This window comes from Mycolicibacterium aromaticivorans JS19b1 = JCM 16368 (assembly GCF_000559085.1).
GTDB lineage: Bacteria > Actinomycetota > Actinomycetes > Mycobacteriales > Mycobacteriaceae > Mycobacterium > Mycobacterium aromaticivorans.
This window is the reverse complement of sequence record NZ_JALN02000002.1, coordinates 400,931-444,037: the sequence shown is the minus strand read 5'-3', so window position 1 is coordinate 444,037 and position 43,107 is coordinate 400,931. Positions and strand designations below refer to the sequence as shown.

The window sequence follows — 43,107 nt, the reverse complement described above, 5'->3', positions numbered from 1 at the left end:
TCATGGCCTCGCCGACCCGTCCGTATCCCGGCTTTGCGCTCTCCGGGCCGATCTGGCCGTACCCAGAAATCCGCAACATGATCAGCCGCGGTTCGATGCGTGCAGTTCCTCCCATCCCAGTCCCCAGCGCTCAAGCGTTCCCGGGCGGAAGTTTTCGATCACCACGTCTGCGCGTTCGACCATTTTGCGCACGAGCGCTTGCCCCTCGGGGAGACGCAGATCGATAGCGACGCTTGACTTGTTCCGGGCCGCGGACTTCCACCAGAGGGGCACTCCGTCTTTCCTCGGACCGGACCTACGCAACATGTCGCCTGAGCCGGGGTCTTCGATCTTGATGACCTGTGCTCCGAAGTCGCCGATCAGCGAGGCAGCGAAAGGCGCCGCGATCACGTGCCCCAGCTCGAGGACTGTCAGACCGTCGAACAGACTCTCCATATTCGCGGACACTTAACTCCTTTGGTGGGGCGGCGTGACAATCGACGGCGCGATACCGGTCGTGCTATGCCGATGGGTCGATCAGAATCTTTACGTGTGCATCGCGGTTGACGCGCAGTTCCTCGAGACCCTGACTGACCACGGCATCCAACGGGATTTCGTCGGTGATCAGTTCACCGAGGCTGATCGCCCCCGTAGCTAGTAAGTCAAGAATCGCCGGAACCTGGCGTTGGGCTTCGTAACAGAATGAAAAGCCGATATTGGCTTTCGCGCATGACGCTTCGATTGATGTCGATACCGGCCGGGGCCTCCCAAATCGCCACGACCATCAATCGACCGCGGGGGGCGCAGAACGCCCAACGCCGCATCAAGCGCGGGTTGTACGCCCGCAGCGTCGAAGGAGATGTCGACGCCGTTTCCGTTCGTCAACGTCCGAACCACCTCAACTGCATCCTCCGCCAGAGGATCGATTACGCGCGTAGCCCCGACCCGGTGGGCGGCAACGCGGCGCGTCGCCGAAACCTCACTGACGATGACCTGAGTCGCACCTTGGGCAAGGCAGAACTGCACCAGGGCGAGGCCGATCGGGCCAGCGCCGGCGATGAAGACGGTCCCACCCGCTGCCAACCCGCTACGGCGGACAGCGTGGTACGCCGACGCGATCGGTTCAACGACGGCAGCCTCGGCGAGACTGATCTCATCCGGGATGCGAAATAACGCCTTCGTCGGCAACGACGCGTAGTGGGCAAGTGCTCCGTTGACAGCGAAGCCGATGAAACCGACTGTTCCGCAGAGTGCTTCAGCGCCCTGTTTGCAGAAGCCGCATTCACCGCAGCCGAAAACGCCGACGCCGCAGACTCGGTCACCTTCGGTGAACTCGCGCACGCCGGACCCGACGCCGACCACCGTCCCGGAATATTCGTGTCCAATGACGACCCCTGGCGCAGCATGCATCGGACCGGCGATGTACTCATGCAGGTCTGTGCCGCAGATCCCCGCTCGGGCCACCTCGATGACCACTTCGCCCGCACGTGGACTCGGGTCGGGAAGCTCTTCAATCCGCACGTCTTCGCGACCGTGATAAATAGCTGCGCGCACCTACCGGCCTACCTTAAGGACAGACCCAAATTCGCTCGGCCACAACGTTCGTGGGCCGGAGTTTCGGCGGAGGCGCCGCCGTAATGATGTCAAGCTCACCGGCACCTTAGATCCAGAATGACAGGTTGTGCGTGGGCAACGTGGTGTGATCCAGCAGGATCTCGCGCTGGACCAGTTTCAAACCCGTCTCGTCGCGACGAATAATGTCTCGGCGCTCGGCAGCGACTGTCTCCACCTTAGGCTCGTCTGCGCGCGTGCGCACCAGCAACGCATTCGACGTCACACGGTACTCATCGCCGTCCTCACCAGACCTGACCCTGACATTGGTGATGTAGTGCCGGATCCGCGACGGAGGATCCTCAGCCCAATCCGACGACGTTCGGTGCCGCTGAATACGCATCTTCAGACTCGTGTAGTTATCACTCAGGTGCATAGAGCGCTCAGAGAACCCCGGGCCACCTGCTCTGCGAAGGCGTCTGACGGACGCGCGCGAAATAGTGCACATCCGGTGCCAGCAATTCCAGCCACTCTTCGAACTCATCGCGATCCAACAGATCGGCCTCGTCGAAAAGGAAGTCTTCGATTTCCTCGCGCACGTCGCGCGAAACCCTCGCAGCCTGAGGTGGATCCTGCGGCACCGTTGTCGTCATACGTTCTCATCCCTTCTCGGTGTGGCCAGATAGTCGAAGTACTGCTTCCAGTACTCGCGCTGATTCTGTTCGGCGTAGCCACTGGCCAACGGTCGTCCCGGGCCCAGCCACGTTGGATCAGGAGCCAGATTGTCCAGTCCCATCTCCAGGTTCAGCTCCACACCACCAGCCAACTCGCCGCGTGTTCCCTTGGTAATAGCCTGGAATATCTCGGCGTCATCCTGCTCGAAGACACCCCCGACCCCGAACGTCCGAACATAAGTCTCAAACGACTGCTGCTTGAACTCTTCGGGCGCGTTGCGCTCCACGAAGAACCACGACCACACCTCCATACGAGCTGCGTCCAAGGGACGCCATTGCCGCAAGGTCAGAATGGGCAACGGCATAGACTGCCCGTCCTTGGCGATGAAGGCGTTCAAGAAGGACAAGTTCGGGAACACATTGCCATGAATGAACATCGTCCGTTTCAGCATCTCGCCATGGACGTCATCGCCGTAACCCTCGCTGAGACCGGAGACGATTTCCTCGGGATAGCCCATGTACGGCGGTGCGGGTATGCCGGGTGGTGCGCCTAGAACGCCCGCCCCGTGCCCGCCCGATAGGCTGACGTGGGCCGGCGAAACGGCCACATTATCGGGCGGTAACAACCCCAGCTCGCACATCGAACGGTGCGTCATGACCGTGTGATAGCCGTCCCCAACAAAGTTATCGGCGCCGGTCTTCCAGTTCGCGTCAATCACCCAACGCTGCGGGGCACCCCACGCCTCAAGGCCGGCCGGGCTCTTCTTCATCATCAAGTCGAGATACCAGCGCATGTCCCCGAGGTACTCATCCAGTCCCGGCGCCTCATCCGACACACACCCGAAGACAAGGCCCGCGTACGAGTCCAGCATCGGCAGAGCGCGCAACCCTAGCCGACTCTTGTCGAACGCAGCACCGTACACTGCCTGCTGCGCAGGTATCGCGATGAGATCACCGTTGTTTCGATAGGTCCAACCGTGGTACGGACACTGGAACGCCGACTCATTCCCAGACTCGGTTCGGCAAAGCAGCGTGCCGCGGTGCCGACACGAGTTCGACATCGCCCGAATCGTCATATCCTGCTGCCGCGCGACAATAATTGAGTTATCAGCGATGTAGCGCACTACATAGTCACCCGCATTGGGGATCTCGTCTTCGTGGCAGAGAAACTGCCAGGTCCTACCAAATACTCGCTTCAATTCAAGCTCGTAAAGCGCTGCATTAGCGATGAGAGACGCAGGGAGGCGACCCTTTAGGATCGAGCCGCGCGCATTTTCTAACAGTCGCATTGTCTTCTCGTCAGGCGCCATCGTTGCCACCGGGCGCACCTTCCTATCATCCGTGCCCGAAGGACCATGGGCGTCTATGTGATGCGGGTTACACTGTCACTGAGCTTACATAGGATGGAAACTGTTTGCAACCTATTATTTAGGCTGCCGACGTACTGTGGTGTGACAACCAGGTCCACTTGTGGAACCCCCGCGTGAGCTCGGCACGCCTGCCACCGTCTCCATAGCTTGGGTCCAGCGGGAGTGGGTACGTTGACGACCCGGTCGAGCAGTGCGGTTGTGCGGTTGGATGAAATTCATCGCAACCGGTGTGCGCGGACGGTGAAGAGCATGTGGACGTGCTCGCCGGTCTTGCGGTTGAGCGTGGTCGGCTGCGCCAGGCGACAGTGCTCGCCATGCGTCGATCGCCTGTCCGAGAAGAGGATCGACGGGTTTGGTGAAGACGATGCCTGTCCTTGTGCACGGGCGCGTCGGGCAGGCAGACAGCCCCTTCGGCGAGCATGTCGAAGTTGGCGCGGGGGTTGGCGTCCATCGGCGCGGCCGCGCTGCGTGGGTACCGCGAAGCGCGCGGGTCGGGTCGGGTCGAAGCGGCGGCAGATCTACTCCCACTCCTGTCCGTCGCGAAAGAAGGTGCGGGTCGCCATCAGGTTGTGGGCCTGGGTGCGAGGGGACGTCGGTGTTCCTGCGCGGGCGTGCATGTGGTCACGGCGCGTGACATAGTCGCCGACCTTCATGCGGTTCACGGCCGCAACCCAGGGGCGCAGGTCTGGCGGGTCCATGGCCCGGGATCCGTGATCCCGCGATGTTAGGCGGCTAACCATCGCCCGGCCTTGACCATGATGGTGCGACAGTGGCGCGGACCCTTGGGGTGAGCTCGAGGTGTCGTGCCAGTGTGACACCCGGCCGGCCCAAGCCGCGGTCGTGCCGTCGATGCCGGGGACTGGTGCGCACCGCGGGTCGCCGTACCAGAGGGCGGCGACGCCGCTGCAGCGCGGCGAACATCTCGCCGTGGTGGTCGCTTGTTGCCGGGTCTGCGTGCAGCCGGTCGAGCGCATTCGAATTTGCCGGTCCGTCGGTACTGCTCGCGGACGTGCGGCTTCTGCCGCCATCAATTCGACTTCTACGATCATCGGCGTCGGCATGAACTACTGGACCAACCTGGAGAAGCTCGGCGTCACCGAGTGTCCGGCGAGTATGGTGGGCTTCCCTAGACCCCGGGTCGCGATCATCGGGCACGGCGATGAGATGGCCAATCCGGCGATCACCGATTAGCTTGATTTCGAGGTTGAGCTCGTCGGAGTCACGGCTGTTCCGGCGAACAAACCCAACAGATGCTGTGCTCGGTTACACCGCGGGCAACGATGTCAGTGCCAGAGATGCAGCGTCGTCTGTCGGTGGATTGGACTTGTTCACCACCAAGGCGCGGCTCACGGGAGCGACTTAGGGGACCGTGGATCACTACCAGGATGAGTTCGGTGGATCGAGTCAGATCGATGTGGAGATTACCTTGCGCGTCAATGGTGAAGAGCATCAACATGATCGGACCAAAAGGTCGTTAGGAACCTCGACGAGTGTTTCGACTACGTCGCCGCGCGAGCCACTTTGAACGCGGGTGACATCGCGTCCACCGGGGCCGCCGACGGTATCGGTATGCAGGGACGGCCGATTCGCCAGGAAGGCGATGTGGTCGAGGCCGAGATCGAAGGAATCAGCGTGGTGCGCGATGTTGTCGGTGCTAAACAGTCGTAACCATCAGCTTGCGGCCTTGCGTCCGGACCCAATCCGACCATTCTTTGGATCCAGCCCAGCCGAACTCCCAAGTGCGAGCAGTAGGTCGCGCAGTTCACGGTAGTCGTTGACAGGCAGGAAGTAATGCGAAAAAGCCATCCTAACAATGAGGTTCACGATCTCATCCGGTGTTGCCAGTCCGAGCTGGACTGCCGGGCTATCGGCGAGGACGGGCTCCACGGCGTCATGAATAGCGGCAGACCACTGGGGTGTCACCTGCTTGATGTAGTCGATCACGAAATCCGGTTCGAGTTGTCCTAGTTGGACAGCTGCCGGGTTCTCCTGCCAGTAGCGCAGCACGATATCCACGACCAAGGGCAGACGATCGGCGGGATTGGGCTGTTCGGCGATCGCCCCCTGTAGGGTCCCGCGCAACCTCATGACGAAATGATTGCCGAGCGACTCGAGGAGGTCTTCCTTGTTTTTGAAGTATCGGTAGAGCGTGCCACCCGACACCCCCGCCTCCGCCGCGATACCGCTCATTGCGAGCTTTTTCGGCCCCTGGCGAGCAAGGGCGCGCAAAGCTCCATCATATATCTTCGCCTCCGTAGTCGCTCTTGTAGCCAAGGGATGGCCTTCCTCTCTGGAGCTCCGCCGCCCGACTGCGCACATGTGTCTATTAGTATCAATAATAAGTTGAACTAAATAATCGAGCGCATGATATTCTATATCTAATACTAATACCAATCGTCCATTAGATTCAATGCTCTCCACATCACAGGTCGCGGAGCGGAAAATCTTGACGCCGCGATGCAGGCGCCTCAACAACGAACAAAGAGGAACAAAGCAACATGGGGGCTGTATTGGCACCTCAGGGCGCGATATGTTTCCCGCCGCTGGCGCCGGCGTTGGGATGCCCGGCCCTGTTGCAGCGCAGTGCTTTCGGGCGCGATTCGAGCGGTGCACTCGGTCCAGCTCGGAGCCTTCGACGGGCAGCGAAAACGTCCACGCCGGGCCCGTCCCGTGCCGTCGACCGCGGTGAGCGTGGCGATGCGCTGCGCATGCACGTAGGTCATCGAACGATTCAGCTTCTCGGCAAAATCGCGGCCCGAGAGGTGAATGAAGGTCAGCGTCGACTCGGTCGATTGGTGGCCTATCCCGTGCAGCTCCCGGGCCTTGCCCCCATGTAGTGGACACGGGATTTGTGGTTATGCGGCTTCGGGCAGCGTAGCCGGTGTCAGGTTCCTTTCGTAGGTCGCGGGGCTGGAATGACGGCAGTAGGAGTGCCGTCGTGTGGTGTTGTAGCGGGCCAGCCACCGAAAGACCTCACGGCGGCAGATCGCCGCGTCCGGCCAGCAGGCACGGTCTTGCAGAATCTCGCGCTTGAGGGCGGCGTTGAACGATTCGGCCAACGCGTTATCGGCACTTGACCCCACCGCACCCATCGACTGGACGACCCCCAGATCGCGGCAGAGATTCGCGAAATCCCGTGAGGTGTACTGACTTCCATGATCTGCATGGAATATTGCACCAGCCAGTGAACCCCGCAGTGCAGCAGCGGCTTTGAGCGCATCGATGACCAGTTCGGTGCGCATGTGATCGGCGATCGCCCACCCGGCGACCCGCCGTGAACAGCAGTCGATCACGGTGGCCAGGTACAGGTTGGCGCCGGTCGCCAATGGCAAGTAGGTGATGTCGCCGACGTAACGGGTGTTGACCTGCGCGGCGGTGAAATCGCGTTTGAGCAGGTCGGGGACCTTCTGGTTCGCCGGGTCCGCCACGGTCGTCTTGACCCGACGTCGGCGTCGATAACCGGCGATCCCGGCGCCGCGCATCACCCGAGCCACCCGCTTGTGGTTGACCCGCTGCCCCTCGGGCGCACCGTCGTTGAGCTCGGCGGTGATCCGCGGCGCCCCGTAGGTGTTGTCCTCGTCGTGGACGGCGCGGATACGCTCGGCCAGCGCCTCGTCAGCAGCCCGACGGGCCGCTCGTCCGTCAGCACCGGCCAACCACGCGTAGAACGACGAACGCGCAACCTCGACGACTGCGCAGAGCCACTTCACCTCGAAGGCGTGCAGGTGGTCGGCGACAAACTGAAAGCGGCTCACCAGTTCGTCTCCCCGGCGAAATATTTGGCCGCCGACCGCAAGATGTCACGCTCGGTGGACAACCGCGCCTCGGTGGCGCGTAACGCCTTGACCTCACTGCGGAGGCGGGCCAGCTCCTGCTCAGGGCTCTCGGCCCCTAGCACAGGCTCGGCCACTACGACACCGCGGCGGTGCCGAATCGGCACCCCGGCCGACTTGCACCACGCCGAGAGCGTGGCCTCGCTGACACCGAGCTCGGCAGCGATCTGGGCGATCGTCGCGCCCTCGGTGTCCCGGTAGAGCGCGACCGCGTCACGCTTGAACTCATCGGGGTAATTTTTCCTTGCCATCGGGTTGGATCATCTCGCTTCCCCCAGCACATTCCTGGGATTGAGCGTGTCCAACACACGGGGTCAAGTCCCCCCAGCCCATCCGGGCCAGATCGGTCAGACACAGGTGCCAGGTGGTGTAAGTGGAGAACTGCGGAATATCGGCCCCCGGTGAGGGAATCTGACGCCGATAGCCACGGACCTCCAACTGCCGGTTCCCGTACCCCCATCGCACACCTCCGATAATTCGAGGTGTTGCGACGATCAGTTGAATCCGCCCAATACGCATCCATCGCGTTCGCGGAAACTCTTGTGCTGGAAGGGATTGCGGCATCGATCGGCCGTGTCGGTGACGCTTACGACAATGCGTTGGCTGAGACGACGATCGGGTTGTTCAAGACCGAAGCCACCGGTCGGGGCAGTCCGTTCCTCAGTGGCCCGCTGCGCACCCTCGACGAGGTCGAATAAGCCTGGATGGAATAGGTCGACTGGTTCAACAATCGGCGCCTCCACAGCCTCCTCGACTACGTCCCGCCAGAGGAATACGAGACCGCCTATTATGCTCGACTCCGGGCGTCCCAGCCGGCGATATCTCACCTACGAAGCCGGCATCAAACCGGAGACGGTTCAGCCCGTACCCGGCAGTAGTCGAGAGCCTGGAATTCCTCTCCGCCGACGATATTCGACGTCACATACGGAGTAGTGTGCTCGACCTAGGGCCCATCCGCGGGCTGCGCGCCCGGCAGGATCCACGGCGAAGCCACGCGCCTGAGCGTACCCGAGGAACGTGTCGTCGAGTTTCAGATCGACGACGTCCGCGCAGTCGACAATCGCCTTCATGTTGCTAAATTCACCACCGCGAAACCCGCAGAAGAGCGCCGGCGCCGATGCGTACCCGCGGATCACATCGTTAAGCGTCTAATCGATACGCGGAAAGACGAACGTGTGCCGCGCATACCCCGCGGCGAATACCAACCCGTGCACCAACCGCCACGGCCGTCAGCTACGTCGGTGAGCATCCCGAGCTAACCGAAGACGATCTGAATCGCAACGGCTGGTGGATTTGAGAGTAGTTCGTTGAGTGCTTCGACCGAGATTTTCCCGGTTATTGTTTGGCGTGTGTGTTGACTTTGGCTATCGCGTCTCGCAGCGCCTTCAGTTCGTTTTTGTCAAGCGCCGTAAGCGCTTCGGGAGCCGGGTCGTCGATCCCATCGATGGTAGCCACCATCGCCCAGCCGGCGTCGGTCAGTGATACCACCTTGCAGCGCCGGTTAGTGGGAATCGTCTGCCGCCTCACTAGCCCACGTTCCTCCAGGTCGTTGACGGCCACCGTGGCCGCCGGAGCATCGATGGTCACGGCGTGCGCGACCTCTTTGACAGTCATCGACCCGCGGGCCAGGCGATGCAGGATCCGTATGCGACTGAAAGGCAGACCCGTCTGGTCGACGGTCGCTCGCCTCCAGCTGGCGCGGTTGTCGGTGACCAGTGCGGTCATCGCCCGCCAGACCTCGTCCGCCTCCGGATTACCCGACACCGGCAGACTCCCGTCGCGGGTCAGTTCCTGCGATCAGCGGCGCCAGATGCTCGGCTGAGCGCAGCGCGCGGCCCGACGTCGAGTAGACACCGAGCGTGAGGATCAGCACACCGACTCCGGCGAACACTAGCCACAGCGGCCGGGCGGAGACCGCGAAGTCGACGTTGCTGTCGGCCAATGCCGCACCGGCGACCGAACCACAAAGCGCCACACCGATGCTCACGCCCACCTGTCGGCTGGTGGATGCGAGGGCCGACGCCGCACCGGCACGGTCGGTCGGCATACCGCTGACGGCCGTGTTCGTGATCGGTGCGTTGACCATCGAAGTGCCGATGCCGAAGACCGCGAAGGCTACCAGCAGCCGCCAATGTGGGGTAGCGTCGCTGACCGGCGCGAGCATTAGAGTCGCGGCGGTGATCAATACCCCGGCAATCATCAGCGACGGTCTGGCACCGAATCGCCCCACCAGCCGGCCAGACAAGGGCGAGAAGATGAGTGCGCCACCGGCTACGGGCAGAAACATCAGCCCCGTGTGAACCGCCGAGAACCCCCGCTCCCCTTGCAAGAATAGTGACATCATGAACAGGAACGCGCCCCACACCGCGTATGCGCACACCGCGATGGCTGTCGCCGAAGCGAATGGGATGCTGCGGAAGAATCGCAGGTCGACGAATGGGTCGAGGCGGCGGGACTCGTAGCGCAGGAAACTCGCGAATGCCAGCGCCGCGAGACCGCCGACAACGACGACTCGGGTGTCGGTCCAGCCCATCCCTGGCCCTTCGATGAGCACGAACACTAGTCCGAACAGGAAGGCCATGCCCGTACCCAGTCCGATCAGGTCGACGTCGCGCATCGTGGCCGACTTGGATTCCGGAACGAACATCGCGGTCAAGAATATCGCTAGCGCGCAGATCGGCACATTGATCCAGAAGACTGCGCGCCAGTCGACATACTCGATGAGCACTCCGCCCACGACCGGACCTAATGCCATCGAGATGCCTACGACGCCCCCCCATATGCCGATCACCCGCGCGCGCTCCACTCTGCCGGTGAACACCTGTGTGACGATCGACAACGCGGCGGGGGTCAGCATCGAGCCGCCGATAGCCTGCAGGAAGCGGGCGCCGATCAACATTTCGACGTTGGGGGCCACGCTGCACAGCAGGGAGGCCGACGCGAAGACCGTCAACCCGATCTGGAACGTACGCCGACGACCGAATCGGTCGGCCATCGCACCCGAGAGCAGTAACAGCGAGGCCACCATCAAGGTGTATATGTCAAAGACCCACTGCATTTGCGAAGGCGACGCCGACAGGCCGGCGCGTATGCTCGGGATTGCGACGTTAACGATGGTCGCGTCCATCGACACAATTAGCACGCTCATGCAGCACGACGCCAAGACGACGGCCTTGCGTCGGCGGGCGAGCTGTCGGACGACGGTTTCATTCACACAACTATTTTGAAACTACAACGGATGATATCGCAAGTTTGCATGCCTGAGTCGACTCGGCGGCACGACCCGACGCCGGGGCAGATACCGCCCGCTCGCGGGTAACGGGAGAGGATCAGTGGGTCACAGCCACACATTACATGTCGACATAAGGGCGGTGCCGTGTCCGGATGTCGTTTATCTAATCGGTCGCCTATTTGCCCTATGCGCTGAGCCTATCGTTGTGCTAGGCATCATTGCGCGGTTCCTAGCCGTCGCAGCACCGGCGTAACAGCGACTGACGACCTACGCCGAATTGGCATTTGTCACCAAAGGATTCCGGCTGGATGACAGGCAACCTTCGCAGCCGGCGACTTCAAGCGTTCCTGCAAGCATCCCAGCCGCGTGACAGAGGAGCTGTGGCGTGCTGGTGGGCGCGCACAGTGGTGGAGTCCACCCACAGCAGTTCCAGCACGTCGTGACCACCCCCCTGGCCGAGTCCGACCTGGACCGCGGCGAAGATCTTCGCGTACGTGCCATCGACTGACCACCGCAGGTGCCGTTCGGCGACCGACTGCCAGGCGCCGAACTCCTCGGGCAGATCTCGCCACGGTGATCCGGTGCGGTGCCGCCAGATAATGCCCTCCAAGGTGCGTCGATGGTCATTCCATGGACGGCCCCGCCGACGGCCCGAGGGCATCACCGGCTCAATCAGCACCCATAAATCATCAGAGACAACATTCATCCGAATCACCCGAACAGCATCAGGCACAACACCATTCCCATTAGACAGACATGTCCTAATCCAAGGTGACCGATACTGCTTTGACTTGTGTGTAGGACAGCAGTTCCTCCGTTGACTCTTCGGAGCCAACACCTGATGATTTTCGGCCGCCGAATGGCAACCCCCAGTAGTGGCGTGCGCTGCCATTTATCCAGACGTAGCCGGCATCAAGCCCCGCAGCCATGCGGTGGGCTTGGCGTAAGTCATTGGTCCACACCGCGGCGGTCAGTCCGAACTCGACGCTGTTGGCGACTTCGACAGCCTCGGCTTCGTCACGGACAATTAGCACTGAAAGAACCGGCCCGAAGATTTCGTCGCGGGCGACAGCGGCCTGCGGTGCCACGTCGGCCAATACGGTCGGGGCGACATACCAGCCCTTGTCGCCAACGCCCTCCGCACGTCCTCCACCGATAAGCACGCTGGCACCGGCCGCCCGTCCTGATTCGATGGCCTGCAGCGACTTCGAGTACTGCGCTTGGTCGATGACGGGTCCCATGTCTGTGCCATCAGAGAGGGGGTGGCCTACCTTGATGGCAGCGACCTGATCGACGACCGAATTGATGACCTCGTCAGCGATCGCTTCGTGCAGCAGCAGTCTGCTTGTTGATCCGCATGATTGGCCGGCAGTGGTGGTGAAGTTCATCCCCACGACGGCGCTCCTCGCCGCCGCCCCGAGGTCCGCGTCCGGCATGACGATCATGGGGTTCTTGCCGCCGAGTTCAAGGGTGACGTATTTGACGCCATGCTCGGCAGCCAAGCGCTGGATTTGCCGGCCCGTGGTCGGGGAGCCGATGAAGCCGACTCGCCGCACTAATGGATGAGCGACCAACGCGGCGCCAGCAGTTGCGCCGCGCCCGGTTACCACCCCAAATAGGCCTTCGGGCAAGACTTCCCTAGCCAGCTCTGCGAGCCGGATGGCCGAGAGTGGTGTTTGATCGGGAGCTTTGAGGACCACGGCGTTTCCCGCCATCAGCGGAGCAGCGATCTTCGAGCCTGCAAAAAAGAGGGGGTGATTGAAGGGGACAATTCGAGCGACCACGCCGTAAGGTTGCTGCAGCGTGTAGTGAAGGTTCGCAGAGAGTGGAATAGTACGACCGCCGAGTTCAAGTGCGGCGTCTGCCATCATTTCGAGCACTTCGCCCGCCCAATTGACGTCGTCGCGCATCGCAGGCAGTGGAAAGCCGCCGTCAATTGCGTCAAGCAATGCGAGTTCTTCGGCGTTATCTCGCATGAGTGTCGCCAAAGCCCGCAGCGCGGTGCCGCGCTGCCGAGGCGTCCGGAGTGCCCAATCACGTTGAGCGGCATGCGCAACCGCCACCACCCGGTCGACGTCTTCGGCACTGCAATCCGGCGCCTGCGTCAAGACGCCTCCGGTACACGGGTCGTCCACGCCGTAAACACCACGGGTCTGCAGAGTCCCGCCACCTAGCGGAAGCGTCCACGTCCTCGTGACTGCACTCAGTACGTCATCGACCACCGTCATCTCCTTTGACCACCGATTGCGCGCAGGTTGCAACTCATACCCACTATTTCTTTTCAGCAGATGATACCTCCGCAATGCAGAGAGTCTAGCTCAATTCGGGCCGCGCTACCCAAGAGTCCGTGCCTGACGGTCCGCGCTATCGCCGGACGGTTTCGAAGAAAGCGCGGACATCTTCGACGAAGAGCCCCGGTTGCTCAAATGCGGCAAAATGTCCGCCGCGCGCCATGGTCGTCCAGCGAGTGATGTTGTAGTTCGGCTCGCACCAACTTCGTGGGACGCGCAGGACCTCCTTGGGGAAGGCGGCGATACCAGTCGGCACTTCCACACGACCTGTAGCGTCCAAGGTCTTGAAGCTCTCCCAGTACAACCGGGCCGAGGAAGCGCCACTATTGGTTGCCCAATACATCATGACGTTGTCGAGGAGCTCATCGCGGCTGAGCACGTTCTCAGGGTTGCCGGCACAGTCCATCCATGCTGCGAATTTCTCGACGATCCACGCCATCTGGCCGACCGGCGAATCGGCCAGTCCGTAGCCGAGCGTCTGTGGCCGGGTGGACTGCTGCTCGGAATAGCCCGTGCCCCAACGCTGGTGGTGCGTCAATGCGGCCAGCGCCTCCCGCTCTTCCTCCGACGAATCGGCGATGTCCCCCGCCGGAGGATAAGCGATCGGCATGTTCAGATGGATGGCGGCGCAGTGGCCGCGGTGGCGGCCCATCTGGGTGGTGACGGCTGCGCCCCAATCGCCGCCTTGGGCGCCGTAGCGCGCGTAGCCGAGGCGCAGCATGAGCGTCTCCCATGCCTGCGCGATCTTGTCCACACCCCACCCGTGGCGGATGGGCTTGCCGGAGAAGCCGTATCCGGGAAGCGACGGACAGACGACGTGGAAGGCGTCCTCGACCTGTCCCCCGTGGGCAGTCGGATTGGTCAGCGGCTCAATCACTTTGTGAAACTCGACGATTGAGCCGGGCCAGCCGTGGGTGATGAGCAGCGGGAAAGCGTCTTGGTGCGGGGATCGCTGGTGGATGAAATGGATGTCCAAGCCATCGATTTCGGTGATGAACTGAGCGAATCGGTTGAGCGCGGCTTCACGCGACCGCCAGTCGTATCCGCTCGCCCAGTATTCGGCCAGTTCCCGGGTGTAACCCAACGGGATGCCCTGGCTCCAGTCCGCTACGCATTCAGCTTCCGGCCAACGGGTCTGTGACAAACGCGTTCGCAGATCATCGAGAACTTCATCGGCAACGTCGATGCGAAACGGTCTCACTGCGGGTCGGGCACTCAAGGCTGCTCCTCACACGCTACCTGCGGCTCGCGGGCAGCCGCGGCCGTGTCTGGAATACTGCTCATATCGGCTCGAAACCCGATATCAGCCAACGGTTTCCGATTCTGTCGAGGGTCACCCGAACGACGGAGTCAGTATCTGTCGGCGCGTCATTGCCCACTACGGTGGTTTGGTCGACGAACACCAGCACTACGGCATGGTTTTCACTGGCGGAGACGGAGGCGGCACCAGTCACCTTGGCGGTGGCCGAGATTCGTTTCTGCTGTGCTCCAGGAATCACGACATCATCAGTCAACGAGGTGTATGAATCGCGAAACGGCCCTGTCAGTCCCTCGCGCGCAGCCTTCAGCTTCGCGGTTGCCGTGTCAGGTGTGTAGGAGAGCATCGCGACCGTCGCTTCGGTTGCGATCTGAGCGGTTTGCACCCGAGCGCGGTCGGCATCAGCGGCGGTCGCTTCCTGGTACTTGAAGTAGCCCGCGCCGAGCGCCAACAGCAGGGCGACAGCCGGCAACACCCAGAATCCGAGCACGCGCACGATGTTGCCGCGACGTCTGTCTGGTGTGGCGCCATCGCGCGCGTGCTCGCATTCTGGGGCGACGCCGACAGCCTGATCGTCGCACTCGACTTTCCCTGGTGAGTTCGTCATGCCACGAACTCCACGTCAGAGACCTTCGCGTCGTTGCCGACTTTCTGCACCGTGACGCGCATTCGCCATGTTCGGGGTTCTCGTTCTGGCCCCTCGCCGACAGTGGTCTTCACGTTGACAGCGACCAGCACCTGGGCCGTGTCACGGGACTGCGACTCCAAGCCGGCCTCGGTGATGGTGCCCTCCGATTTCGACTTCACCTTGTTGACCACATCGATGAATGGTTGTGAGCGCTGGGCGAACTCGTCGTAGAACTTGCCTGTGGCTGAGTCGAGAATGCGCTTCACATCGGCGTCTGCGTGCTGCCAGTCGATCGTGGTCAGATTCAGTGCGCCTTGACGTCCGACCTGCACGAACAGCTGGCGCTGTTCGAAGGCCTGATGCGCTTGGTAGGCCCGGTAGCCCAGCCAACCGGTCAGTGCGGCCAACGTCACGACCGCTACCAACCCCATCACGAGCCCCAGTCGCTGCGGCGGCATTGGGCTTCGCCAGGCGCGCGTGGTGACCCGCGACTGTTCGTCGTCGACACCTTCGGACGGGTCGCCGCCGCTGGCGTCCGTCCTGTCAGCGCCCATTTCGGGGGCGATATCGACGGTGTCATCAGGGGCAGGCGAGGGCGGTGTGTGGTCGTCGCGGACGGGTTCGTCGGTATCCCCGGTGGTATGCGTTGTCACGGTTCACCGTCCTTTGGCGGAAGCAGCATGTCCTGCCAGGTGTGCTGCCCGGCAGCGTTCCGAGCCAGATCCGCTTGCCGGTACTGTTTGCCATCCGGTCCGATGTAAATGCCGGTGCTCGGGTCGTACTCGGCGACCGCAATCGGGGCGGTCACCGGTACCGAGGTGGGCGGCGGCGTTCCTGGCGGCGGCTGCGGAACTGGCTGACCGGACAGCGTCGCGTTCGGGTCGCCTTTCCAGTTGGCGCCGTCGTTGAGAGGTACGTAGTTTTCGTCGCTTTCGCACATCTTCACCGTCGGCGCCCGCTTTCCCGGTCGTGTTTCACAGGGCAGGTTGCGGGCGCCGCGAACGTTCGTGAGGCCGGAATCCTGTGGTATCCGGCAGTACAAGTCCCCGGCCGGTTTCGGTGGGTAATCGACCTCAGACATTGCGCGTTGCTGTTGGGCGGGCAGGTATCCCGTTCTGCATGGCGGGGGCACATTGAGGTTCAGGTTGAAGGACAGGAACACGCCCTTGTAGTCCTGTTTGGTGTTTCGGTTGGCCAGTGCGGCACCCTGGAGGCCGGCGATCTCGATCGGATACAGGGCGAGGATCTGCTCGAGGTTGGGTTGATAGGTGAGCGCCACTTGGCCGAGGCTGACCAGATTGGTCAGCAGGATGGGCAGGGTGGGCTGTACGCGGTCGACCAGCTGACGTACCTGGTCTGCGGCGGCGGGCCCGTTGACCAGTAAGCCCTTTACCGAATCATCCTGGAGCTGTAGCTGATTGGTGATTTGAGCGAGGTTGGCCGCCCAGGTGTGGATGGAGTCGGAGGTTTCGGTCTGGGTGTCCAAGACCGGTTTGGACTCATCGATGAGGGTGGTCAGCGCAGGCAGGTTGTTGCGCGCATCGATGGCCAGCGTTGTGGCCCCCCGCGTCAGCCGTGAAAGCTCGGGGCCCAAGCCACCGAACGCCGTATAGGACTCGTCGATCACCGTTTTGAGGTTGTCGCGCGGGATCGCCTCGATACCGGTGTTGACAGCCCGCAGCAGTGCGTTGATGTCGGGAGGGACCGAGGTGCGGCCGGCTGGTATCACGTCGCCGTTCTTCAGCGGTGCGCCGTCGCCGCTTCGCGGTAGGAGTTCGACGAACAACTCGCCGACCGCAGTCTGGCTGTGCACCTGGGCGTCGAGGTCCGCCGGGATCTTGATGTCCGACTGCAGCGACAGCACGGCGTCGACTCCGGTGTCAGTCAGGCGGACGTCGGTGACCCGACCCACCGTAGTGCCCCGATACGTGACGTTGGCGTTGTCGTACAGGCTCGCTGCGTCCGGCAGCTTCATTGTGACTTGGTAGCGGCCGATACCGAATAGCAGGCTCGGCAGCCGGAGGTAGTAGAAGGCCATGGTTCCACCGGCCAACAGTGTCACCACCCCAAAGGCGGCCAGCTGCAACCGGACTCGCTTACTCAGATACATTACGGTCCTTGGTCCAACCGGTAGGGGGCGATCAGCGGATTTCGCGCGGTGTAGGGGCTAGGCAGTTGCCCGATCGTGCGGCCCCATTGCAGTTCCAGTTCGGTGAGTTTGCCCTCGAACCGGGTGCCGGTGAACAGCGCCGCGTCGATACGACTCAATGTCAAGTCCACGATGGTGGTGATGTTGGCGTAGTCACCGCGCCACCAATTGGTCAGGTTGTCCTTCACGAAGGGAACCGTGGTGAACAGGTTCAGTGAACGGGTCAGCGCAGGACCGGCGTTCGCGAGTGATTCCAATACCGGTCCCAGGTCGTTAAGGATCTGGATCAACGACTCTTTGGACTGGTTAACCGAGTCCGCGGCCAGCGCGCTGAATTTGCCGAGTTGGTCAACCGCCTCAACGAGCTTGTCGCGTTCGGCGTTGATTACCGCCAGCGCGTCGGGAATCGTTTCCAGGGCCTTGTCGATGACTGGTTTTTGTGCCGCGAACTGCGCGACCAGATGGTTGAGGCTTTCGGTGGCCGCGATGATGTCCTCGATTTGGCCGTTGATGTTGGCGGTGAAGATGTCCAGCTGTGAGAGCAGGCTGCGGAAGTCCTGCTCGCGGCCTCCCAACGCGGAGGTGAGTGCTGTGGTGATGTCCTGTACCTGCCCCACTCCGCCGCCGTTGAGCAGAAGTGATACCGACGCCAGGGTCTGTTCGGTGGACGGGTAGGCCCCAGCAGATGTCAGCGGGATCAGCGAACCGGCCCGAAGCTTTCCCGCCGGGCGAACATCGGTGGGGGGTGCCAACTCGACGTGCAGTGAGCCCAGCAGGCTGGTTTGACCCAACGACACGGTCGAGTTGGCAGGAAGCTCGACGTCGCCGTTGAGTGTGAGCGTGAGCAGCGCATGCCATCCTCGACGCTCGATCTTCGTGACCGTGCCCACGTTGACGTCGCCCACGCGGACACGCGAGTTCGGTTGAAGGTTTTCGACGTCGGGCATTTCGGCCTGGATCGTGTAGGAGCCCTGCCCGTGGCCCTGCGTTCCCGGCAGCCGAAAGGAGTTCAGGCCGCGAAAACCGCATCCCGACAGCGCGGCGATCGTCAGCGCGATCACCATCACCGCGACGCCGCGGGCGCAGCGCGTCCTCGTCACGAGCCGGCCCCGGGTGGAATGAGCATGCCGGGCAGCCCGGCGGCGGGATCGGTCTGCTGAGCCGACGGGCCGGGAACCGGCAGCGTGCCTTCGGCTGGTTGCGCCGGCTCGTCGAGGGGTGGCGGCGGGCTGTGGCCCGGCGGCGATGTGTCCGGCGCCGGTGAAGTCTGCGGCGGAACGTAGTCCGGGCGCATCCAGTCCTCACTGTAGGTGACTTCATTCGGCCGGGCGCTGGCCTGGACGAAGGGGTTGATACCGATCGGGGGGAAGTTGTACTGGCGGTTCTTGATGATCGGTGCCAAGTACTGGACACATAATTTCGCCGATTGTTCGTTGTTCAGTCGCGACGCGGCCTGTACTGCGCTGCACAGAAAGGTGATCGGATCCGCGAAGTTGGCGACGTTGAGAGCTCCGGTCAGCGTGCCCTGGGCGGGCTTGTAGAGGTTGGCGGCGTTGGACAACGTCGTCGGCGCGATGTGCAGCAGCTGTTTGATGTCGTCGATGCTGCCCGTCAGTGCCTGTGAGACTGACGTCAATTTGTCCGATGTGGTACCGAGCGCGTCGCGGTTTGCGGAGACGAAGGCCGTCAGGTCACCGATTACGCCATTGAGGTCCTTGACGGCGTCGCCGACTTCGGTGGGGTTGTTGGTCAGCAGCCCGGTGACCGACGCGAGGTTCTGATTCAGCTGGCGTATCAGAAGGGTGCTGTCCTGAAGTGCTGAGACGAGTGTCGCAAGATTCTTGACGCTGCTGAAGATGTCCGGGCTGTGGTCGGCGAGCGCAGACACCGACTGGGACAACCTGATGATCGCCTCGCGGATTGCTGGGCCTTGGCCGCGCAAGTTGTCGGCCGCGGTGTTGACCAGGGCGCCCAGCGTGCTGACCCCGCCGGGCTCGGTGGGCTGCAGCAATGTCGTTAGCCGTTCGAGCTGTTGGCGGAATTCGTCGAACTCCACTGGAACCGCGGTGCGGTCCCGGGGGATGACGGCGTTGTCCTGCAGCGCCGGGCCACCGGTGTAGCGGGGAGTCAATTGAATGGCGCGGGAGGTCACCAGCGTCGGCGACAGGATGACCGCTTTGGCATCGGCGGGCACCTTGTACTTGGCGTCGAACCAGAAGGCGATCTTGACTCGTGTGGGCTGCGGTTCGATGGAGTCGATCCCGCCTACCCGAACGCCCTTGATGCGGACATCGTCGCCGACGAACACCCCGTTGCTGTTTTCGAAGTAGGCGACGACGTGAACACGATCGACCTCGCGTGCCACACGCACCGCCGCAATCGACCCGCCCACGATGAGGCTCACCAAAACGATCGCCAGTCCGAGCTTGGTCCGAGAGTTCGTCATCGTCTGCCTTGGGGGATCGAGGAATCAGCCGGTCCGGGCGCGACTTCATCGGGTGCCGGCACGAAGAAGGGGCTTGGCGTCGGCGGCTGTGGGGCTTGCCGATCGAGTGCCGGCGGTGCCGGCGGACCCGGTGGGGGCCCACCTGGCGGAGGGGCCGGTGCCGGCTCGCGGTAGGGGTACCGAGGATCGCCCGGGTTTCCGGTGATCGCATCGGGCAGAGTCAATTTCGGTTCGCCACCCTGGCCGGTCCGCGGATAGGGAATCGGCAGTGCCGGGGTGCCGGGCTGGCCCACCTGGGGGTCGGTGCGCTGGGAAGGTAGGAGCACGTTGGGATCCAGACCGAGATCCGAGAACGCGGCATCGACGAACGGTTGAATGAACTGTCCGGGGACCAGGTTGGCGAGGTAGGCGTTGAAGAAGGGGCCGGCTGCGACGGTCTCGCCGAACTGCATCGCGTACGCCGCCAGTCCTTTGATGGACTCTTGGATCTCCACCTTCCGGTTGTCGAGGATCGTGAGAACCCCGTTGAGTTTGTCGAGTGCGGGTTTGAGCGTCGTCTTGTTTTCCGCGATGAACCCGGCGATCTGCCGACTGAGCAGCGAGATGTTCGTCGAGATCTCGTCCAGCGCCGCGCTTTGGGTGCGCAGCTGCGCCAACAACGCGTTGGTGTCGGAGATCAGGCGCACGATGTCATTAGTGCGTTCGCCCAGGACGGTGGTCGCCTTGGCGGCGTTCGCGAGGAGTTCGCGCAACCGGGCATCGCGCTGGTTGAGCGTTTCCGCGAATCGGGCGACACCCGCGACGGCGAGCCGCAGGTCATCGGGGGTGTCTTGGAGGGTCTGGGACAGCACCGTCAGCGATGTGGACAGCTGGTCGGTGTCGAGACCGCTGATGGTGGTCGTGAGGTCCCCGATGGCGTCCGGCAATTGATACGGCGAGGTGGTCCGCTCGACGGGGATGGTGCCGGAGAGCGTCCCGGCGCCGCGGGTGGTGAGGTCGAGGACCTTGTTGCCGAGAACACTGGTCGTCCTGATCGCAGCCTCGCTACGGTCGCCCAACCGGATGCCTTCGGCCACCGTGAACGTGACCAGTACCCACTGCCCGTCGAGGGTGATGCTCTGCACTTGGCCGGCGGGAGCCCCCGATACCCGCACCGGGGCGCCGGTGGTCAGTCCGCCAGCCTCGTCGAAATACGCCGAATAGGTCTTCCCGGAGGAGACGAACGGCAGCTTGTGGTAGTTGAGCGCGCCGAGAACCAGGGCGGCGGTGGCCACAACCCCGATGGCCCCCATGACGATGAAGTTGCGCTCGCCGAAGGTCTTCATTTGGGTGTGCACCTGCCGCTGTCTTGTCCCGCCAACTTGATGTACACGGGTTGTCCGCCCTTTCCATTCACCTTCAGCAGCAGATCGCACAGGTAGAAGGCGAAGTAGTTGCCGTAGAGCCCCTGGCGCAGCAGCACACGGTAGGAGTCGGGCAATGTCTTGAGGAGGTTGTCGAAATAGTCGCGATCTGCGAGCACCGCGGTCGCGGTGCGATCGGTCTCGTGGACCGCTTTCTGCAACGGTGGTCGTGCTTGTGCGAGGAGGTCGGCCACCGAGCGGGCAGCCTCGTTGGCGTAGGCCACTCCGTTGCTGATGTCCTGCTTGCGGGCTTGCAGTCCGTGCACGAGCTGCGACAGCGAGTCGATGGCCTTGCCGAATTGCTCGCTGTGCTCGCCCAGCGATCCGAGCACGGAGTTCAAGTTGACGATGGTTTGACCGATCAGCTGGTCCCGGTCGGCAAGCGTGTTCGTCAGCGCTGCGGTCTGAGACAATATGGAACCGATCGTGGCGCCTTGACCCTGAAAGGCTGCGATGAGTTGGCCGGTGAGCGCGTTCACCTGGGCGGGGTCCAGCGCGCGGAACAGTGGCCGGAACCCGCCGATCACGGCGTCAAGATCCAGTGCCGGCGCGGTGCGACTCAGCGGGATCGTGTCGCCGGGCCGCAGTTTCTTGGTTCCGCCCGCGCCCTCCTCGATCGCCAGGTAGCGGTCCCCGATCAGGTTGTCGTATCTGATGACGGCCCTGCTGCCGTCGGTGAGTACCACGGAGTCGTCGGCCCCGAACTCGACCTGCACGGTGGAATCGTCTCGGACGGTGAGGTTCTTGACCTTGCCGACTTCCACACCGGCGATGCGGACGAAGTCTTGGCTTTTCAGTCCACTGACGTTGGTGAACACAGCGGTGTAGGTCTGCTCGCGCTCGAAGCGCAGCTGCGCGAAGACGGTGATGAGTGCGAATGCGCCGAGCGCGCACACGACCACGAAGATCCCGAGGCGCCACACGACGGCTGACACCTTATTTATCACGGCGGTGCTTCCCTCCGACGTTTGCGGGTATGCGCCGACGATTTGCGTGTTCGGCGGTCACGGCGGTGTGGGTCCTGGTGACGGCGCTGGCGGCACCCCTGGATAGAGGGGCGTTCCATCGGGGCCGTACTGAGGTGCGCCGTAGGGCGGTGCACCGGGGTAGGGCACGGGACCGGGCGCCGGGCCGCCTGGGTAGCGGATACTCGGCGGTTCCGGGACCGCCCGAGTATCCGGGAAGTAGTTGGCGTACCCGGGGAATCCGATGCCGGGATTGGGCCGCCAATCCAGTCCGGTGCCGAAGCCGGTGTTGGCGATCAGCTGTCTCACCGGGAAGTTCTTGGCGACGTCCGGCAGCGAGCCGCACCCGGGCTTGCCGCCTTCCCCGCCCTTGGCGGCGTCGATCGGCAGGTTGTCCGGATATCGGTACGGGTCGTATCCCGGCAACAGCTCAGCGTCCATGATGAGCGATTTGCCGTTTCCGCCGAGCATGTCGGCATAACCGCTGTCGAGGGTCGTCTTGGCGCCGACGAACAAGCAGGTGATCTCGGGGTTGTACTTCATCAGCAAGTTCGCCGTGGGTTCCAGCAGGTTGACCGCTTTCACCAGATTGTCTTTGCTGGGGCCCAGCAGGCCCACTCCGCTGCGCGACAGCCCCACGACGTTGAGGAGCAGCGCGTCGAGTTGCTGGGCATGCGTGGTGACCGTCACGCTCGTCGTGGTCCCGGCGGCCAGGGTGTCGATGATGTTCTTTGCCGCGGCGCTGTAGGTGTCGCTGACACCTTTGATCGCGCGGAAGTCCTCGCGCATCGTGTCGGTTCGTGGATTCAACTCCAGCAGAACCTCATTGCTCGCGGTGATCGCCTCACCGATCCTGTCACCTTGCCCCCTCACCCCTTCGGCGAGCGCACTGAGCACGGCGTTGAGCTTGAACGGGTCGATCTGTTTGATCAGCTCCACCACGTTCTGAAACACGGTGTTGACCTCGGTGGCGACGTTCTGCGATCGCAGCACTGCTCCCGCGGACAGCCGCTGCGGGCTGGGGTCGGGCGGGTAGACAAGATCGACGAACTTCGCACCGAACAGGGAGATGGACTGGATGCGCGCCTCGACGTTGGCTGGGATGTACTGGATCTGCGCCGGGTCGATGTCCAGCTGGATGCGCGTGAAATCTCCGCCACTAATCGAGCTGACGTGCCCGACCTGCACACCGCGCATCTTGACCCGCGAGTTGGGCTCCAGCACCAGGCCCGATCGGTCCGCCGTCAATGTCACCGGCACTGTCGGGGTGAATGTGCCGCTGAACATGCCCAGACTCAGCACCACCGCCACGACGATGCCCACGACCAGGAACACCGCCCACCACTCGGAGGAGATCCGACGAGCGCCTGTTCCCTGTGTCACCGCGTCACCCCGCGAAGTTGAAGTTGCCGGTCTGGCCGTAGAGGGCCAGGGTGACCAGGAGAATCACCATTTGCGACGCGATCAGCGATGTCCGGGTGGCACGTCCGACCGCCTCGCCCACGCCCGCGGGTCCGCCGGTGGCGTTGAGGCCGTAATACGTGTGGATCAGCATGATCACCAGAACTTCGGCGACCGTGACGCCGAACGAGAAGAGCACGGCCTGCGGATCGAGAAAGGTGTCGAAGTAGTGGTCGAATACTCCGGAGCCCTGCCCGTAAAACACGGTGGTGATGACACGTACCGAGAAGAACGACATCAACAAAGCCACGCAATACAGCGGAACTACCACGATCATGCCGGCGACCACACGGGTTGACGCTAGGTAGGCGATCGGACGGATGCCCATCACCGCGAGCGCGTCGACCTCCTCGTTGATCTTCATCGCGCCCAGCTGCGCGGTGGTACCGGCACCAATCGTCGCAGCGAACGCGAAAGCCGAGCTGGCCGGAGTGACCAACCGAACGTTGACGAAGGCAGAGGTAAAACCCGCCAACGCTTCCACACCGACCTGAGACATCTGGTTGTAGGCCTGACTTGCCAAAGCGCCGCTGGTCGACAAGTTGAGGAAGGCAACGACTGCGACGGTGCCGCCGACCACCGCCAAGGATCCCGCGCCTAGGCCGATTGAGGCGATCTGCCGCAGCAATTCGGCCCGGTAGATGCTCACCGCCTGCCCGATCGAGCCGATCGACTGACCGTAGAAACGGGCCTGATCGCCGAGCTCTTTCCAGCTGGCCTTCCACCCGCTCAGAGAGCGAGCGGTACGGGGAAATCTCTGTCGCAACACCATGCTGGCGCTCACTTGGTTACCTGAAACCCAACCGCGGTGACAATTGCATTGACGACGAACAGCAACAGGAACGCGATTACGACGGTTTCGTTGACCGCGTTACCTACGCCGGCAGCGCCTTTTTGCACCCTTAATCCTTGGTAGCAGGCGATCAGGCCGGCCACGAAACCGAACAGCGTGGCCTTGACGATTGAAACCAGGACATCGCTGAGGCCTGTTATCAGCGTCATGCTTGCGACGAACGATCCGGGTGTCACGTGCTGGAAGTAGACCGAGAACAAAAATGCGCCAAGGAGGCCGGTCACGGTCACCACAGATGACAAGAGCACTGCCACCGTGGTCGTCGCCAGCACCCTGGGGACGACAAGAGAGTGGATCGGATCTAGGCCGAGGACCCGCATCGCATCGATTTCCTCGCGAATGGTGCGCGACCCGAGGTCGGCGCACATCGCTGAAGCTCCTGCGCCCGCGACGACGAGGACGGTCACGAAAGGGCCGATCTGGTTGACAGCGCCCAAGGCTGCCCCGGTCCCCGAGAAGTCGGCGGCACCGAATTCGACGAGCAACGTGTTGAAGGTGAATGACGTCAGGACAACGAGGGGAATCGACAACGTCAGCGCGGGGACCATCGAAACGCGTGCTACGAACCACGATTGGAGGAGGAACTCGCGCCATTGGAACGGCGGTTTGCCCATCGCGACGAACATGTCCAGCGTCATCGCATAGAACCCGCCGACCACGCTGAGGGGTTTCAATCCTTTGGCACCAGCCACTAGCGATAATTCGTGTGTCGACCTTCTGCGAAGCGCGATGCGTTTCATTCGAACCCGTCCTGGTCTTGTCGCCGATGGTTCCGCCGCCGAGACCGCCCCCACCCGCCGCGTGCCGCCAGCACAGCAGGAACGCCCACGACGCATGGCCCGCGATCGGCTGAGCACGGCGACACGATCACGGTGCCCACTTCGAACCTGAGGTTCCGGCCACCACACCGTTTACTGGGCTTAGCGTGATGTCGAAGCGAAATCCGGCGTCGTCGCGGACGGCGATCAGAGCTTGCCGCCGCTCGGCGGGCAGGCGGCCAAGCAGGACATCTTTGGCGAGGTGGCAGCCCGGAAGGTAAGCGCGGGTGATCAGCCGACTAGGACCCCCGCGGACAGATATCGACACCGCGATAAACGGCGCCGCTCCGTACTCAAGTGCCCGGGGCGGCACGAATCTGACGTTGTAACGACCCTGTCGGTCGGTGATTGCGTTGTTCCGGTGGGTAGAGGTCGGTTCGTCGCACCGCGGCAGCCCGCCCTCCGTCGCCCTGTGATCGCCGGCGGCGTGCCAGGTCTCGACCAGGGCACCAGAAACTGGCACACCATCCTCATCGGTGACCACACCGTGAAACTGAACGGCCCCGTCCACCCGCTCGCAGCGCGGCCGAAAGCTAGGTGCCACGTCTCAGTCTCCCCAGACGAGTCCGTCGACCTGGCCCACGAGACGAAGTCCGGCGCTGAGCACCGCCATATTCGCCATGGCTACCTTGATCGGGCCAACGAATTTGATCTTGCGCGTCGCGATGGCGCTCGCTACGCCGATCTCGCCTTCTGCGACCCGGTGCCACACGTTCGAGGTGGCCGTCAGGACGAAGTCCGGCTTCCGCCCCTCGATCTGGCTCCCGCCGTAGATGGCCTCACCGTCAGCGATTTCCAACTGCGCGACTTGGTCGTCGGCGTCCTGAACGCGCCATTCGATCAACATGGTCAAGTCTTTGGCACCCTGCCGGATCTCGGCCGAGCCATTCCATAGATGGCGGTAGGCTTGCGCCCACTCGGGCGACATCACCGCAACGTCACTCATGATCAGATCATCTCCTTCATCAACGCGTCATACGGGGTACACGAGATAGCGCGGCGGGGTGTTGTCGAGCACCACGAATCGCTGTTGGAACTTTGCCGTCTCATCGTCGAAGACGACGACGTCTTCGGTGTGGCCACTGGCCAAGATCCCGGACTCGCCGGAGGCGCCGGTGTAGGCGACGAGGACGTTGGCCCGTACCTCCCAGCGGTTCTCGCCGAGTTCCCGCATTGCCGTGCGCTGCTGAATGTGGCGGGTGTCATAGGGTTCGATGGTGCCCGCCCAGACTTCCTGAATCATCTTCACGCGGTCGACCAGCCGTTCCCGGCAGTCGTCCAGCATGTACGCCAGCGGCAAACCCTCGCGGACGTTCTCCATCGCGCGCACCTCGTAGGCACACTCGGGCGCGAACAAGGCAAGCCACGCGGCGAAGTCGCGCTCGTCGACTGCGCGAGCGTATGCCCCCAGCAACTCGTCCACCAGGTATACGGCGCGTGCCCGGCGATCGTCGATACTCGATATCAACAAAACTCCATCACCTCCCGGTAGTGGGCCCACCATCCGGTGTTGGCGGCCTCGTCGTTCTGTGACGATTCCGAGAGCGGTCGGCCGACGCCGGCGACGAACCGCTGGTAGCCGCCATCACACGCGGTCGCCTGCACGCGGTTGTAGACGGCGGCGTCCTCGATGCTGATGAAGCCGCTCGGGCCCAGCAGGTTCGACGACTGGCGCACGCGGTGGCGTGCGTAGTCCTCGCTGTCGCTGGCATGACCGAAGAACGTGTAGCGCACTTCGGTGCGATCAACCCCGAGCGGGCGAGCGTAACGTACGTTGATCGTGTCGACGTGACGCACGATGCCGGTGACCGGCCGTAACGCGATCACGCGGGCCCGGCTGTCGTCCCCCATCCGGGTGACCACACTCGGGTCAGCCAGGAAGCCGTTGTCTACGTAGGGCTGCGAATCGTACAGAATCGACATGTGCCCGTAGGGCTCGCTGACCAAGATGTTGCCGTTGCCGCCCTGCCAGTTGAGCAGTTTGAACGCGCTGTGCAGCAACGGAGCATGGTAGGGATCGTTGTCGATGTAGGTTTTCCAGTTACTCTGAAACACCACCGTCTGGTAGCCCAGCAGCGTCAGGTCACCGTCATCGACCATGCAGTCGCGCAGCGGTCCGGCGCTATCGCCGAGGAAATCGGCGAACGGTGGCGGCTGGTCGGCCATGCTGACAAAGATCAATCCCCACGCCTCGACGACGTGTAACTCCCGTAGGCCATAGTCTTGCTCGCGGAAGTCCGGCCGGAACTGCATGCGGCGAGGCGCCCCAGCGAAGCGGCCGTCGTTGGTGAAGAGCCACCGGTGATACGGGCACTCGAATCGCTCCGCCACCCCGCATCGGCGCTGTTCCAGAAGCGTTCCCCGGTGGGCGCAGGAATTGACGAACACGCGGATGCGGTCATCGCCGTCCCGCACCATCAATAGTGGCACATCAGCCAACCATCTCGTCCGAAAGGCATTGCGCTCGGCGAGCTCGGCCCGATGCGCGATCGGATGCCAATAGGGACCATAGAAGATCCGAGTGAGTTCTTCCCTGTAGACGTCCGGGTCGCTAAACACCTCCTTGGGGATGTCCGCGGCCGACGTAAACCGCTTTCGGATCGCAGCCTGGACATGGTCGAATTCCAGGGTCGGGCCGCCGTTCACAACTCCATTCCTTTCTGTAGGGCCGCAATGTGGGTGACCGCGCCCAGGCCGTCAGCGAGGCGCGTCCAGGTGTTGCCCTCGTCGTCCGACACGTGAAGCGAACCCGCCGTGGTGCCGTAGTACAGCCGAAACCCACGGTGTTCAGTGAGCTCGCCTTCCAGCGCCCAGACCATGTCGAACAGGCCAGGCTCGCCGTTGGTATTCAGCCGTACCCAGGAAGCGCCAGCGTCGTCGCTGCGAAAGAACGCCACGTCGGCGCCGCGGCGTCGGCGCAGCTTGGACGGCGACAGGAAATAGACGTTGCCGTTGAGCACGCCCATTACCAGGCGGCGCACTGCGGCCCACTTTGGTGGGATGCCGTCGGCTGCGGCGAGGAATACCACCTCGGGTTTGGCTGGGTGGACCACGATCGCGTCTTCGGTGTAGTTGCGCTCTCCGAGTCCGTCATTTGACTGCATCCAGCTCGATCCGCGGTCGGTGCTGCGGTACAGGCCCTTGCCGCCGCGGTATGGCTTGGTGTCCTGGCCTGTTGTGACGATGATCCGGTCGGGAGCCCCGGGGTGCAGGACCACGCGGTGGATGTCGTGACCGAGGCCGGTGACCTCCTCCCATGTCTGTCCCCGGTCCCCGGTGACTAGAAGGGATCCGACTTCAATGCCGGCGTAGACAACGTCAGCTTCCAATGGGTGCACGGCGATGGTGCGCACGTGCGCGATTCCGGGGCGGATGGGGAAGCTCCACCTTCTCGCTTCGGGCACGCCGAGCAGGTTCCCGCATTCGGCCCAGGTCCCGTCTTCCCACCGCAGCAGGTGCGCTGGTTCTGTGCCGGCGTAGAGCGCGTGGGGTGCGTGCGGGTCGAACGCCAGCGCGCGCACATCGCGGTGTACGAGCCCATCGTCAAGCCCAGTCCAGCAGTTAGCACCCGCGGTACCCAGAAATACGCCCTGGTTGTGGACGGCGACGGCGACGCGATCGCCGCGCGCGGCCATGGCCATTACCTGCCCCGGCAAAGCGGGCCAGGCCTGGACCTTCCCCTCACCGGACACAGTGAATACGCCCCGACTTGCCGCTACGACGGGCATCAGGACCCCTCCTCATCTGAACTCGAGCCGCCGCCCTCGCCAGGGTGCTCCACTTTGGAATGGACGGGGTCGCAGATCACCAACACGGCACCAAGATTGTGGGCCCGCCAACCGCCAAAGAGTCGCACTCCGGCATCGACACCGCCATCACTCGACCTACAACCCCACTCATGGCCTCACCAGCACTTTGATCAGACCCTCTCGCGCCTCCAACAGCCCGTTCAACCCCTCCTCCACCGCACTGTCCAGTGGGATTCGGGTGGTGATCTGCGGCGTGAGCGCGATTTTTCCGTCGGCCATCAGCGCTAGGACGGCGGGGAAGTCGTCGAACATGTCGTACCCGAAAACCATCCGGAGCTGCGTCTCTTTGAGAAGATGGCGGTTGACATCGAGCGAGGCCGGCCCGGCCCATGACGACATCTCCATGAAGCGGCCCTGTTTGCGTAGGCAGTCCAGGCCCTGTGTGAACGCCTCCACGCTGCCTGCCACGTGGAACACGACATCCACCCCAACGCCTCGTGTCTCCTCCAGAATTCGCGCGGTGGTCCCGGGCTCGTGTGGATCGAGCACCAACGTGGCGCCGAGGTCGCGGGCCAAGTTGCCGCGCACGCGGCTCGGTTCCGTGACGTAGATCCGCGCGGCTCCTGCTGCGCGTGCGCACTGGATCACGGTGAGCCCGAGCGCCCCCGCGCCGAGGACCAGCACCGTTTCGCCGAGGAGCAGCTCCGCTCGCCGCACCGCGTGGAACGCCACTGCCGTCGGCTCGGTCAGGGCCGCCTCCTGGAGGTCCACCGCGTCGGGCACTCGGACCGCGAGGCGCGACGGCACTGCGACGTGGCTAGCCAGGCCGCCGTCCCGGGTCAAGCCGATCCATCCTGGGCGCTGACACAAGTGGTAGAGCGACCGGTGGCAGTAGTGGCAGCTGCCGCAGAAGTCCATTGGAATCACCGCGGCGCCCTCCCCGATACGGCATCGGTCGATGCCCGCACCGACCTCCACGATCCGGCCCGATACCTCGTGGCCGAGCACTACCGGTGGCTGCGAAAAGGTGGGTCCCGCCACATACTCGTGCAGGTCGGTCCCACACAGCCCTGTCGCCGCCACTTCGATAATCACCTCACCAGGCTGCGGCGCGGGGTCCGGGACCGATGTCAGGCCGACGTCGTTGGTGCCTTTGAGTACGATCGCGTCCATCTCAGCTCCCGGCCTCGTCGTGAGTCCGGCAAAGATGCCAGCGCTTGGGAATCATGCTCATCCCGCCTCGAACGCCCGGAAAGTCACGCCGGCGGTCATGCCTCCGTCGACCGGCAGGACGGCACCGGTGATGTAAGACGCCTCGGGCGAGGCAAGAAACACAGCCGGCGCAGCGATCTCGTCCGGCCAACCGAAACGCTGCATCGCGCAAAGGTCGACCATCATCGAGGAGTGTTCGGGGTGCTCGGTAAGGAACCGTTCGATCCTCGGCGTGCGGGTCCCTCCGGGAGCGATTGCGTTGACGCGGATGTTGTCACGAGCGAAGTCGAGGGCCATGTTCTTCGTGAGTAGCACGACCCCACCTTTGCTCGCGCTGTACGCGGAGCACCTGTTCTCGGCTAGTAACCCCGCCGTCGACGCAACGTTGACAATCGATCCGCCGCCACCCTGGCGAAGCAGGGGAATGGCGGGTTTGGACATCTGAAAGACGCTGCCGAGGTTCATGTCGAGCTGAGTGCGCCACTGCTCCTCGCTGATCTCCTCGACGTTGCGGGCCAGGCTCCCGCCGACGACGTTGAAAAGGGCGTCGAGCTGCCCGAACTCGGTCAGCGCCCGTTCGGCGACGCCGTCAGCGACATCACGGCGGCACACGTCGCCTACGACGCCGCATACCGCGGCGCCGGACTCGGCCAGTTCGGCAACTGCTGCGTCGAGGCGCCCGGCGTCGGTGTCGGCCATGACACAGCTCCCGCCGTCACGACACCACCGAGCGGCGATGGCTCTACCGATCCCTGCCGCGGCGGCAGTGACTATTGCCACTCGGCGGTCTCCCGCCTCCGCATCACTCACCTGCGGTCGATCGTTGGACCGGCGTACATCGTGAGAGCAGCCTGGGCAGAATCGTCATCGAGCACCGCCGCGGAACTGGGCAGGTTGGCTCATGTAGTCCAGCCATCGCCCCCAGAACCGTCGCTGGTTCTGCTCGGCGTACCCACTCGGGAGGGCTTCGCCCGGTCCTGGCCAGTCATTAAGTGGAGTCAGGTCCATGCCCATCTCGTAGTTCAGGAGTCCTTCACCGGCGAACGGACCCTGGACAGATTCCGTGATGGCCTTCCATGCCTCCGCGTCGTCCTGTTCGAAAACACCGGCCGGACCGAAGTTGTTGACATAGGAGGCCTGCGACGCCTCGCGTAGCCACTCCGGAGCATCGCGTTCGACCAGGAACCAGGAAAGGACCTCCATCCGGTCATGAGATAGCGGCTGCCACAACCGGAACGTGATAAACGGGGTGGGGGGCGACATGTGGTCAGGCGCGATGGTCACATTGATGAAGGACAAATTTGGGAACACCGTGCCGTGAATGAAGGCTGAGCGTCGCATCATGTCCTTGTGCGCCAAAGACGGGTAGGACGCCGCCATCTGGTCGACGACTTCGTCGGGGTATCCCTCGTATTCTGGGAAATCGGCGAGCGTGGGCGGAAACCCGAGCACACCTACGCCGTGACCGTTCTGCAGCGAGATCTCCGCGGGTGCGCTCGCGAAGTTCGGGTCACCCGGAGCCATGCCCAGCTCCACCATAGAGCGGTGAGCGAAAAGGGTGTGGTAGGAGTCGCCGACGAAATTGTCGGCGGCCGTCTTCCAGTTCGCAGACATAGTCCACCGATGCGGCGCCCCTATCACCTCCAGACCGCCCGCGGTCTTCTTCGCAATGAGGTCGAGGTAAAACGTCGTGTCGCCGAGATAGTCGGTCAGGTTCGGCGCCTTCGGATCGACGCTACCGAAGATGAATCCGGCATACGAGTCGACATGGGGGATGTGGCGCAATCCCCACTGCGTCTTATCGAAACCGCCGGGATAGGCCTCCCTCATCGCTGGCACACCGACGAGATCCCCGGTATTGCTGTACACCCAGCCGTGGTAAGGGCACTGGAAGTGGGCGGTGTTTCCCGTCTCCGCACGGCACACGAGAGCGCCACGGTGTCGACAAGAATTTGACAGCGCTTGGATCTGGCCGGAGGCGTCCCGGCAGACGATCACCGAATCGGCCCCGATATAACGCACCACAAAGTCGCCGGACTTGGCCAACTCCGACTCGTGCGCGAGGAACACCCAGGCGCGCCCGAAGATCCGCTCCATCTCAATCGTATGGAGCGTCGGATCGCTGACGACGCGTGCGGGTAGTCGCCCGACCTTGAGCCCGTCCGCTACGTCGCGCAACGCGCGCCGCAGGTAGCGATCACTCGTGCCAGCGGTTCCGGTGGTCTCGGTTGTTTCGGTGGTCATGTGATCGGACCTTTCTGGACAGGCAGTGCTTTCAAGGACGACGACGGCGAGAGAGCGTGGCTACAGGACTACCGACAGGTTGTCGATAGGCAGCGTCGAATGGTCGAGCAAGACCTCACGCCGAGCGAGCCGCAGCGACCCGTCGCTCCGGCGCAGCACGTCGACGCGTTCAGCCGACAGCAACTCCCACCGTCCGCTAGCTCCGCGGCTGCGGAAGAACAACAGGTTCGACCGCACGGTCAACTCATCAGCCCCAGGTCCGGCAGTGGTGCGGATATTGGACACGAAGTGGCGGGTCCGGGATCGAGGTGACTCCGCCCATGAGAACTCCGTCTCGCTGCGCAGGACCCGCATCTCCAAGCCCGTGTAATCGTCGTTCCAGTGCGCGATCGCGCTCACCCAACCCGCGGAGTCCTCCCGGGTGGTGCGCACCGGAACCACATACCGGATGTCGGGGTCAAGCAGGCCCAACCAGTCCCGGAACTGTCCTCCATCGAGCAACTCCGCTTCCCGAAACATGAAGTCCTCGACGGACTCACGGGTATCCCGGTCCACCGCGACCGCGTTCATCAAATCGAACTCCTCCGGCAAACCGTCAATACTGACCAGCCTGTTCTGCTGAACAGATAAGTCCTCCGCTGTAGAGAATGTTAGCCAGATCTCACTTGCGGGTCAAGAGAGATCTCGGTCAAGTCCCTGGACGCGGTGCAGTCGCTTCGGGAACTTGGTCAAAGGGGCCGGTCTCCCGCCCGATGAAATAAGGGTCGTCGTACAGAGCCAGCACGAACCCATGTGGCGCTCCTAGGGTTCTAGGTGCGCTTTGGTCCTGGTCAGCGACTGTTGGTGTTGTGCTGCATGAGGAATTGATGGTTCGGCGGCGAAATGAGGGACGCGCACGCGGAGGTGTCAGATGGTTTGTGTAGGGGGGTGGGGTGTCCTGCCGGAGAGTCGACACTGATGACTGTTATTGATCCTGAGGCTCGTGAGCAGCTGAACCGCCTGTAAGTCTTCATATGGCGGCACCGACCTGTCAGCCAGCACCGGGCCGGCCATGTACAGACTTACAGGCGGTTCAGTTACCGACGTCGTCATTGATGACGGTCATATTGAGGTCCGGCTGCGCCCGAAGGCCCACCTGTTGTGTCGCCCATGCGGCAAACGGCTACCGGCGGTCGATGACCTGACGCCGCCGGCGCTGGCGCCATCTCGATCTGGCCAGGGCGCGGCTGTGGCTGGTCTACGAAATCCGCCAGCTGGACTGTTCGGACTGCGGGATCGTCACCGAGGAGCTGCCTTCGGCTCTTCCCAGCGCCCGCCATACCCGTGACTTCGAGGACATGCGGTGTGGCTAGCTCAGCGCACCGACCGAACCTCGTGGCCACGTTGATGGGCTACGCCTGGGAGACCGTCTCTGCGATCATCAACCGCGGTGGGGCCTAACTGTTGGACCAACGCCTCTTGCAGACGCTCTACCGCATCGGTGTCGATGAGATCTGCTATCGCCACCCGCATCGGTATCTGACCATCATCGGTGACCACGACACCGGCGCAGTGGTCGACATCCAACCCGGACGCAGCGAAGAATCGCTTGCCAACTTCCGTGCCAGCCAGCCAGATTCAGCCCTGGCCGCTATCGAAACCGTCAGCATTGACGTCTCGCGCGCCTGCACCGGTGTCACGACCGCAGCAGTCCCGCACGCGGTCATCTGCTACGACGACTTCCACATCACGCGATAGGTCAACCGCGCCCTCGACCGGTATTCGCCGAAGCCGCCGCAGGCCCGGACAAAGTGGCGATGAGCGCTGGGCAAAGGTGGACCACACGCTGAGCATTGCGCACCGGGAGAACAAACCCACCGATGACAAACACGCATTGGTCAACCAGATCACCCGTACCAACCGACGCATCGGACGGGCCTGGACTCTCAAAGAACGGGTCTGCTGCACGATCAGGTGACAGTTTCGGTCACGCGGCCTGACTGGCCGGTGTGGTCATGATTGCTTCGAATTCGATCGGGGTCAACCGCCCGAGGGCGGTCTGGCGTCGGCGGCGGTGGTAGGTCCGTTCGATCCAGGTGACGATGGCGATCCTCAACTCCTCTCGGGTGTCCCACCGGCGGCGGTCCAGTACGTTCTTCTGCAGCAGGCTGAAGAAGCTCTCCATGGCCGCGTTGTCGCCGGCCGCACCAACACGGCCCATCGATCCGACCATCTCGTAGCGACCCAAAGCATGAACGAAACTCCTTGACCTGAACTGAGATCCACGATCGGTGTGCAGAATGCAGCCAGCCACCTCGCCGCGGCGTGCTACCGCATTGCTCAGCGCGGTAGTCGCCAACCGCGACTTCATTCGCGAGTCCATGCAGTACCCGACGATGCGGTTGGAGAATTCGTCCTTGATCGCGCAGAGGTACAGCTTGCCTTCACGTGTCGGACGCTCGGTGATGTCGCTAAGCCACAACTGATTTGGCCCTTCGGCAGTGAAGTCGCGCTCGACGAGATCGTCATGCACCGGCGGACCCACTTTGCCGTTCTAGCCACGTTTCTTACCGAACGCACTCCATAGGCGATGCTCTGAGCAGATCCGCCACCCGGTGCGCTCGGCCATCGGTTCACCGGCCGCGCACGCTTCCTCGACCAGGTAGCGGTAGCCGAACTCCGGGTCGTCGCGATGGGCGTCGAACAACGCGTTGGCTCGGTAGGCCTCGGTGACCTCGGCGTCGGTCACCGAGTTGGCCCGCCAGCGGTAGTAGGGCTGGCGGGCGAGCTTGAGTACCCGGCACGTCACCGCGACGGGAACCCCGTCGGCGGCGAGCTCGTTCACGAGCGGGTAGAACCTTTTCCCGGCAGATTGGCCTGCGACAAATACGCGCTCGCCCGGCGCAGGACCTCGTTTTCCTGCTCCAACAGCTTGATTCGACGGCGTGCATCCCGCAGCTCCGCGGACTCGCCGGTGCTCTTGCCGGGCTTGGTGCCCTCGTCGATATCGGCTTGGCGCATCCACTTGTGCAGCGTCATCGGGTGCACACCGAAATCGGCGGCGACCTGCTCGATCGTCACACCGTCATCGCGGTTGCGAGCCACCCGCACGACATCGTCACGGAACTCACGGGGGTAAGGCCTGGGCACAATGACATCCTTCCAGCCCACCCGTCACGGGCAAGCCAACTCAGATGTCACCAATTCGTGCAGCAGACCCAACAAGCCCGTGACCTCTACCGCTTCAATCAGCCACCCGGCGCCGCAAGCAGATTGCTCAAGGGCTGTATCACTGCCGCCAAACGTTCCCGAATCTCGGTGTTCGTGTCGCTGGGCAACGCTTCGAGATCTTCTTCGAACCCATCCTGGCCGCCATCGAACTCGGTATCTCCAATGCTCTCATCGAGGGCATCAACAGCAAGATCCCCATCAACGCCCGCGACTACCGGCACTACTCCCCCCAACCCTGACCGCAATGATCTACTTCTGCCTAGGTGTGACTGCAGGTCAGACTCCCCACAAGAACCTAACGAGCCGCACCCACGTTCGACCGGCAGATGCGGTCACTTCCAGCGGATGGATGGCGCAAAGCGCTTTAGGCCACACCTAACTCATGGGATGCACCACGGTTGCAGCGCATGAGCCATGTGCTGGCTATGTCGCCAAACGCCGTCGCCGTGTGTAACGCTCTACACCTATCTCGGTACTGCCACCGTGGCCGGGTCATCGCTAGAGGTGAAGAGATTTTGACTGCGGTTTCGGGAAGTGGTTGTCGCCCCGGGGATAGACCACCTGCGGCCACCAGAACCACCGGCCCAGCATGACCGCGATCGACGGCATCAGCAGCGACCGCACGATGAAGGTATCGATCAGCAGGCCGATCGCGATCGTCGAACCCATCTGGGCCAACACGACCAGCTTGCTGAACATCATCCCCGCCATCGTCGCGGCGAACACCAGACCGGCCGACGTCACCACACCACCGGTGCCCGCCATCGAGCGGATGATGCCCGTCTTCAAACCGGCGTGGATCTCATCCTTGAAACGGGAGACCAGCAGCAGGTTGTAGTCCGAGCCGACCGCCAACAGGATGATGACCGACATCAGCATGACCAGCCACTGCACCTGAATCCCGAACAGGTCCTGCCACAGCAGTACCGAGATACCGAACGACGCGGCGATCGAGCTCGCCGCCGTACCGACGATCACCAGCGCGGCGACCGCGCTTCGCGTCAGGATCAGCATGATCATGAAGATCAGCGTCAGCGACGACACCACGGCGATCAGCAGGTCGTAGCGTGCGCCGTCGGACATGTCCTTGTACGTCGCCGCGACCCCGCCGAGATGAATCTTGGCGCTCGACAGCGAGGACATCTTCAGCGCCTCTTGGGCGGCCTTGCGCTCCGAGTTGACCCGAGCGATGCCGTCGACCGTCGCCGGGTCGCCCTCGTGGGTGATGAACATGCGGGTCGACTTGCCGTCCGGCGAGAGGAACATCTTCAGGCCGCGCTCGAAGTCGGGGTTCTGGAAGGCCTCCGGCGGCAAGAAGAACAGATCGTCGTTCTTGGCCTGGTCGAAGCTTTCCCCCATCGCCAGCGCCGTGTCATTGGTCGCTTGCATCTGGTCGAGCAGGGCCTTCTGCGAGTTGTACGACGCCAGCGACAGGTCCCTGCTGGCCTTCATCGACGCGATCGTCTGGGGCAGCAGCGCCGTCAGCTGCGGAGCGAGTGCCGCCAGCTGATCGGTATTGCCTTGCACCCCTTCGGTTTTGTCGGTCACCTGATCGATCCCGTCGAGGGAGTCGAACAGCGACCGCGCCGCGTTACACAGGGGGATGTCGAAGCAGTGCGGCTCCCAGTAGAAATAGTTTCGCAAGGGCCGGAACTGGTCGTCGAAGTTCGCGATGTTGTCGCGCAACGCCTTGGTGGTCTCGAGTAGATCCTGCGACCGGGCCGCCGAGTCCTGGGTGAGCTGGGTCTGCTTGACGGAGAGTTGGTACTGCTTCTCCAAGATATCGATCGAAACATTCATCGTGTCAACGGTTTTGAGCTGGTTGTCCAGCTGATCCCGCTGGAACGGCAGGTTCATGTTGGTGGTCTGACCCGCCACGCTCGTCTGGAATGGAATCGAGCTGTGCTGGATCGGGATACCCAATGGCCGGGTGATGCTCTGCACCATCGCAATGCCCTCGGTGTGCATGACATTGCTGGCGATCTTGTTCAGCACCAGCATGTCGGCGGGATTGCGCATGTCGTGGTCGGCCTCGACCATGAGGATGTCGGGATTCATCCTGGCCTGGGTGAAGTGCCGGTCCGCAGCGGCGAAGCCCTGATTGACCGGGGCGTCCGTGGGCAGGTAGTAGCGGTCGTTGTAGGCCGGCTTGTACCCGGGGATCGCCACGAGACCGAGCAACACCACGAATAGGCTCGCCACGAAAATCGGTGCGGGCCAACGTACGACGGCCGTACCGACCCGCCGCCAGAATCTGCTCTGTGGGGGCCGCTTGGACTCATACAGTCCGACGCGGCTGCCGAGGTAGAGCACCGCCGGGCCGAGCGTGACCGCGATCGCCACGATCACGAGCATGCCGATCGCGACGGGGGCGCCCATGGTGGTGAAGTAGGGCAGGCGCGCGAAGGACAGGCAGTACGTCGCGCCCGCGATCGTCAGCCCGGAACCCACGATGACGGGCGCGACGGACTTGAAGGTGGCGTAGTAGGAGTCGTCTCGGTCGAGGCCCATGCCGCGGTCTTCGCGATATCGGCCGAAGATGAAGATGCCGTAGTCGGTGGCCGCTGCGATCGCCAGCATCGTCAGGATGTTACCGGCGAACGTCGTCAGTCCAAAGGCGCCGTGGGTGGCCAGAATTGACACCACACCACGCGCGGTCAGCAGTCCCAGGAATGTCAGGAACAACTGGATCAGCGTGGTCCGGATCGATCGGTAGACCACCAGCAGCATGCCCGCGATCGCAACGAGGGTGATCAAGGTGATCATCGCGAGGCTGGCGTTGCCGATGACGTGCAGGTCGTCGGTCAGCGCCGCGGGGCCGGCGACGTAGGCCTTCACGCCGGGCGGTGCCGGGGTCTCCTCGATGACCTTGCGGACCGCGTCCACGCCTTCGTTGGCCAGGGTCTGGCCTTGTTCACCGGCGAGGTTCAGCATCACGTAGGAGGCTTTGCCATCGGCACTTTGGGCGCCGGCGGCGGTCAGCGTGTCGCCCCAGAAATCCTGAATGTGCTGGATGTGCTCGGGATCTTGCTGCAGCTTGCGGATGATCGCGTCGTAGTACTGATGCGCGTCCGGGCCCAGCGGCTTCTGACCCTCCACCACGACCATGATCGTGCTGTTGGAATTGAACTCCTGGAAGTTGGCGCCCATCAGCTTCATCGCCCGCATCGACGGGGCGTCCTCGGGTGCCATCGGCGCCGAGTGCAACTCGCCGACGACCTCGAGTTGAGGCGCGATGACGTTGACCAGAACGGCGATCGCGATCCAGAACAGGACGATCGGCAGCGCAAGGATGCGGAGCAGGTGGGGGACGACGGGACGCTTCGGCCTGCTGGTGGATTCGGGCTCGGCAATGGTGTGGGTCATGCGGACTTCACCAGGCAGTACGTCTGGGCGTTGACCCCATCGGCTGATTGCTCTTCACGGACGGTTCCGTTCACCGTGACGCGGCATCCAATCTGGTCGCCGTCGGTCTGCGCCATGAGACTGGCACTGACCGCGGGCAACGTCGTTGACAGGGTGATCGACCAGGGCAGCGGCACATTGACTGTGTGCACTTTCGCTTCCGGGTCGAAGTAACTGATCTGGGCGGTGGTCCCCGGTGCGCCAAAGACGTCGTAGACCATGACCTTGGGATTGAACTGGACGATCTCGATACCGGAACCGGCGCCGGCATTCAGGTCCTGCGACCCGAACATCTTGTGCAGACGCGAAACCACCAGGCCGGAGACCGCCAACACCGCGACCAGAATTAACGGGATCCACACCTTTTTCAGCAAGCGGCCCACCGGAATAACCCTCACGCCGACCAACCTTCCGCAATCGATTCGTCGTGCGACCACCGTCGAAACTGCTCGATCACGGTCTGTCAATTCAGATGTCATGGAGGACGAGCTCAGGTCGACGGCCTGATCGAGAAGCTCGCCAACGCAGTCGCTGACGTACCCCGTAGTCGACTCCGATAGAGTTCGAACTGCTACACCAACCCGCGCAAACCGTCGCCTTAACCAAGTATCGCGACGCCACCGAACCCACGGCACATCACTCGAGAGCCCTGCCGCAGCGATCCATCCGCCATGTATGGCTTGCCGGCCAGATCCGTGCGCTGCATACAGCCTCACGAGGCAGTTACGGTGTCCGCAGGGGTGTGCACCACGGCTTAGACCTAGTCTGGCGTCTGCCAGGCTCAGGACAGCGGCGGCCCGGGCGGGCCAGTTCGACGGCTGATGGTCTGCAGTTCGGTATAGGCGTGCAAGCTGTCCGGGGAGAACTCGCGGCCCAATCCGCTCCGCTTCGCCCCACCGAACGGCGCGCGGGGATCAAGAGAGGTGAAGGTGTGGCTGTTGACGAACACCGAGCCTGTGTCGAGCCGACGGCCAAGCAGGAAGGCGCGCTCTTCGTCCGAGGTCCAGATCGAGGCGGCCAGCCCATACTGCGATTGGTTCACGAGCCGGATCACCTCGTCGAGCTCGTCATATCTCAGCACAGGCACCACCGGCCCAAACTGCTCCTCTTCGACGACCGCGAGCCGGGGATCAGCCTCAGTAATCACGCTGGGCATCATGAAGTGGCCGTGCTCCCACGCCGCCGTATCTAGCCGCTGACCGAGGGTGGTGATAATCGCTCCGCTCGCCCGTGCGTCTTCGACGATCTTCTCGACCATGCCCTTCTGCTGGGCGTTATTCAGCGGACCCATCGTGGATCGTGGATCGTCCCCGGGTCCAACGACGATCTCGTCCACCGCGGAGCAAAACGCTTCGACGAACCGGTCGTGGATCCGGGTCGGCACGTAGATCCTTTTAAGCCCGAAGCACACCTGGCCGGTGGTACCGAACGCGCCCTTCGCGATCCGCCGCATAGTTCCCGGTGAGAGGTCCAAGTCGTCGAGGACGATTGCTGGGTCGTTTCCGCCAAGCTCGAGCGTCACCCGCTTGATGTCTTGCGCCGCAGCAGTCATGACCTTGCGGCCAGTGTCGATGCCGCCGGTGAAACCGATCTTGCGGATTAGCGGGTGGGAGACCAACGTCTCTCCGACCGTGTCGCCGCCGGTGACCATGTTAAGCACACCCGGTGGGAAGTGCTGCTGGAGGGCCCGGATGATCTCGGTGAGTACTAGGGGGGAGTTCTCCGACGGCTTCAGGACGACTGTGTTGCCGGCGACGAGCGCCGGCGCTAGTTTCATGAACGACAAGACCACCGGGAAGTTCCAGGGCGTGATAGCGGCGACCGGCCCGATTGGACGGCGCCGGATGAGGGTCCTGCCGCCGGTGTCCCGGATCTCCTGGTCCGCCAGCGTCTCGGCAGAGATGCCGGCGGTGTAGCTACAGATGCCTGAAGCGAACTCGAGGTCGATCTTCGACTCTTCGAGGATCTTTCCGTTCTCACGGCTCAGGAGAGGTACGTACTCCTCGATCATGTCGTGGATCACGCCTGCGGCTGCAAGTAGAGCCCCTTGCCGTTCCTCTAGCGGCCGCGACGACCACTCCGGGAACGCCGTTGCGGCCGCCTCCACCGCCGCGTCGACTTGCACGGACGTCGCGTCCGGGACCGACCCGAGCACCACTCGTGTGTCCGCCGGACTGGCGACTTCAATCGTCCGATCAGACGCCTCCTCACGTCCGTTGATGATGAGCTTTCCGTTGATCATGAAGTCCTACCTTTCGTGCAGGTAACGGTGGCCGACGCCCCTGGGCTTCAAATCGGCCCTGAGAACGTCGGGATGACTGTCATATGGTTGCCCAGTCGGATGGCCACGGGAGGTTCGCGTCCCGCGACGACTCGACCGCTAAATGAGCAGCGCGGCGCGCGATCGCCGTCTGCCAATCCACAACCACTGACCTGCGTTTGACTACTTCATCGAAAATCTCCTCGGTGGTGGTGAGCGCCCGCCGTGGCCAGAAATACCCCTTGTTCGTGGACGGCGGTGACGATGGTGTGGCCGTGGGCGGCCATGGCCTTGCCCTTCCCCGGGCAGTTCGGGCCAGGCCCGGACCTCGCCGGTCGCCGGAGACACTGAACACTCCCCGGCTCGTCGCGACGGCGGGCATGACGCTAGGGGTTCGCCTGGTTCTGGGTCGCGACTGTGGCTGAGGGCACGACGCTGGGGAGGAATGGTTCGGGGATCACCAGTGCGTGGCTGACGACGATCGCGTCCACATGGCAATCGATCGCGCACAACCGACAGGAATGACAGTCGTTGGGGTAGATGATCTTGGCTCGCCACTTGGTGGTGGCCCATGGTTCATCACCCTCCACCAGCCGGATCACCCCAGTCGGACAGCTGTCGATGCAGACGTTGCACCCGTCGCAGGTTGTCTCGTCGATACTCTCGATCACTGAACTGCCACCTCCTCGCGGTAACCTTCGGGCACTGTGTACGGACTTGGATGGCGGCCCGGTGGGGCCTGCACCGGCCACGACTGAATCGGCAGGACCCGCTCGCTGAACTCCAGGTCGAATTCACCGTCGCTGCCCCGGCGCACGAGCAGCCACTTGAGCCACTCGTCGTTGTCGGCGTACGGGTAGTCGATCCGAAACAGCTCCCCACGGCTCTCGGTGCGCCGCTTCATCGCCTCGCAGGTAATGATCGCCAACGTCAGATAGGCGCGAACCTCGTGTGCCTTCTTAAGCTCCTGATAGTCCGGCGCGAAGACGTACCGCAACACCCGGTCACGGATCCGGTACAGCTCAGTGAGTGCCTCGTCGATCCGTGCCTCAGACTTGAACAGTGCGAACGCCGGATTCGCCGTCGCCTCGCCGATGGCCTTCCACACGTCGGCCGGCCGGACCTGCCTCAGCCGCCGCATAGGCGCGAAATACCCCTCGAAGCTCTCTCGCGCTTGCTCCTCCCACACGGTGCGCGCTACAGTGCCCCCGCCCCGCGCGGCTGCTGCAGTGCCCGCCCGGTACCCCGCAACCGCGGAGAAACTCGAGATCCCGCTGCCAGAAATCCCCGACATCAAATGCGGGCACGCCGTGCCGTACCCCACCGCGTACAAGCCGGGCACGGTGGTGGCACCGTCCAGATCGATCGTGGGACCGCTGGTGCTGCTCGTGCCGAGCACGATGAACGGGGTCACCTCCAGCAGATCCGTGGAGGGATCGACCTCAAACTCGGTGAAGGCACGCCGCACCGTCGGCGACACCTCGTAGAGCACATCGATATCAGATTGCGCGACATGGCGCAAGTCGAGATAGCAAGGACCGCGGCCCTCCACCATCTCGGTCATGATCGCCCGCGCGATGGTGAACAGCCCCCCCTTATCCCCCCAGATCGGGTCATAGCGGTCCATGAAGTACTCGCCCGCCGCGTTGCAGAACCTGCCCCCGATCCCCTGGATCTTGGCTTGACCCGGCGTGAAGAACGACCGATTGAAATAACTCCAGGCAGCGAACTGGCCGAACTCCATGCCAGCGAACTCAGCGCCCACCCGCCACGCCGCCACATGCCCCTCCCCGCTGCAATGGTCGGCGAACGCGTAGTGCAGCTTCGGATACCAGGGGCCGGTATTGAGGATGACGCTGCCCGCAGTGAAGACGTGATACTCACCGGTGACCACATTGACCCCCACCGCGCCGCACACCGCACCAGCGGTCGGCCGACGACCGTCGGTGGTCAGCAAGTCGATCACATCGACCCGCTCGAACAGACGCACCCCCGCCGCCTTCATCCTCTCCTTGAGGATCTCCATACACACGCGCCCATCCACGCCCAGCGTCGTGCCAAGATTGTGGCCGCGGACCGACACATATTTCAGCGCCCCATCTTTCTGAGTGGAATA

At 63.1% G+C, this 43,107-nt stretch carries 42 protein-coding genes and 2 pseudogenes (1 of these 44 running past the window's edge); 5 read left to right on the top strand and 39 right to left on the bottom strand.

The annotated features are described in order from the left end of the window. The 6 genes and pseudogenes from Y900_RS28420 to Y900_RS28395 form a co-directional block, all read right to left on the bottom strand. Window positions 1–435 (bottom strand): annotated as a pseudogene (locus Y900_RS28420) (CoA transferase); the annotation flags it as partial. A 198-nt stretch (window positions 436–633) separates the two neighbouring features. Beyond that, complete coding sequence (locus Y900_RS31365) at window positions 634–1,500, bottom strand: alcohol dehydrogenase catalytic domain-containing protein (RefSeq protein ID WP_237752770.1); 867 nt, start codon at window positions 1,498–1,500, stop codon at window positions 634–636. 139 nt (window positions 1,501–1,639) lie between these two features. Further along, window positions 1,640–1,966, bottom strand: a complete 327-nt coding sequence (locus tag Y900_RS33850; RefSeq protein ID WP_420329850.1) for an aromatic-ring-hydroxylating dioxygenase subunit beta — start codon at window positions 1,964–1,966, stop codon at window positions 1,640–1,642. Between the two features lie 7 nt (window positions 1,967–1,973). Then, window positions 1,974–2,183, bottom strand: coding sequence for a hypothetical protein (locus tag Y900_RS33845; protein ID WP_420329849.1), 210 nt, complete (start codon window positions 2,181–2,183; stop codon window positions 1,974–1,976). Beyond that, window positions 2,180–3,514: a Rieske 2Fe-2S domain-containing protein gene (locus Y900_RS28400; protein ID WP_051660546.1), complete on the bottom strand. Its 1,335-nt coding sequence runs from the start codon at window positions 3,512–3,514 to the stop codon at window positions 2,180–2,182. Before Y900_RS28400 ends, Y900_RS33845 begins: the two co-directional genes overlap by 4 nt. A 578-nt stretch (window positions 3,515–4,092) precedes the next feature. Then, window positions 4,093–4,272, bottom strand: coding sequence for a hypothetical protein (locus Y900_RS28395; RefSeq protein ID WP_036348082.1), 180 nt, complete (start codon window positions 4,270–4,272; stop codon window positions 4,093–4,095). Between the two features lie 361 nt (window positions 4,273–4,633). Here Y900_RS28395 and Y900_RS33540 point away from each other — a divergent pair, with 361 nt between their 5' ends. Together Y900_RS33540 and Y900_RS33285 are read left to right on the top strand one after the other, a co-directional pair. Then, window positions 4,634–4,765 carry a hypothetical protein gene (locus Y900_RS33540; RefSeq protein ID WP_272945577.1) on the top strand — a complete coding sequence of 44 codons (132 nt, stop codon included), beginning with the start codon at window positions 4,634–4,636 and terminating at the stop codon, window positions 4,763–4,765. Window positions 4,766–5,095: 330 nt separating this feature from the next. Then, window positions 5,096–5,242 carry a fumarylacetoacetate hydrolase family protein gene (locus Y900_RS33285; protein WP_237752725.1) on the top strand — a complete coding sequence of 49 codons (147 nt, stop codon included), beginning with the start codon at window positions 5,096–5,098 and terminating at the stop codon, window positions 5,240–5,242. A 3-nt stretch (window positions 5,243–5,245) separates the two neighbouring features. On the opposite strand, the gene Y900_RS28385 is transcribed toward Y900_RS33285, so the two are convergent. Both Y900_RS28385 and Y900_RS28380 read right to left on the bottom strand, forming a co-directional pair. Further along, window positions 5,246–5,893 (bottom strand): TetR/AcrR family transcriptional regulator, encoded by a 648-nt coding sequence (locus tag Y900_RS28385; protein ID WP_081845366.1) that lies wholly within the window; start codon window positions 5,891–5,893, stop codon window positions 5,246–5,248. 536 nt (window positions 5,894–6,429) lie between these two features. After that, a protein-coding gene (locus Y900_RS28380) for an IS3 family transposase (RefSeq protein ID WP_085977995.1) occupies window positions 6,430–7,658 on the bottom strand; the annotation gives its coding sequence in 2 pieces (ribosomal slippage) (window positions 6,430–7,346 and window positions 7,346–7,658; 1,230 coding nt in all). Between the two features lie 291 nt (window positions 7,659–7,949). On the opposite strand from Y900_RS28380, the gene Y900_RS32585 reads away from it, so the two are divergent. Then, window positions 7,950–8,105, top strand: a complete 156-nt coding sequence (locus Y900_RS32585; RefSeq protein ID WP_157838281.1) for a hypothetical protein — start codon at window positions 7,950–7,952, stop codon at window positions 8,103–8,105. A gap of 637 nt (window positions 8,106–8,742) precedes the next feature. On the opposite strand, the gene Y900_RS28365 is transcribed toward Y900_RS32585, so the two are convergent. From Y900_RS28365 to Y900_RS28250, 24 genes are all read right to left on the bottom strand, one after another. Next, window positions 8,743–9,132, bottom strand: a complete 390-nt coding sequence (locus tag Y900_RS28365; RefSeq protein WP_420329848.1) for a MarR family winged helix-turn-helix transcriptional regulator — start codon at window positions 9,130–9,132, stop codon at window positions 8,743–8,745. A 28-nt stretch (window positions 9,133–9,160) separates the two neighbouring features. Next, on the bottom strand, window positions 9,161–10,621 hold the full coding sequence (locus Y900_RS28360) for an MFS transporter (protein ID WP_036348785.1): 1,461 nt from the start codon (window positions 10,619–10,621) through the stop codon (window positions 9,161–9,163). A 355-nt stretch (window positions 10,622–10,976) separates the two neighbouring features. Further along, window positions 10,977–11,345: a transposase gene (locus Y900_RS28355; RefSeq protein WP_109751284.1), complete on the bottom strand. Its 369-nt coding sequence runs from the start codon at window positions 11,343–11,345 to the stop codon at window positions 10,977–10,979. Between the two features lie 55 nt (window positions 11,346–11,400). Beyond that, entirely contained in the window at window positions 11,401–12,867 is a 1,467-nt protein-coding gene (locus Y900_RS28350; protein WP_051660544.1) for an aldehyde dehydrogenase family protein, read from the bottom strand. A 136-nt stretch (window positions 12,868–13,003) separates the two neighbouring features. After that, the gene (locus Y900_RS28345) at window positions 13,004–14,131 is read right to left on the bottom strand and encodes an epoxide hydrolase family protein (protein ID WP_036348781.1); all 1,128 of its coding nucleotides are present in this window, start codon (window positions 14,129–14,131) and stop codon (window positions 13,004–13,006) included. 79 nt (window positions 14,132–14,210) lie between these two features. Further along, complete coding sequence (locus tag Y900_RS28340; protein WP_036349113.1) at window positions 14,211–14,678, bottom strand: hypothetical protein; 468 nt, start codon at window positions 14,676–14,678, stop codon at window positions 14,211–14,213. Window positions 14,679–14,791: 113 nt separating this feature from the next. Continuing rightward, window positions 14,792–15,469, bottom strand: coding sequence for an Rv1363c family protein (locus Y900_RS28335; protein WP_036348778.1), 678 nt, complete (start codon window positions 15,467–15,469; stop codon window positions 14,792–14,794). Continuing rightward, window positions 15,466–16,926 carry an MCE family protein gene (locus tag Y900_RS28330; protein ID WP_036348775.1) on the bottom strand — a complete coding sequence of 487 codons (1,461 nt, stop codon included), beginning with the start codon at window positions 16,924–16,926 and terminating at the stop codon, window positions 15,466–15,468. Before Y900_RS28330 ends, Y900_RS28335 begins: the two co-directional genes overlap by 4 nt. Continuing rightward, window positions 16,926–18,065 carry an MCE family protein gene (locus tag Y900_RS28325; RefSeq protein ID WP_036348772.1) on the bottom strand — a complete coding sequence of 380 codons (1,140 nt, stop codon included), beginning with the start codon at window positions 18,063–18,065 and terminating at the stop codon, window positions 16,926–16,928. Before Y900_RS28325 ends, Y900_RS28330 begins: the two co-directional genes overlap by 1 nt. Further along, a complete protein-coding gene (locus Y900_RS28320) occupies window positions 18,062–19,411 on the bottom strand; it encodes an MCE family protein (RefSeq protein WP_036348768.1) in 1,350 nt (449 codons plus the stop codon). The genes Y900_RS28325 and Y900_RS28320 overlap by 4 nt, the downstream gene beginning before the upstream one ends. Continuing rightward, the gene (locus tag Y900_RS28315) at window positions 19,408–20,736 is read right to left on the bottom strand and encodes an MCE family protein (protein ID WP_036348765.1); all 1,329 of its coding nucleotides are present in this window, start codon (window positions 20,734–20,736) and stop codon (window positions 19,408–19,410) included. The genes Y900_RS28320 and Y900_RS28315 overlap by 4 nt, the downstream gene beginning before the upstream one ends. Continuing rightward, window positions 20,733–21,761, bottom strand: a complete 1,029-nt coding sequence (locus Y900_RS28310) for a virulence factor Mce family protein (RefSeq protein ID WP_036348762.1) — start codon at window positions 21,759–21,761, stop codon at window positions 20,733–20,735. Before Y900_RS28310 ends, Y900_RS28315 begins: the two co-directional genes overlap by 4 nt. Window positions 21,762–21,818: 57 nt before the next feature. After that, window positions 21,819–23,162: an MCE family protein gene (locus Y900_RS28305; RefSeq protein WP_051660543.1), complete on the bottom strand. Its 1,344-nt coding sequence runs from the start codon at window positions 23,160–23,162 to the stop codon at window positions 21,819–21,821. Between the two features lie 4 nt (window positions 23,163–23,166). After that, complete coding sequence (locus Y900_RS28300) at window positions 23,167–24,024, bottom strand: ABC transporter permease (protein WP_036348759.1); 858 nt, start codon at window positions 24,022–24,024, stop codon at window positions 23,167–23,169. After that, window positions 24,021–24,731: an MlaE family ABC transporter permease gene (locus tag Y900_RS28295; protein WP_237752789.1), complete on the bottom strand. Its 711-nt coding sequence runs from the start codon at window positions 24,729–24,731 to the stop codon at window positions 24,021–24,023. Before Y900_RS28295 ends, Y900_RS28300 begins: the two co-directional genes overlap by 4 nt. A gap of 229 nt (window positions 24,732–24,960) precedes the next feature. After that, a complete protein-coding gene (locus tag Y900_RS28290; RefSeq protein ID WP_272945587.1) occupies window positions 24,961–25,422 on the bottom strand; it encodes a dioxygenase family protein in 462 nt (153 codons plus the stop codon). A gap of 36 nt (window positions 25,423–25,458) precedes the next feature. After that, window positions 25,459–25,857: an SCP2 sterol-binding domain-containing protein gene (locus Y900_RS28285; RefSeq protein WP_036348753.1), complete on the bottom strand. Its 399-nt coding sequence runs from the start codon at window positions 25,855–25,857 to the stop codon at window positions 25,459–25,461. 27 nt (window positions 25,858–25,884) lie between these two features. After that, a complete protein-coding gene (locus Y900_RS28280) occupies window positions 25,885–26,379 on the bottom strand; it encodes an aromatic-ring-hydroxylating dioxygenase subunit beta (RefSeq protein WP_237752767.1) in 495 nt (164 codons plus the stop codon). Continuing rightward, the gene (locus tag Y900_RS28275) at window positions 26,376–27,557 is read right to left on the bottom strand and encodes an aromatic ring-hydroxylating oxygenase subunit alpha (protein WP_036348745.1); all 1,182 of its coding nucleotides are present in this window, start codon (window positions 27,555–27,557) and stop codon (window positions 26,376–26,378) included. The genes Y900_RS28280 and Y900_RS28275 overlap by 4 nt, the downstream gene beginning before the upstream one ends. Further along, on the bottom strand, window positions 27,554–28,546 hold the full coding sequence (locus tag Y900_RS28270) for a WD40/YVTN/BNR-like repeat-containing protein (RefSeq protein WP_237752766.1): 993 nt from the start codon (window positions 28,544–28,546) through the stop codon (window positions 27,554–27,556). The genes Y900_RS28275 and Y900_RS28270 overlap by 4 nt, the downstream gene beginning before the upstream one ends. 261 nt (window positions 28,547–28,807) lie before the next feature. Next, entirely contained in the window at window positions 28,808–29,833 is a 1,026-nt protein-coding gene (locus Y900_RS28265) for a 2,3-butanediol dehydrogenase (RefSeq protein WP_036348735.1), read from the bottom strand. Window positions 29,834–29,890: 57 nt separating this feature from the next. Continuing rightward, window positions 29,891–30,682, bottom strand: a complete 792-nt coding sequence (locus Y900_RS28260) for an SDR family NAD(P)-dependent oxidoreductase (RefSeq protein ID WP_036348733.1) — start codon at window positions 30,680–30,682, stop codon at window positions 29,891–29,893. Window positions 30,683–30,736: 54 nt separating this feature from the next. Beyond that, window positions 30,737–32,116 carry an aromatic ring-hydroxylating dioxygenase subunit alpha gene (locus Y900_RS28255; RefSeq protein ID WP_036348731.1) on the bottom strand — a complete coding sequence of 460 codons (1,380 nt, stop codon included), beginning with the start codon at window positions 32,114–32,116 and terminating at the stop codon, window positions 30,737–30,739. A 60-nt stretch (window positions 32,117–32,176) separates the two neighbouring features. Continuing rightward, window positions 32,177–32,686 carry an aromatic-ring-hydroxylating dioxygenase subunit beta gene (locus Y900_RS28250; RefSeq protein WP_036349097.1) on the bottom strand — a complete coding sequence of 170 codons (510 nt, stop codon included), beginning with the start codon at window positions 32,684–32,686 and terminating at the stop codon, window positions 32,177–32,179. A gap of 641 nt (window positions 32,687–33,327) precedes the next feature. Here Y900_RS28250 and Y900_RS33840 point away from each other — a divergent pair. Next, window positions 33,328–33,468: a hypothetical protein gene (locus Y900_RS33840; RefSeq protein ID WP_420329854.1), complete on the top strand. Its 141-nt coding sequence runs from the start codon at window positions 33,328–33,330 to the stop codon at window positions 33,466–33,468. A 91-nt stretch (window positions 33,469–33,559) separates the two neighbouring features. Next, window positions 33,560–33,853, top strand: coding sequence for a transposase (locus tag Y900_RS30620; RefSeq protein WP_051660542.1), 294 nt, complete (start codon window positions 33,560–33,562; stop codon window positions 33,851–33,853). A 229-nt stretch (window positions 33,854–34,082) separates the two neighbouring features. Here the strand turns inward: Y900_RS30620 and Y900_RS31950 are convergent. The 7 genes and pseudogenes from Y900_RS31950 to Y900_RS28205 all read right to left on the bottom strand — a co-directional run. Then, a pseudogene (locus tag Y900_RS31950) lies at window positions 34,083–35,245 on the bottom strand (IS3 family transposase). Window positions 35,246–35,343: 98 nt separating this feature from the next. Then, the gene (locus Y900_RS28230) at window positions 35,344–35,547 is read right to left on the bottom strand and encodes a hypothetical protein (RefSeq protein WP_036348725.1); all 204 of its coding nucleotides are present in this window, start codon (window positions 35,545–35,547) and stop codon (window positions 35,344–35,346) included. A 277-nt stretch (window positions 35,548–35,824) separates the two neighbouring features. Then, a complete protein-coding gene (locus Y900_RS28225; RefSeq protein WP_051660541.1) occupies window positions 35,825–38,692 on the bottom strand; it encodes an MMPL/RND family transporter in 2,868 nt (955 codons plus the stop codon). After that, a complete protein-coding gene (locus tag Y900_RS28220; protein WP_051660540.1) occupies window positions 38,689–39,129 on the bottom strand; it encodes an MmpS family transport accessory protein in 441 nt (146 codons plus the stop codon). Before Y900_RS28220 ends, Y900_RS28225 begins: the two co-directional genes overlap by 4 nt. Window positions 39,130–39,512: 383 nt before the next feature. Beyond that, on the bottom strand, window positions 39,513–40,973 hold the full coding sequence (locus Y900_RS28215; RefSeq protein ID WP_036348722.1) for an aldehyde dehydrogenase family protein: 1,461 nt from the start codon (window positions 40,971–40,973) through the stop codon (window positions 39,513–39,515). 404 nt (window positions 40,974–41,377) lie between these two features. Further along, window positions 41,378–41,662 (bottom strand): 4Fe-4S dicluster domain-containing protein, encoded by a 285-nt coding sequence (locus Y900_RS28210; RefSeq protein WP_051660539.1) that lies wholly within the window; start codon window positions 41,660–41,662, stop codon window positions 41,378–41,380. Beyond that, window positions 41,659–43,107, bottom strand: partial view of an FAD-binding protein gene (locus Y900_RS28205; protein WP_272945586.1) — the 3' portion only. 282 nt of this gene lie beyond the right edge of the window; the window shows 1,449 of its 1,731 coding nt (coding positions 283–1,731); its start codon lies off the right edge, out of view; it ends in the stop codon at window positions 41,659–41,661. Before Y900_RS28205 ends, Y900_RS28210 begins: the two co-directional genes overlap by 4 nt.

What these genes read in the sequence shown, in the direction of transcription:
- Y900_RS28315 (WP_036348765.1), bottom strand. Translation starts at nt 20,736, where the DNA reads ATGAAGACCTTCGGCGAGCGCAACTTCATCGTCATGGGGGCCATCGGG.
- Y900_RS28400 (WP_051660546.1), bottom strand. Translation starts at nt 3,514, where the DNA reads ATGGCGCCTGACGAGAAGACAATGCGACTGTTAGAAAATGCGCGCGGC.
- Y900_RS28320 (WP_036348768.1), bottom strand. Translation starts at nt 19,411, where the DNA reads ATGACGAACTCTCGGACCAAGCTCGGACTGGCGATCGTTTTGGTGAGC.
- Y900_RS28385 (WP_081845366.1), bottom strand. Translation starts at nt 5,893, where the DNA reads ATGTGCGCAGTCGGGCGGCGGAGCTCCAGAGAGGAAGGCCATCCCTTG.
- Y900_RS28295 (WP_237752789.1), bottom strand. Translation starts at nt 24,731, where the DNA reads ATGACGCTGGACATGTTCGTCGCGATGGGCAAACCGCCGTTCCAATGG.
- Y900_RS28350 (WP_051660544.1), bottom strand. Translation starts at nt 12,867, where the DNA reads ATGACGGTGGTCGATGACGTACTGAGTGCAGTCACGAGGACGTGGACG.
- Y900_RS28395 (WP_036348082.1), bottom strand. Translation starts at nt 4,272, where the DNA reads ATGGACCCGCCAGACCTGCGCCCCTGGGTTGCGGCCGTGAACCGCATG.
- Y900_RS28270 (WP_237752766.1), bottom strand. Translation starts at nt 28,546, where the DNA reads ATGGCCGCGCGCGGCGATCGCGTCGCCGTCGCCGTCCACAACCAGGGC.
- Y900_RS28215 (WP_036348722.1), bottom strand. Translation starts at nt 40,973, where the DNA reads ATGATCAACGGAAAGCTCATCATCAACGGACGTGAGGAGGCGTCTGAT.
- Y900_RS33845 (WP_420329849.1), bottom strand. Translation starts at nt 2,183, where the DNA reads ATGACGACAACGGTGCCGCAGGATCCACCTCAGGCTGCGAGGGTTTCG.
- Y900_RS28250 (WP_036349097.1), bottom strand. Translation starts at nt 32,686, where the DNA reads ATGAACGCGGTCGCGGTGGACCGGGATACCCGTGAGTCCGTCGAGGAC.
- Y900_RS28285 (WP_036348753.1), bottom strand. Translation starts at nt 25,857, where the DNA reads ATGAGTGACGTTGCGGTGATGTCGCCCGAGTGGGCGCAAGCCTACCGC.
- Y900_RS28255 (WP_036348731.1), bottom strand. Translation starts at nt 32,116, where the DNA reads ATGACCACCGAAACAACCGAGACCACCGGAACCGCTGGCACGAGTGAT.
- Y900_RS28225 (WP_051660541.1), bottom strand. Translation starts at nt 38,692, where the DNA reads ATGACCCACACCATTGCCGAGCCCGAATCCACCAGCAGGCCGAAGCGT.
- Y900_RS33540 (WP_272945577.1), top strand. Translation starts at nt 4,634, where the DNA reads ATGAACTACTGGACCAACCTGGAGAAGCTCGGCGTCACCGAGTGTCCG.
- Y900_RS28265 (WP_036348735.1), bottom strand. Translation starts at nt 29,833, where the DNA reads ATGGACGCGATCGTACTCAAAGGCACCAACGACGTCGGCCTGACATCG.
- Y900_RS28365 (WP_420329848.1), bottom strand. Translation starts at nt 9,132, where the DNA reads ATGACCGCACTGGTCACCGACAACCGCGCCAGCTGGAGGCGAGCGACC.
- Y900_RS28355 (WP_109751284.1), bottom strand. Translation starts at nt 11,345, where the DNA reads ATGAATGTTGTCTCTGATGATTTATGGGTGCTGATTGAGCCGGTGATG.
- Y900_RS33850 (WP_420329850.1), bottom strand. Translation starts at nt 1,966, where the DNA reads ATGCACCTGAGTGATAACTACACGAGTCTGAAGATGCGTATTCAGCGG.
- Y900_RS28330 (WP_036348775.1), bottom strand. Translation starts at nt 16,926, where the DNA reads ATGTATCTGAGTAAGCGAGTCCGGTTGCAGCTGGCCGCCTTTGGGGTG.